Source organism: Pseudomonas sp. SORGH_AS_0211, assembly GCF_031453455.1.
Lineage (GTDB): Bacteria > Pseudomonadota > Gammaproteobacteria > Pseudomonadales > Pseudomonadaceae > Chryseomonas > Chryseomonas aestiva.
This window is the reverse complement of record NZ_JAVIZV010000001.1, coordinates 2051896-2108237: the sequence shown is the minus strand read 5'-3', so window position 1 is coordinate 2108237 and position 56342 is coordinate 2051896. Positions and strand designations below refer to the sequence as shown.

The 56342-nt window shown below is 69.6% G+C and carries 50 protein-coding genes and 1 other RNA gene (2 of these 51 only partly in view); 23 read left to right on the top strand and 28 right to left on the bottom strand.

Annotation, left to right across the window (positions count from 1 at the left end; all coding sequences use genetic code 11):
• The 3 genes from QE393_RS09835 to QE393_RS09825 form a co-directional block, all read left to right on the top strand.
• Nucleotides 1–1139: the 3' portion of a mannitol dehydrogenase family protein gene (locus QE393_RS09835; protein WP_273806228.1), read on the top strand. 295 nt of this gene lie to the left of the window's left edge; the window shows 1139 of its 1434 coding nt (coding positions 296–1434); the start codon falls outside the window, past its left edge; the stop codon is at nt 1137–1139.
• Nucleotide 1140: 1 nt separating this feature from the next.
• Nucleotides 1141–2325: a mannonate dehydratase gene (gene uxuA / locus QE393_RS09830; RefSeq protein ID WP_273806229.1), complete on the top strand. Its 1185-nt coding sequence runs from the start codon at nt 1141–1143 to the stop codon at nt 2323–2325.
• Nucleotides 2326–2415: 90 nt separating this feature from the next.
• Entirely contained in the window at nt 2416–3972 is a 1557-nt protein-coding gene (locus tag QE393_RS09825) for a UxaA family hydrolase (protein WP_273806230.1), read from the top strand.
• Between the two features lie 45 nt (nt 3973–4017).
• On the opposite strand, the gene QE393_RS09820 is transcribed toward QE393_RS09825, so the two are convergent.
• From QE393_RS09820 to QE393_RS09805, 4 genes are read right to left on the bottom strand one after another with little or no spacing between them, the layout of a single operon-like run.
• On the bottom strand, nt 4018–7032 hold the full coding sequence (locus QE393_RS09820) for an efflux RND transporter permease subunit (RefSeq protein WP_310043229.1): 3015 nt from the start codon (nt 7030–7032) through the stop codon (nt 4018–4020).
• A 3-nt stretch (nt 7033–7035) separates the two neighbouring features.
• Entirely contained in the window at nt 7036–8133 is a 1098-nt protein-coding gene (locus QE393_RS09815) for an efflux RND transporter periplasmic adaptor subunit (RefSeq protein ID WP_273806232.1), read from the bottom strand.
• A 14-nt stretch (nt 8134–8147) separates the two neighbouring features.
• Nucleotides 8148–8933, bottom strand: a complete 786-nt coding sequence (locus QE393_RS09810) for a MipA/OmpV family protein (protein ID WP_310043228.1) — start codon at nt 8931–8933, stop codon at nt 8148–8150.
• Complete coding sequence (locus tag QE393_RS09805) at nt 8930–10384, bottom strand: TolC family protein (protein WP_273806234.1); 1455 nt, start codon at nt 10382–10384, stop codon at nt 8930–8932. The genes QE393_RS09810 and QE393_RS09805 overlap by 4 nt, the downstream gene beginning before the upstream one ends.
• Nucleotides 10385–10480: 96 nt before the next feature.
• Between QE393_RS09805 and QE393_RS09800 the strand changes: the two genes are divergently transcribed.
• A complete protein-coding gene (locus tag QE393_RS09800; protein ID WP_273806235.1) occupies nt 10481–11155 on the top strand; it encodes a response regulator in 675 nt (224 codons plus the stop codon).
• 117 nt (nt 11156–11272) lie between these two features.
• The gene (locus tag QE393_RS09795; RefSeq protein WP_310043223.1) at nt 11273–12322 is read left to right on the top strand and encodes an ATP-binding protein; all 1050 of its coding nucleotides are present in this window, start codon (nt 11273–11275) and stop codon (nt 12320–12322) included.
• Nucleotides 12323–12376: 54 nt separating this feature from the next.
• On the opposite strand, the gene QE393_RS09790 is transcribed toward QE393_RS09795, so the two are convergent.
• From QE393_RS09790 to QE393_RS09750, 9 genes are all read right to left on the bottom strand, one after another.
• The gene (locus QE393_RS09790) at nt 12377–12931 is read right to left on the bottom strand and encodes a ProQ/FinO family protein (RefSeq protein ID WP_310043221.1); all 555 of its coding nucleotides are present in this window, start codon (nt 12929–12931) and stop codon (nt 12377–12379) included.
• Nucleotides 12932–13326: 395 nt separating this feature from the next.
• On the bottom strand, nt 13327–14772 hold the full coding sequence (locus QE393_RS09785; protein WP_310043220.1) for an aldehyde dehydrogenase family protein: 1446 nt from the start codon (nt 14770–14772) through the stop codon (nt 13327–13329).
• 53 nt (nt 14773–14825) lie between these two features.
• Nucleotides 14826–16013 (bottom strand): hypothetical protein, encoded by a 1188-nt coding sequence (locus QE393_RS09780; RefSeq protein WP_310043219.1) that lies wholly within the window; start codon nt 16011–16013, stop codon nt 14826–14828.
• A 22-nt stretch (nt 16014–16035) separates the two neighbouring features.
• Nucleotides 16036–16656, bottom strand: coding sequence for a class II aldolase/adducin family protein (locus QE393_RS09775; protein WP_273806240.1), 621 nt, complete (start codon nt 16654–16656; stop codon nt 16036–16038).
• A gap of 8 nt (nt 16657–16664) precedes the next feature.
• Entirely contained in the window at nt 16665–18146 is a 1482-nt protein-coding gene (locus tag QE393_RS09770; RefSeq protein ID WP_310043217.1) for an aminotransferase class III-fold pyridoxal phosphate-dependent enzyme, read from the bottom strand.
• 8 nt (nt 18147–18154) lie between these two features.
• Entirely contained in the window at nt 18155–18811 is a 657-nt protein-coding gene (locus QE393_RS09765) for a class II aldolase/adducin family protein (RefSeq protein WP_273806242.1), read from the bottom strand.
• Complete coding sequence (locus QE393_RS09760; protein WP_273806243.1) at nt 18808–20442, bottom strand: FGGY-family carbohydrate kinase; 1635 nt, start codon at nt 20440–20442, stop codon at nt 18808–18810. Before QE393_RS09760 ends, QE393_RS09765 begins: the two co-directional genes overlap by 4 nt.
• A 10-nt stretch (nt 20443–20452) precedes the next feature.
• Nucleotides 20453–21337: a TorF family putative porin gene (locus tag QE393_RS09755; protein ID WP_273806244.1), complete on the bottom strand. Its 885-nt coding sequence runs from the start codon at nt 21335–21337 to the stop codon at nt 20453–20455.
• Nucleotides 21338–21358: 21 nt separating this feature from the next.
• The gene (locus QE393_RS09750) at nt 21359–21778 is read right to left on the bottom strand and encodes a DUF2147 domain-containing protein (protein WP_273806245.1); all 420 of its coding nucleotides are present in this window, start codon (nt 21776–21778) and stop codon (nt 21359–21361) included.
• 148 nt (nt 21779–21926) lie between these two features.
• Between QE393_RS09750 and QE393_RS09745 the strand changes: the two genes are divergently transcribed.
• Both QE393_RS09745 and QE393_RS09740 read left to right on the top strand, forming a co-directional pair.
• The gene (locus QE393_RS09745) at nt 21927–22574 is read left to right on the top strand and encodes a TetR/AcrR family transcriptional regulator (RefSeq protein WP_273806246.1); all 648 of its coding nucleotides are present in this window, start codon (nt 21927–21929) and stop codon (nt 22572–22574) included.
• A gap of 80 nt (nt 22575–22654) precedes the next feature.
• Complete coding sequence (locus QE393_RS09740) at nt 22655–23263, top strand: DapH/DapD/GlmU-related protein (RefSeq protein ID WP_273806247.1); 609 nt, start codon at nt 22655–22657, stop codon at nt 23261–23263.
• On the opposite strand, the gene QE393_RS09735 is transcribed toward QE393_RS09740, so the two are convergent.
• The gene (locus QE393_RS09735; RefSeq protein WP_273806248.1) at nt 23260–23835 is read right to left on the bottom strand and encodes a cysteine hydrolase family protein; all 576 of its coding nucleotides are present in this window, start codon (nt 23833–23835) and stop codon (nt 23260–23262) included. The genes QE393_RS09740 and QE393_RS09735 overlap by 4 nt on opposite strands.
• Nucleotides 23836–23941: 106 nt before the next feature.
• On the opposite strand from QE393_RS09735, the gene QE393_RS09730 reads away from it, so the two are divergent.
• The 9 genes from QE393_RS09730 to QE393_RS09690 all read left to right on the top strand — a co-directional run bounded on the left by QE393_RS09730 (nt 23942) and on the right by QE393_RS09690 (nt 34830).
• A complete protein-coding gene (locus QE393_RS09730; protein ID WP_310043210.1) occupies nt 23942–24928 on the top strand; it encodes a GlxA family transcriptional regulator in 987 nt (328 codons plus the stop codon).
• A gap of 236 nt (nt 24929–25164) precedes the next feature.
• Entirely contained in the window at nt 25165–27195 is a 2031-nt protein-coding gene (locus tag QE393_RS09725; protein ID WP_310043207.1) for an ATP-binding protein, read from the top strand.
• 199 nt (nt 27196–27394) lie between these two features.
• On the top strand, nt 27395–28621 hold the full coding sequence (locus QE393_RS09720; protein WP_273806251.1) for an SfnB family sulfur acquisition oxidoreductase: 1227 nt from the start codon (nt 27395–27397) through the stop codon (nt 28619–28621).
• Nucleotides 28622–28625: 4 nt separating this feature from the next.
• Nucleotides 28626–28982, top strand: a complete 357-nt coding sequence (locus tag QE393_RS09715; RefSeq protein ID WP_273806252.1) for a hypothetical protein — start codon at nt 28626–28628, stop codon at nt 28980–28982.
• 12 nt (nt 28983–28994) lie between these two features.
• A complete protein-coding gene (locus QE393_RS09710) occupies nt 28995–29960 on the top strand; it encodes a sugar ABC transporter substrate-binding protein (protein ID WP_273806253.1) in 966 nt (321 codons plus the stop codon).
• Nucleotides 29957–31495 carry a sugar ABC transporter ATP-binding protein gene (locus QE393_RS09705; RefSeq protein WP_310043205.1) on the top strand — a complete coding sequence of 513 codons (1539 nt, stop codon included), beginning with the start codon at nt 29957–29959 and terminating at the stop codon, nt 31493–31495. Before QE393_RS09710 ends, QE393_RS09705 begins: the two co-directional genes overlap by 4 nt.
• Nucleotides 31479–32468 (top strand): ABC transporter permease, encoded by a 990-nt coding sequence (locus tag QE393_RS09700; protein ID WP_273806254.1) that lies wholly within the window; start codon nt 31479–31481, stop codon nt 32466–32468. The genes QE393_RS09705 and QE393_RS09700 overlap by 17 nt, the downstream gene beginning before the upstream one ends.
• A complete protein-coding gene (locus tag QE393_RS09695) occupies nt 32465–33418 on the top strand; it encodes an ABC transporter permease subunit (protein WP_273806255.1) in 954 nt (317 codons plus the stop codon). Before QE393_RS09700 ends, QE393_RS09695 begins: the two co-directional genes overlap by 4 nt.
• Nucleotides 33419–33426: 8 nt before the next feature.
• Nucleotides 33427–34830 carry an LLM class flavin-dependent oxidoreductase gene (locus tag QE393_RS09690; RefSeq protein ID WP_310043202.1) on the top strand — a complete coding sequence of 468 codons (1404 nt, stop codon included), beginning with the start codon at nt 33427–33429 and terminating at the stop codon, nt 34828–34830.
• A gap of 22 nt (nt 34831–34852) precedes the next feature.
• On the opposite strand, the gene QE393_RS09685 is transcribed toward QE393_RS09690, so the two are convergent.
• Both QE393_RS09685 and QE393_RS09680 read right to left on the bottom strand, forming a co-directional pair.
• Nucleotides 34853–35563: an SOS response-associated peptidase family protein gene (locus tag QE393_RS09685; RefSeq protein ID WP_273806257.1), complete on the bottom strand. Its 711-nt coding sequence runs from the start codon at nt 35561–35563 to the stop codon at nt 34853–34855.
• A 157-nt stretch (nt 35564–35720) separates the two neighbouring features.
• Nucleotides 35721–36584 (bottom strand): SDR family oxidoreductase, encoded by an 864-nt coding sequence (locus tag QE393_RS09680; protein WP_273806258.1) that lies wholly within the window; start codon nt 36582–36584, stop codon nt 35721–35723.
• 93 nt (nt 36585–36677) lie between these two features.
• Here QE393_RS09680 and QE393_RS09675 point away from each other — a divergent pair, with 93 nt between their 5' ends.
• On the top strand, nt 36678–37568 hold the full coding sequence (locus QE393_RS09675; RefSeq protein WP_310043201.1) for a LysR family transcriptional regulator: 891 nt from the start codon (nt 36678–36680) through the stop codon (nt 37566–37568).
• Between the two features lie 109 nt (nt 37569–37677).
• Entirely contained in the window at nt 37678–39879 is a 2202-nt protein-coding gene (locus QE393_RS09670) for an OsmC domain/YcaO domain-containing protein (protein ID WP_273806260.1), read from the top strand.
• A 39-nt stretch (nt 39880–39918) separates the two neighbouring features.
• Here QE393_RS09670 and QE393_RS09665 read toward each other — a convergent pair whose 3' ends face one another.
• From QE393_RS09665 to QE393_RS09610, 12 genes are all read right to left on the bottom strand, one after another.
• Nucleotides 39919–41535 carry a gamma-glutamyltransferase family protein gene (locus QE393_RS09665; RefSeq protein ID WP_273806261.1) on the bottom strand — a complete coding sequence of 539 codons (1617 nt, stop codon included), beginning with the start codon at nt 41533–41535 and terminating at the stop codon, nt 39919–39921.
• Nucleotides 41536–41551: 16 nt separating this feature from the next.
• The gene (locus QE393_RS09660; protein ID WP_310043198.1) at nt 41552–42640 is read right to left on the bottom strand and encodes a polyamine ABC transporter substrate-binding protein; all 1089 of its coding nucleotides are present in this window, start codon (nt 42638–42640) and stop codon (nt 41552–41554) included.
• Nucleotides 42641–42653: 13 nt separating this feature from the next.
• Nucleotides 42654–43430, bottom strand: a complete 777-nt coding sequence (locus QE393_RS09655) for an amino acid ABC transporter ATP-binding protein (RefSeq protein ID WP_273806263.1) — start codon at nt 43428–43430, stop codon at nt 42654–42656.
• Nucleotides 43431–43432: 2 nt separating this feature from the next.
• Nucleotides 43433–44200, bottom strand: coding sequence for an amino acid ABC transporter permease (locus QE393_RS09650; RefSeq protein ID WP_059232198.1), 768 nt, complete (start codon nt 44198–44200; stop codon nt 43433–43435).
• 12 nt (nt 44201–44212) lie between these two features.
• Nucleotides 44213–45019: an ABC transporter substrate-binding protein gene (locus QE393_RS09645; protein WP_017641252.1), complete on the bottom strand. Its 807-nt coding sequence runs from the start codon at nt 45017–45019 to the stop codon at nt 44213–44215.
• Between the two features lie 40 nt (nt 45020–45059).
• Nucleotides 45060–45746 carry a GntR family transcriptional regulator gene (locus tag QE393_RS09640; protein WP_273806264.1) on the bottom strand — a complete coding sequence of 229 codons (687 nt, stop codon included), beginning with the start codon at nt 45744–45746 and terminating at the stop codon, nt 45060–45062.
• Between the two features lie 179 nt (nt 45747–45925).
• On the bottom strand, nt 45926–46753 hold the full coding sequence (locus QE393_RS09635) for a phosphodiesterase (protein ID WP_310043194.1): 828 nt from the start codon (nt 46751–46753) through the stop codon (nt 45926–45928).
• An 8-nt stretch (nt 46754–46761) separates the two neighbouring features.
• Nucleotides 46762–47793, bottom strand: coding sequence for an ABC transporter ATP-binding protein (locus QE393_RS09630; protein ID WP_273806266.1), 1032 nt, complete (start codon nt 47791–47793; stop codon nt 46762–46764).
• Nucleotides 47790–48584, bottom strand: a complete 795-nt coding sequence (locus tag QE393_RS09625) for an ABC transporter permease (RefSeq protein WP_273806267.1) — start codon at nt 48582–48584, stop codon at nt 47790–47792. Before QE393_RS09625 ends, QE393_RS09630 begins: the two co-directional genes overlap by 4 nt.
• Nucleotides 48581–49438: an ABC transporter permease gene (locus tag QE393_RS09620; protein ID WP_273806268.1), complete on the bottom strand. Its 858-nt coding sequence runs from the start codon at nt 49436–49438 to the stop codon at nt 48581–48583. Before QE393_RS09620 ends, QE393_RS09625 begins: the two co-directional genes overlap by 4 nt.
• A gap of 1 nt (nt 49439) precedes the next feature.
• Complete coding sequence (locus tag QE393_RS09615) at nt 49440–50453, bottom strand: ABC transporter substrate-binding protein (protein ID WP_310043193.1); 1014 nt, start codon at nt 50451–50453, stop codon at nt 49440–49442.
• On the bottom strand, nt 50450–51451 hold the full coding sequence (locus QE393_RS09610; RefSeq protein ID WP_273806270.1) for a substrate-binding domain-containing protein: 1002 nt from the start codon (nt 51449–51451) through the stop codon (nt 50450–50452). The genes QE393_RS09615 and QE393_RS09610 overlap by 4 nt, the downstream gene beginning before the upstream one ends.
• Nucleotides 51452–51725: 274 nt before the next feature.
• Between QE393_RS09610 and QE393_RS09605 the strand changes: the two genes are divergently transcribed.
• The 5 genes from QE393_RS09605 to QE393_RS09585 form a co-directional block, all read left to right on the top strand.
• A complete protein-coding gene (locus QE393_RS09605) occupies nt 51726–53480 on the top strand; it encodes an ABC transporter permease subunit (protein WP_310043191.1) in 1755 nt (584 codons plus the stop codon).
• Between the two features lie 13 nt (nt 53481–53493).
• Nucleotides 53494–54801 carry a nitrate/sulfonate/bicarbonate ABC transporter ATP-binding protein gene (locus QE393_RS09600; RefSeq protein WP_310043187.1) on the top strand — a complete coding sequence of 436 codons (1308 nt, stop codon included), beginning with the start codon at nt 53494–53496 and terminating at the stop codon, nt 54799–54801.
• 82 nt (nt 54802–54883) lie between these two features.
• A non-coding RNA gene (locus QE393_RS09595) (sX9 sRNA) lies at nt 54884–54954 on the top strand.
• A gap of 40 nt (nt 54955–54994) precedes the next feature.
• A complete protein-coding gene (locus QE393_RS09590; protein ID WP_310043186.1) occupies nt 54995–56053 on the top strand; it encodes an ATP-binding protein in 1059 nt (352 codons plus the stop codon).
• Nucleotides 56050–56342: the beginning of a response regulator transcription factor gene (locus tag QE393_RS09585; RefSeq protein ID WP_273806274.1), read on the top strand. 334 nt of this gene lie beyond the right edge of the window; 293 of the gene's 627 nt are visible here — the first part of the coding sequence; its start codon is at nt 56050–56052; the stop codon falls past the right edge of the window. The genes QE393_RS09590 and QE393_RS09585 overlap by 4 nt, the downstream gene beginning before the upstream one ends.

Sequence of the window (56342 nt, the reverse complement as noted above, 5' to 3'; positions counted from 1 at the left end):
GTGGGGCCGGGCGCGAGGCCCTGCTGGCGCGGCTGGCCGATCCCGGGGTGCGCATCGTCACCCTGACGGTCACGGAAAAGGGCTATTGCCTGAGTCCGGCCAGCGGCGCCCTGCGCCGCGACGATCCCGGCATCGTCCATGACCTGGCCGAACCGCGGGCGCCGCGCACCGCGCCGGGGCTGCTGGTGGAAGGCCTGCGCCGGCGTCGTGCGGCCGGCATCGCGCCCTTCACCGTGCTCTGCTGCGACAACATGCCGGACAACGGCCAGCGGACCCGCCAGGCAGTGGTGTCCCTCGCCGAGGCCCAGGACGCCGGGTTGGCGGCCTGGATAGCCTCTACCGTGGCCTTTCCCTGCAGCATGGTCGATCGCATCGTCCCGGCCATGGACGAGGCGGCCTTCGCGCGGCTGCGCGATCTCGGCTGCGATGATCCGGCCGCCGTGGTGGGCGAGGCCTTCAGCCAGTGGGTGGTCGAGGACCGCTTTCCGCAAGGGCGCCCGGACTGGGAACAGGAAGGGGTGCAGATGGTGGCGGACGTCCGCCCCTTCGAGACCATGAAGCTGCGCCTGCTCAATGGCAGTCATACGCTGCTGGCCTATGTCGGCAGCCTGGCCGGTCACGGCACCGTGGCCGAGGCCATGGCCGACGAACGCCTGGCGGCTTTGGTGCACCGCTACATGAGTCGCGAGGCGGCGCCGACCCTGGACATGCCGGAAGGCGTGGACCTGCAGGCCTATGCCGCGGCGCTGGTCGCGCGCTTCCGTAACGACGCCCTGCAGCACCGCCTGCGGCAGATCGCCATGGACGGCTCGCAGAAGCTGCCCCAGCGCTGGCTGCTGGGCGCCCAGCGGCTGCTGGAGCAAGGCGGCGAACTGGCCTGCACCGCGCTCGGCGTGGCGGCCTGGATTCACTATGGTGAAGGGGAGGGTGAGGCGCTGGACGATCCCCTGCGCGCCACCCTGGCCGCCTTGCCTGCTGGCGCGGCGCGGGTGGACGCCGTGCTGGCGCTGGCCGAGGTCTTTCCACCGGCCCTGGTCGCGCAACCCGTCTTTTGCGACGCGGTGCGCGGGGCCCATGCGCGCATCGCCACGGCGGGTATCGCCGCGGCCATCGCCGATCTCACCGAACAAGGAGTCTGACATGGAACACACTTGGCGCTGGTTCGGCCCGCGCGATCCCATCTCCCTCGCCGACATCCGCCAGACCGGGGCCACCGGCATCGTCACGGCGCTGCACGAGATTCCCAATGGCGAGGTCTGGCCGCTGGCGGCCATCGCCGAGCGCAAGGCGCTGATCGAGGCGGCGGGACTGACCTGGTCGGTGGTGGAAAGCATCCCGGTCCACGAGGATATCAAGCGCGGTCTCTCGACCCGCGAGCGCTATCTGGACAACTATCGGCAGAGCCTGCGCAATCTCGCCCAGTGCGGTATCGACGTGGTCTGCTACAACTTCATGCCGGTGCTGGACTGGACCCGCACCCAGCTGGCGCACCGGTTGCCCGACGGCGGCTGGGCGCTGAGATTCGATCAGGACGCCTTCGCCGCCTTCGATCTCTGCATCCTGCAGCGGGAGGGCGCCGAGGCCGAGTACGCCGCCGAGGAGATCGAACGCGCGCGCCGCTATCACGCCGGGCTCGACGCAGCCGGGCGCGAGGAACTGGTGCGTACCCTCATCGCCGGTCTGCCGGGCGCCGAGGAGGGCTACTCGGTCGCCGACCTGCGCGCCCTGCTGGCCACCTATGCCGGCATCGACGCCGCGCGGCTGCGCGAGCACCTGGCGGACTTTCTCCAGGCCGTGGTGCCGGTGGCGGAAGCCGTGGGCATTCGTCTGGGGGTGCACCCGGACGATCCGCCGCGACCGCTGCTGGGCCTGCCACGGGTGGTCTCCACCGCCGCCGACGCCCAGTGGCTGCTGGACGCGGTACCGAGCCCGGCCAACGGGCTGACCTTCTGTACCGGCTCCTACGGCGTGCGCGCCGACAACGACCTGGTGGCCATGGCCCGCCAATTCGCCCCGCGCATCCACTTCGTGCACCTGCGGGCGACCCGGCGCGAGGCGGATCCGCGCAGTTTCCACGAGGCCCATCACCTGGACGGCGACGTGGACATGGTCGCGGTGATCCGTGAGCTGGTACGCGAAGAGCGCCGCCGCGCACGGGAGGGCGGGGCGCGTCTGCCCATGAGGCCGGACCACGGTCATCAGCTGCTGGACGACCAGGGGCGGCGGACCAATCCGGGCTATTCGCTGATCGGCCGGCTCAAGGGCCTGGCGGAATTGCGCGGCGTGGAACAGGCCGTGCGGCAACTGGAAGAGGCGCGTGGCTGATGCGGCTCGGCGTCTCTCGGAAATACCCCGTGCCGGACCTCGCCACAGGCGCGGTCAAGGCCGACCTCGAATGCTGACGTGGAGACCCCTATGGAATTGATCACCCGCAGCGGCGCCACGGCCGCTGCCCGCGCCACCCTGCGCCTGCATCCGCACGACGATGTACTGATCGCCCGCCAGGCGTTGGTGCCCGGCCTCGAATTGCCCGAGGAGGGCGTGCAGGTCCGCGAACCGGTGCCGGCCGGTCACAAGGTCGCGGTGCGCGCCATAGCGGCAGGCGCACCGGTACGCCGCTATGGCCAGATCATCGGCTTCGCCCGCGAGGCCATCGCCGCCGGCAGCCATGTCCACGTGCACAACCTGGCCATGGGCGACTTCACCCGCGAGCACGCCTTCGGGATCGAGGCCCGTGGCGCCCCGGCGCCCATCGAGCGCAGCTTTTTCGGCATCGTCCGCCCGGATGGCCGGGTGGCGACCCGCAACTATATCGGCATCCTCACCTCGGTGAATTGCTCGGCCACGGTGGCGCGGGCGGTGGCCGACCATTTTCGCCGCGACGTCCATCCCGCGGCGCTCGGGGCCTATCCCAACGTCGACGGCGTGGTCGCCCTGACCCATGGCGTCGGCTGTGGCATCGATACCCAGGGCGAGGGCATGGCGGTGCTGCGCCGGACCCTGGGCGGCTATGCGTCCCACCCCAACTTCGCCGCGGTGCTATTCATCGGCCTGGGTTGCGAAGCCAACCAGATCCCCACGCTGCTGGCCGACCAGGGCCTCAGCGAGCACGCGGGATTGCGCACCCTCACTATCCAGGACAGCGGCGGCACCACCGCCACCGTGGCCCGGGGCATCGCCGCGGTGGAAGCGTTGCTGCCCGCGGCCAATGCGGTGCAGCGCGAACCGGTCAGTGCCCGGCACCTGATCCTCGGCCTGCAGTGCGGCGGCTCGGACGGCTATTCCGGCATCAGCGCCAACCCGGCGCTGGGCCGGGCGGTGGATATGCTGGTGGCCGCCGGGGGCACCGCCATCCTCTCGGAAACCCCGGAGATCTACGGCGCCGAACACCTGCTCACCCGGCGCGCCGCCAGCCCGGCGGTGGGCGAACGCCTGGTGGAGCGCATCCGCTGGTGGGAAGACTATTGCGCCCGCTTCTGCGCCAGCCTGGACAACAACCCCTCGGCGGGCAACAAGGCGGGTGGCCTGACCACCATCCTGGAAAAATCCCTCGGCGCGGTGATCAAGGCCGGCTCCACCGATCTCATGGCGGTCTATGGCTACGCCGAGCCAGTACGCAGCCCGGGCCTGGTGTTCATGGACACCCCCGGCTACGACCCGGTCTCAGCCACCGGCCAGGTGGCGGGAGGGGCCAACCTCATCGCCTTCACCACCGGCCGGGGTTCGGCCTATGGCTGTGCGCCGACGCCGTCGCTGAAGATCGCCACCAACACCCGCCTCTGGGAAAGCCAGCGCGACGACATGGACGTGGATTGCGGCGGCCTGGTCGACGGCAGCACCACTCTGGAAGAGCGCGGCGCCTTCATCTTCGAACGGCTGCTGGCACTGGCGTCGGGCGAGCGCAGCCGCAGCGAGTTGCACGGCTACGGGCAGAACGAATTCGTCCCCTGGCAACTGGGCGCCACCACCTGAGCCCGAGCTCGCGGGAGCAGGACAGCCACGCCGCCGGTGCCTCGTTCAGCTGTCCTGGTGCCGGCCATACAGCAGGGCGTAGAGCACCGGGATCAGCCCCAGGGTCACCAGGGTGCCCAGTGCCAGGCCGCCGATCATGCTGATGGCCATGCCGGTCCACAGCGGACCGGCAAAGAGCATCAGCGGGATGAGGCCGAGGATGCAGGTGAGCTTGGTCATGATGATCGGCCGCAGGCGCTCGCCGGCGGCGTCGAGCAGCGCCGGGACGAGGGGCTTGCCGGCCTGGCGTTCGGCTTCGATGCGTTCGAGCAGCAGCACCGCGTTGTTGACGATGATGCCGGCCAGGGACAGCAGGCCGAAGGTGGCCATGAAGCCGAAGGGATGGCCGCTCAGCCACAGCGCCAGGGCCACGCCGATGAGGATGAAGGGGATGCTGGCGACGATGATCAGCACCTTGCGCCAGGAATCGAATTGCCAGAGGAACAGCAGCAGCATGGCCACGGCGGCCAGTGGCAGATAGCGCAGCAGGGCGTCGTTGGCGGCGGCGGAATCCTCGCTCTCGCCGCCCAGCTCCAGGCGGTAACCGGGTGGCAACTGCAGGGTGGGCAACTGGGGCGCGAGGGTGGCGACCAGGGTCGCGGCGGTCATACCGGGATTGCGGACGCTGACCGTGAGGGTGCGCTGCAGGTTGCGCCTGACCTTGACCCCGGCCTCGCTGGCCAGCTCGATCCGGGCCACCGCCGCCAGTGGCAGCGGTGCGCCGCCGTCTTGGGGATAGACCAGCAGGGTGCCCGGATCCCCACCGCGGGGCGTGCTGCGCGCGGCGATCTCGACCGGATACTGGCCGTCGCGGAGTTGGGCGCCGCTCAGGCCGTCACCGGCCAGTTGCAGCGCCTGGGCCAGGTCGCGCCGGTCGAGTCCGGCGGCGCGGGCCCGGGCCGGGTCGACCTCGACCTGGTAGCGCAGCAGCCGCGGACCCCAGTCGTCCTGGATGTCGCGGGTCCCGGGGACGGCGGCGAGCAGGTCGGCCAGGTTGGCACCCAGCTGACGCAGGACCGTCTCGTCCGGACCGCTCAGGCGATAGACCGCCAGGCCGCTTTCGGTGGTGCCCAGGGAAAAGCGCTTGGGTTGGGCGCGTACCTCGGGATAGGCCCGGGTCAGCTGCTCGCCGACCCGGGCCATGACCTGGGCGAGATCGGCGTCCGGGCGGGTGGTGACGGTGAAATAGGCGACATTGGGACCGGGCAGCGGCGGATTCAGGCCCAGCACGATGCGCGGTCCGCCCTCGGCGACGTAGCCGATGCTCGCGGCGATATCGGCATCCTCGCCTAGCCAGCGGCTGAAGCCCTGCATGAGTTCCAGGGTACGCTGGGCCGAGGTGCCCGGTTCCAGCTGGAGGGGGATCTGGAACTGGTTGCGATCCGAGGGCGGCAGGAAGTCGTAGGGCAAGCTGAGCAGCTTGAGGGTGGCCAGGGTCAGCAACCCGAGCATGGCCAGCAGATAGGCCAGCCGATGCTGCAGCAGGACCTCCAGCAGGCGGCGATAGCCGCGGTGCAGGGCGCTGTCGGTGCTGGTACCGCCATGGCTGGGGTCCGGCACCAGGCGCAGGCAGAGTAGCGGCGTCACCGTCAGGCTCAGCGCCCAGGAGCCCAGCAGGGTCAGTGCCAGCACCACGGCCAGGGACCTCAGGTATTCGTTGGTGCTGGTCTGGCCGAGAAAGAAGGGCGAGAAGGCCAGGATGATCACCAGCGAAGAGGTCAGCAGCGGGATGGCCAGGGTCCGGCCGGCGGCCTCGCAGGCGGCGCGACGTTCTTCGCCCGCGCGCAGGCGCCGTTCGATGTCCTCGGCGATGACGATGCCGTTGTCCACCAGCAGCCCCAGCGCCAGGATCAGCGCGGCGATGGACACCGTCTGCAACTCGATGCCCAGGGCGCGCATGACCAGCAGGGTCGCCAGCACCGTGAGCGGGACGATGGCGCCGACGATCAATCCCAGGCGCCAGCCCAGGAACAGCATGACCACGGCCATGACGATCACCATGGTTTCCATCAGCACGTGCTGCATGCGCGCCATGGCGTGGTGCACCACCTCGGCCTGGAAGGTCACCCGATGCAGGGCGAAGCCGGTGGGCAGGGTGGTCGCCAGTTCCTCGAGCCGGTCGTGCAGCGCGGCGCCGAAGGCTTCGACGTTGCGGCCCGGGGTCATGGCGATGCCCAGCACCAGGGCGCGTTCGCCTCGATAGAAGGCGGCGCTGCGCACCGGTTGCGCGGACTCGATCCGCACCTGGGCCAGCTCGGCCAGGGGCACGGCGCGGCCTTCGGCCAGCTGGATCGGCACGGCGCGCAGCGCGGCGGGATCGGCCAGTTCGCCGCTGATGGCCAGGCTGAGCACGCGTTCTCCCGCGCGCAGGCTGCCGCCGCTGACCAGCTCGTTGCGGGTGCGCAGTTGCGCCAGTAGCGCCTGGGGCGACAGGTCCAGGCGGGCCAGCGCCGTGGCGTCCAGGGTCAGGACGACGCGCTCGTCCTGCAGGCCATAGAGGGCGATACGGTCGACCCCGGGCAGGCCATAGAGGGCGCGGCGCAGGCCTTCCACCTCGCGACGCAGTTCGCTCGGCGAAAAACCGGGCGCGGTCACGGCGATGGACGCCACCGCCACCCGGCCGAAGTCATCGTCCACCAGCGGGCCCTGGATGCCCTCGGGCAGCCCTGGCGCCACCTCGGCGACCTTGTTGCGGACGCGCTGCCAGAGCGCCGGCAGGTCCTTGATCTCGTCCCGGGCGGTGAGCTGGATGATGGCCTGTCCGGGTCTCAGGGTGGTCACCAGGGTCTTGAGTTCGGGCAATTCGCGCAGCCGGTCTTCCAGCGGCTTGGCCAGCAATTCCTCCACCCGGTCGCTGGGCAGGCCGGGCAGGGCAACGCTGACCAGGGCGTCGCGCACGGTCACGCTGGGTTCCTCCTGGGACGGAAAGCCGAGAAAGGCATAGATCCCGCCCAGCAACAGGGCCAGGGCGATGAAGAGCACCAGGCGACCCCGGCGCAGGGCGAAAGCGGTCAGGGACATGGCCTACTCCCCCGTGAGCAAGGTGCTGGGCTGATAGGGCAGCACCTGCTCGCCGGCGCGCAGGAATGCCGCGCCGGCCACCACGATCTGCTCGCCCTCGGCGAGGCCGCTGGCGATCAGCGCCTGGCCCTGCTGCAGGGCCGCCACCGTGACCGGGCGCGGCTTCACCTGCCGCGTTTCCGGCTGGTAGACGAAGACCTGCCCCGCGCTGCCGCGCTGACCGGGCAGCAGCGCGCCCAGGGGCACCGCCAGCTGGGCCTGGACCGGCAGCGGCAGGCGCACGTCCAGCAGACTGCCGCTGGGCAGGGCCGGCGCCCCCTGGTCGAGGGCGAAGACCGCTTCCTGCAGCAGGCCCTGTTCGGCGCGCGGCGAAAGACCGACCAGCTGGAGCGCCAGGGGCTTGCCGTCGCGCGTGGCATAGGCCTGCGCCTGGGCGCCGGGCGTCAGCCCCTGGGCCAGGGCGGCTGGTACCTGCACCACCACCTGGCGTTCACCCTCGGCCTGCAATTCGAGCAGGGTCTCGCCCGCGCCCAGCAGTCGCAGCGGCTCCGGCGCGCGCAGGACGATCTGGCCCGCGAAGGGCGCCACCAGCCGGGTCTCGGCCAGCGCGCGGCGTGCCAGCGCCAGCTCCGCCTCCGCGCCTCTTTGCTGCGCCTGGGCCGCGCCCAGGGCGGCGTCGGCGGCTTCCAGCTCGGCCTTGGCCAGGTTGCCCTCGGCGAACAGCTGCCGGGCCCGTTGTTGTCCGGCGCGGCGCTGGTCCAGGTCTACCCGGGCGGCCTGCACCCGGGCGCTGGCCTGGTCGAGGCGCAGACGCGCCGGCTCGCCATCCTGCTCGGCGAGCACCTGCCCGGCCGCGACCCGCGCGCCCACGTCCACGGCCACCCGCAGCACCCGCCCGCCATTCTCGAAGGCCAGCGCCGTGCTGCGTGGCTGGCGCACCAGGCCGGGCAGCAGCGGCGCCTGGGCCGTCAGCCGGGCGACCGGCGCGAGCTTGACGGTGCGCAGGGGCACCGGACCGGGGCGTTCATCCGGTGAGCAGCCGCCCAGCAGGGGCAGCAGCAGGAGGAGGGTGAGGGCGGAGGTCAGGCGCGGGCCGGGCATGGCGGGCTCCAGGATCAGAAGCTGTAGGTCAGGGCGACTTGGGCGGTGGTGGCGGTGGCGCGCTGCCGCAGCGGGCTGTCGCGTGCCTGGTCGCCGTAGTAGGTGGTGGTCAGGGTCGCCACCGAACTCCAGTGCGGATCGAAGGTGTGCAACCAGTTCAGCGCGGCGGAATAGGCATGGATGCCCTGGTCGAGACGCGCCGGGGCGAAGCCGCTGGCGGCGCTCTGGGCGGCGGTGACGCCGAAATAGGTCTGGTTGAAGCGGCGGTCGCCGGCGTGGGCGTCGAGATCCAGCGCCAGGGTGTCCTGGTCGGTGTGCAGGCCTATGGCTTCCACCCCCAGCCGATAGCGAGAGCCGCGCCGGGCGCCGGCCAGCCGCCATTCGCCCTCGGCGTTGAGACTGAGCCAGGGCGCCAGGGCCTGGCTCAGGGTGAGGTCCAGCACCGTGGCGCCGTCGACCTCGCCCATCCCCCGCAGCCGGTCGGCGCCTGGCCGCCAGGCGTTGTCGCGGTCATCGCGGCCGACGTCGTAGTTGAGGGCGCCGCTGAGGGTCAGCCCCCGGGCCGACTGCCATTGCAGGCCGAGGCCGCGACTGGTGTCGGCAAAGAAGGGGCCGCGCTGGACCACCATCAGGGGCAGCAGCTGCGGCCGATAGTCGGCCGAACCCAGGTAGCGACTGACCGCGCCGGCCACCAAGCCGAGGCTGACATCGGTGTGGTCGCCCCAGGGCGAGGCGTCGGCCGCCTGGCCGGCCAGGGGCGTCAGGCAAAGCAGCAGCGGCAGCAGGGCGGTGCGGGTCATGGCAGGTCCTCTCGGGTGGCGGAAGGGTGATCCAGGCCGTGCAGAGCGCGGTACAGGCGCAGGCGATTGAGGCGCAGGGCCTGCTCGGTCCGGCGCAGCGTCTCACTGGCGCGCAGGTCGTCGAGGCCGGCCTGCAGGCTGGCGCCGGGATCGCCAGCCCCGGCCTGCCACTGGCGCGCCAGGCGCTGGCGGCGCTGGTGGCTCAGCTGCAGCTGGGCGTCCAGGGTCTGGCGCTGCGCGAGCAGCAGGCGGCGCTCCTCCAGGCCGTCGGCCAGGTCGCGAAAGGCGTCCTGCAGGGTGCGCTCGTAGGCGGCCAGGGCCAGGTCGCGAGCGGTCCTGGCCGCATCCAGGTTGGCGCCGTTGCGCCCGCCGTCGAGCAGCGGCAGGGACAGCGACGGCGTCAGCAGTCGCAGCCCCTGCCCGGCGCTGAACAGATCCTGCAATTGCGGACTGGCCAGGCCCACCGCGGTGCTCAGGCGGATGCTCGGGAAAAAGGCGGCGCGGGCCGCGCCGATGCTGGCGTTGGCCGCCTGCAGACGTTCCTCGGCGGCGCGCACGTCGAGACGCTCCAGCAGGCGGCTGGAAGGCAGGTCGGCCAACTCGCCGGGCAGCTCCGGCGGAGGACCGGCGAGGGCAGGCGCAGCGCTGGGGGAGGGTGCCAGCCGGTAGCCGGTGACCCAGGCCAGCGCCCCATAGGCCTGGGTGCGCTGACCCAGCCGCTGTCGCACCTGCTGGCGCGCCTCCAGGGCAGCCTGGGTCAGGGGCTCCAGTGCGGCCGGAGCCAGGTCGCCGGCGGCGATGCGCGCCTGGGTGCGCTGCATCAGCTGGTCGCTGAGCGCGGCCATGGCCTGGGCGCTGGCGACCTGGGCATCGGCCTCGCGGGCCAGCAGGAAGAGGCGCGCCACCTCGACCACCAGGGCGCCGCGCGCGGCTTGCTGGCCATAGGCACTGGCCAGCAGCTGGTGGCGGGTTTCTTCACCCAGGCTGGCCACGCGGCCGAAGAAGTCCAGTTCGAAGGCGTCCACGCCCAGGGTGGCGGTGGCCAGGTCCTGCTGGTAGCGTTCGTCCAGCGCCGGATCGGCGAAGCGCTGACGCGGACGCTGCACCGCCAGGCCCAGGGTGGGCCAGCGCTCGGCCTGGCGGGCTCCCAGCTGCGCCCGCGCCTGCTCGACCCTGAGCTGGGTTATCCGGTAGTCTCGATTGCCCGCCAGCGCCTGGCTCGCCAGCTCTGGCAGGAGGGCTTCAGCGCTGACCGCGGCCAGCAGTTGGCGCTCCTCCGGACTGAGGTCGACGACCGCCGCGGGCGTAGCGTCCGGGCGTTGCCACTGCCCCAGGTGCGCGGGCACCGGCAGTGCCGGCCGCTGGTAGTCGGGAATCAGCGAGCAACCGCTGAGGCCCAGCAGGCTGACCAGCAGCAGCGGGCAGGTGACGGAAGCGGCGAGTGAAGGCATGGCAGGCAGACCCAATGCAAGGCATGGGTCGCAGCCTAGGGACGCCGAATCAAGATTCCTTCGGCGAATTGTCGAGATTCGATCAAGAGAGCGGACGTGGGCGACAACCTCATACTCATCGTCGAAGACGACGCCGACAGCGCCAGCGTGCTGGAGGCCTACCTGCGGCGCGACGGCTTCACGGTGATGCTCGCCGAGGACGGCCGCCAGGGGCTGGACCTGTTCCAGCGCGAGCGACCCGACCTGGTCCTGCTCGACATGATGTTGCCGCGCCTTGGTGGCACCGAGGTGCTGGCGCAGATCCGCCGCGCCGGGGATACCCCGGTGATCATGGTTACCGCCATCGGCGACGAGCCGGAAAAGCTCGGCGCCCTGCGCTATGGCGCCGACGATTACGTGGTCAAGCCCTACAACCCCAAAGAGGTGGTGGCGCGGGTGCACGCGGTGCTGCGCCGCTGTCATCAGGCGCCGCGCGATGATCGCTGGCTGCGCCATGGGGCCCTGACGGTGGATCTGGAGAGTTTCAGCGCCACGTTCGAGGCGCGCGTCCTGGAGCTGACGCCCACCGAATTCGGCCTGCTCGCCACCCTGATGCGCACTCCGCACAAGGCCTTTACCCGCGAGGAATTGCTGGAGCGCTGCCTGCCGGAGAGCGAGGCCCTGGCGCGGGTGGTGGACACCCACCTGCACAACCTCAGGCGCAAGCTGGAGGCGGCGGGCATTCCCGGCGTGCCGGTGACGGTACGCGCCATCGGCTATCGCTTTTCATGAAGCGCCAGGCCCCGCTGGGGCGCTGGGTTGGCTGGCGCATGAGCCTGCTGGCTCTGGGCGCGGTGCTGCTGATCGCCGCCGGCATGTACCCTCTGGTTTCTCTTCGGCGACTGGTGGGTGCTGCGCCAGGTGCCCCAGGCGGCGCGGGCGGAAATCCTCCAGCTGCGCGCCGATCCGCAGGAGCACGAGGCGCGGCTCTGGGCGCTGTTCAGCCACTACTATCCGGTGCGCTATTTCCTGCCCGGGATCGCCAGCCGCGACTGGTGGGTGCTGGCGGGCCTGGTGCTGGCGGCCGTGCCCTTGATCCTGCTTGCCGGCTTTCGGCTGTCACGCCCGCTGTCGAGCCAGTTCTCCGCCATCGCCGCGGCGGCGCGGCGGGTGGCGTCGGGCGATCTGGACACCCGGCTGGAGGTAGCCGAGACGGCACCCGCGGAGTTGCGCCGCCTGGCGCTGGACTTCAACAGCCTCACCGCGCGGTTGCAGCAATACGAACGCGACGTGCGGGATTCCAGCGCCATCCTCGCCCATGAGCTGCGCACCCCGCTCAACGCCGCCTCGGTGCGGGTGCAGGGCATCCTCGACGAGGTCTTTCCCGCGGATGCCCGCCAGTTGCAGATGGTCAAGCGCCAGCTCGACCTGCTCAACACCCTGGTCGGCGACCTGCATACCCTGTCGCTGGCCGAGGCCGGACAACTGGCGCTGGACCAGCGGCCCTTCGCCCTGGCGGCGCTGGTGGAAGAGCGACTGGCCTGGTTCGCGCCCCAGCTGCAGGCCGAGGCGATACGACTTCGCCTGGAGCTCGATCCCCGCCAACGGCTGTATGCCGACCGCGATCGCATCGGCCAGTTGCTCAACATCCTGCTGGAAAATTTCCTACGCTATGGCGCCAGCGGCGGCGAACTGGAGATCGTCCAGCGGGCCCTCGCCGAAGGGCTGGTGCTGGAATTCCGGGATCGCGGCCCGGGCATCGCCGAAGCCGACCGCGAGCGGGTCTTCCACCGCTTCTGGCGCGCCGACAGCTCCCGGGCACGTCACCTGGGCGGCAGCGGCCTGGGCCTGTCCATCGCCCGCGCCATCTGCGCGGCGCATCAGGGCCGCATCGTCGCCCTGGGGCGCGAGGGTGGCGGCACGGTCATGCGGATCGAGTTGCCGGGAAGGCGGTCCTAGCGTGGCAGGCGTCCGGAACGACTGCCCCTGTCAGGGCGACAGGGGCAGCGGGTCTCAGGCGGAGGCGTCGTCCGCGGGAGCGGCGATAGCCTCGACCGCTGCAGGCGCCTCAGCTTCGACCGGCGCGGCGGTGTCCGCCTTGGCCTTGGCCTGCTCACGGCGGGCCTGGGCGCGCTGGCGGCGTGCCTGCTGCTTGGCATAGACCGCCTGGGACGCGGTCACGGTGCCAGCCGGCTGGCCATCCAGATCCAGGCGCGGGGCGTTTTCGGTCATGGCCGCCCAGTAGCGGGTGCCACGGCACCAGGTGGCGATCGACTGCTTGAGCTGGTCACCGGTGATGCCCAGGCGCTCCAGGTGCTGCTCGGCGTCCTTCAGGATGCCTTCCTTGAGCGGCACCTTGGGGGCCGGATTGACCGGAAAGGCCAGCGGGAAGTGCTTTTGCAGACGGCGGATGCCTTCGACCACCGGATCCTGCTCGCGGGGCTTCTGCTCGCGGGGCTTGGCTTTCGGTGAAGGTCTCCGCGCCGGCCGCTCGTTGCTCTCGGTCTTTACCTGCGCTTTTTCGGCCCGCAGGCGGTCGCGTAGTTCAGCTAGTTGCTCAAAGCCCATCGTTCAGCTCACCGCTCCAATAGAATTCACGTGCAAGGGTAACCCATGCCGGGCTTGGACCGCGCCGATTGCAGATTGGCACGCCCAAGGCTGGCGGCCCGTCATTCTAAAGGCTGGTTTGCCGCTCGTGCATCCTCGGCAGCGTCATTCCCGGCGGATGGTGCGCCCTGCCGGGCGTTTTCTCGATCCTGTACGAACGTCGCCGAGCGCAGGTGAGGCGAGTTGAAACGACCACGGGGAGTAAAGGCCCAAGGCTGCTTGAAGGGTGAGCGCTCACCCATCAAAAAGCGGAGGAAGCGCAGTGTAGGTGCGGTAAAGGAGCATTCCGACCGGGCTGGCGATCCAGGGCTTTTCAACGAAGCATCGCCGATGCGCAGGCACTTCTCGTACTGGACCTAGCCGCCTCCAGTCAGGCGCGACACCCATTGCGCCAGCCGCAGCTTGAACGCCGAATAGGGCGGCAGCAGCAGACGAACGGCCAGCAGCGGACCGGCGGCGAGCACGCTGCGCTCGTGGGAAAAGGTGCGAAAACCCGCCTGGCCATGGGCGCTGCCGCTGCCAGAGTGGTTGACGCCGCCAAAGGGCAGGTGCAGCTGGGTGTACTGCTGCATGCACAGGTTGAGGCCGACGCTGCCGGAGCTGGTGCGAGCGACGACCCGTCGCTGCACCGCGCGATCGCGACTCCAGAGATAGAGCGCCAAGGGCTTGGGACCGGCGTCGATGCGCTGCAGCACCTCCTCCAGGTCGTCGTAGGCAATCACCGGCAAGAGCGGACCGAACAGCTCCTGGCTGTCCAGGGGGCTGTCGACGGCCGAGCAATCCAGCAGGGTCGGGGCGAGATAGCACCCGGCCGCATCGTGCGCACCGCCATGGATCAGCTGCGCGCCGGCGGCCCGGGCCTGTTCCAGCAGCCCGATCAGCTGGCTGGCGTGGCGCGGGTGGATGAGCCGGGCGTAGTCGGGGCTGGCGGCGGCATCGGTGCCGTAGCGCTGCACCAGCAGGGCGCGACAGCGCTCCTTGAAGGCTGGCAGCAGGCGGCGGGCGACGAAGACATGGTCGGGGGCGACGCAGGACTGGCCGGCATTGAGGAACTTGCCCCAGAGCAACAGTTCGCAGGCGGCGTCCAGATCGGCGCTGGCGTCGATGATCGCCGGCGACTTGCCACCCAATTCCAGGGTCACCGAGGCCAGGTGCCGGGCGGCGGCCTGCATCACCAGGCGGCCCACGGCCGTGGAGCCGGTAAAGAAGAAGTGATCGAAGGGCAGCGCCAGGAGCGCCTGGGCGGTGGTGACGTCGCCTTCGCAAAAGGCCACGGTGTCCGGGGTGAAGGCCTCGGTCAGCAGCTCGCGCAGTACCGCATTGACCGCCGGGGTGAATTCCGAGGGCTTGAGCATCACGCTGTTGCCGGCCGCCAGCGCCGATACCAGCGGGCCGAGCAGGGTGGAGACCGGGTAGTTCCAGGGGCCGATGATCAGGCAGCGGCCGCGTGGCTGGCTGTGGATGTGCGCCGGGCAACCGAGGGAGGTCAGGGTCGGTCGCACCCGCCGCGGCTTCATCCAGCGGCGCAGGTGGCGGCGCGCGTGCTGGATCTCTTCCAGCACCGGCATGATCTCCGACAGTTCCACCTCCACCTCCGGCTTGCCGAAGTCCTGGCGAAAGGCCGCATAGAGCGCCCCACGCCGCGCCACCAGGGCGCCCTGCAGGCGCTGCAGCAGGGTCAGCCGCTCGGCGGCGCTGGAACCGCGCAGGGCCAGGGCGCGTGGTCCCTGGGCGGCGAACAGTCGCTGCAGGGTCTCGGGGTCGACCAGGGCGGGAGCGGGATCGGGGAGGGGCGCATTCATGGCAGCAGTCCGCAAGGGGCAGGAAGGAGGCGACGCGGCGACGACGGCAGTATTCAGCCTGGGCGTTGCCAGCGCCAGCGCGGTACCGGCCGGAAGCCGGGGGCACTGAGGGCGAGCAGGGCCGCCAACCCCAGGGCCAGCAGGGCGAGCAAGGCGCTGGTCAGGGCGGCGGGCCGGACCGCGGCGCCCTGCAGCCAGAGGGACGCCAGCGCCGGGCCGGCGGCGCAGCCGAGCAGTTGCAGCGAAGGCACCAGGGTGGCGACGCGGCCACTGGCGTCCAGCCGCAGCGCCAGGCTGATCTGGAAGGGGGTGAGGGTCTGCCAGAGAAAGGTGAAGGCCAGGCACAGCAGCGCGAAGGTCAGGTGCGCCCCTGGTGCCAGGCCGTAGATCAGCGCGGCGAGGCTGCCCAGCAACAGGGTCGCCAGGATCAGGGTGGCGGCGGCCGGCAGCCAGGCCACCAGGGCTGCACCGGCCAGGCCACCAAGCAACTGGGCGGCAAAGCTCGCGGCGATCAGGGTCTGGGCCTGGCTGGCGTCCAGCCCGAGGGCTTCGCCATAGGGCTCCAGATAGGCCCAGAGCGCACCAACCGCCGCCAGCTGGCAGCCGACGAAGGCCAGCAGCAGGGCCTGGGGCAGCCGCCAGCGATGGCGGACGGGCACGCTGCCAGCGATCTCCAGCGCCGCCAGCCGGCGGGGCAAGGCGGCGGTCAGTGGCAGGGCCAGGGCGGTCACGCCGGCCAGCAGCCGGAAGCCGCCGGGGCTGCCCAGGCGCGGCAGGATCCACAGCGCCAGCAGGGCGGCCAGCAGGCCCTGGCAAAAGGTCTGCAGCGCCATGAACAGGCCGGATAGGCGCTCGGCGGCGGGCTGGCGCACGATCAGCGCGACCGCCGCCCAGAGCAGCAGGCCTTCGCCGAGGCCGGCGAGGGCGCGCAGGCCGAGCAGCAGCAGATCACCGCTGGCCTGGGCGCTGGCCAGGTCGGCGGCGATCGCCAGCAGCGTCGCCGGTACCAGGACGGCTGGCAGCCCCAGGCGCGGGCCCAGGGCCTCGCCAGCGATGACCCCCAGGCCCAGGGCGACGATCTCGCCCATGGCCACCAGGCCCAGGCCATCGAGGCTGGCCCGACCGCTGGTGAACAGCTCGCCGAGCAGCAGCGGCTGCAGGCCGAGGATGAGCAGGGCCAGGGACCCCAGCAGCAGCGCGGCGCAGACCTGGCGGGGCGGAGAGGGCGAGGTGACGGTCATGGGCTCTACCTTCGAAGAGTAACTAGTAACCGCGGCTTTCCGCCGGCAGCCGGCCCTGGCGGAAGGCCTCGGCGGCGGCGCGCTGGTCGCGCTGGAGCCGGCGGGTGGCGATCAGCACCACCCACCAGGGCAGGCGGGTGAGCACGGCGCCGGTGGCCTGGGCCAGGGTGTAGGCCTTGGCGCATTTCTCGAACAGCTCGGCATTGAGGGCGGCGCGGCTGGCGGTGGTCCCCAGGCACAGCGGGTGGCCGCCGAGCAGCTGGACGTTGCCCTGGTCGGCCAGGGCTTCCGCCAGGGCGTCGCCCCTGGCCACCGCGGGCGCCATCCGGCCCAGGTGCCGGGCCTGCTCGTCGAACAGCTGCGGCAACTGGCCGCCGAAGTCCGCCACATGCTGCCCATAGCGCCCGGCCCCCTGGATGATGGCGCCGACATCCGGTCGCGAGCGGTAGACGAGTGCGTGATCGAGGGCGCCGCCGCTGCTGCGGGTCAGCTCGATCTCGCAGGGGGCGGCATCGCCCAGGGTGCCGTACCAGAGGCTGCCCGCCCCCGGTATGCGTACCGACAGGGCCAGGGCCGAGCGTTCGCCCTGGCGGGCCAGGCGTTGCTGCAGATCCAGCCATTGCTGGCGCAGTTCGGCTTTCATGGGCGGCCTCATACCAGTTGGAAGACCCGGTCGAAACGCTCCAGGGCGTCGTCGATCACGGCGTCGGTGTCGGCCAGGCTGGTGTAGATGCGGCTGCCGGCCAGGGTGATGAGGCCATGGGCGGTGTAGGCGGCGCCCATCTCTTCCATCATGTGCTTGCGCGCCTTGGCTTCGTTGCGCACCCGCAGCAGCTTGAGCGGGTTGCCGGTGTCGAGCAGCAGCACGCCGGAGGTCTGCAGATGGACGATGGAGCCCAGGTTGTAGGCGACATAGGGCAGGTTGCGGCGCTCGATGATCTCGTCCAGCCCTTGGCGCAGCCGATCGCCGGCACGACCGGCCTGGCCGGCGGCGTCGAGGCGCTGGATCTCCTTGAGGGCGTAGTAGCCGGCCACGCAGCACAGCGGATTGGCCGACAGGGTGCCGCCGACGAAGGCGCGCTTCGACGAGGTGCCGATGCCGCCCACCAGCAGCTGCATGACCTCGGCCTTGCCGCCCAGGGCCCCGGCCATGGGATAGCCGCCGGTGAGGCATTTGCCGAGCACGGTGAGATCCGGCAGCACCTTGAAGTAGCCCTGGGCACCGCCCATGCCGGCGCGAAAACCGGTCACCACCTCGTCGAAGATCAGCAGGGCGCCGAATTCGTCGCAGAGCTTGCGCACCTCGCGATTGAACTGCGGATGCACCGGGCGGGTGCCGCTCTCCGGGCCGAAGGGTTCCACCAGCACCGCCGCGGTGCCGCCGCGCAGGCGATTGAGTTGCAACCGCCGGCGCAGGGCGTCGAGGTCGTTGGGCGGGCTTTCCTGGGTGTGGGCGGTGGCGCCCCGGGGAATGCCGAGGGCCTCCATGCGCCCGGTGCCGGGCAGGCGCATGCCGTACACCAGCTGATCGCTCCAGCCGTGATAGGCCCCGCCGATCTTGATGATCCAGCGGCGCCCGGTATAGGCCCGTGCCAGGCGCACCGCGGCCATGGCCGCCTCGGTGCCCGAGCCCAGCAGCCGCACCTGGTCGATGCCGGGCACGCTCTGGCAGACCAGTTCGGCGAGCTTGACCTCGTATTCGTGCAGCAGGCCGGTGACCGGGCCGCACTCGGCGAGGATGCGCTGGACCTGGTCGCGCACGCCGGGATGATTGGAGCCGAGCAGGGTGGGGCCGCCGGCCTGGAGGAAGTCGATGTACTGGTTGCCGTCGACGTCGGTGAGGTGGGCGCCCTCCGCCCGGGCGATGGCCAGGGGGAAGGGATGGTTGAACGCCAGGTTGTGCTGGATGCCCCCGGGAATGAAGCGCTTGGCTTCTTCGGCGAGCCGCCGCGAGCCCTGGCAGCGCTCGTCGAAATAGCCCATGACCTTGGCCAGCGCCTCGCGGCGCAGCGGGCGCATGGGCTGTTTGACCAGGGCGTCGAAACGGCGATAGAGCGTCTCGGTATCCGGCCAGGCGGAAATCGCCGGCGGCGTGGGCACCAGGGGCGGCGGGGTGGTCAGGGGCTGGTTCATGGCGGACCTCAGGACGGGAGGGAGGCGGTGAGGGTGGTCAGCAGGCGCTGGCGCGCCAGGCTGTCGGCGGCGGAGACGCCGGGTCGGTTGGCGATACGGCCGACCAGGTAGTGCTCGCAGAAGGCTTCCAGCTGCTCCAGCACCGCCAGGGTCTGGCGCGCGCTGGCGCCGTAGCAGAGCACCCCGTGGTTGCGCAGCAGATAGGCCGGGCTCTCGGCGCTCAGGGCGCGATCCAGGCGCTTGGCCAGCCAGCCGGTGCCGGAGGGGGCATAGCCCACCAGCGGCAAGCGGCGGCCCAGTTCGGGCCAGCGCTCGGGGTCGTCGACGCTCAGGGCCTCGCCCAGCAGGGTGCAGGCGCTGGCCAGCGGCTGGTGGGTGTGCAGGCTGCAGCCCGCGGCCGGAAAGCGCCGCAGCACCCGGGCGTGCAGCCCGGTTTCCACCGAGGGTGCGCGATCGCCTTCGAGCTGGTGCAGGTCGGCCAGGCGCAGGATGCAGACGTCTTCCGCGCCCATCTGGTAGTAGTCGAGGGCGGAGGGGGTCACCGCGATTCGCTCGGCGTCCAGGCGCAGGGCCAGGTTGCCGCCGGTGGCGGCGAAGAAGCCGCGGCGCACCAGGTGCAGGCAGAGATCGACCACCTGTTCGCGCGCTTCGAGGGTATCGCTCATGGTCGGGCTCCCTGGTTGGGGTTGAGGCGGCGGTAGAGCGGCGCCAGGCGCCGGCGGACTTCGAGAAAGGTGGCGTAGCTGTCGTCGTAGCGCGCCCGCGCCTGGGGGCAAGGCTGGTAGAGACGCGGCGGTCGCTGCAGCGCCGGCACGTCGCTGAAGGTCAGGGCGCCGATGCCGGCGGCGGCGATATAGGCCGAGCCCCGGGCATTGGCCTGGATGGGCGCATCGGGCTGGGCGATCACGTGGCCGGTGACGTCGGCCATGATCTGGCACCAGAGATTGGACTGGGCGCCGCCGCCCACCGCGGTGATCCGCTCCGGTCGGCGGCCGAGGAAGCGGCCGAAGGGTTCCAGCATCCAGCGGGTGTTAAGCGCCACCCCTTCGAGAAAGGCGCGGATGATGTCTTCCCGCGTGTGCTCCAGCGACAGGTTGATCAGCGCCGCGCGCAGGCTGGGATCGTCCACCGGGCTGCGCTCGCCATACAGCCAGGGGGTGTAGAGCAGCCCGCGGGCGCCGGCCGGCACCCGGGCGGCGATGCGGTCGAGCAGCGCATAGAGATCCGGGTGCTGTTCGTCGCTGAGGAGTTCGTCCGGGTGGTAGAGCACCTTGTCGCGCAGGAAGGACAGGTTGGCACCCGCCGCGGTCTGCAGCGCCATGGCCAGGTAGCGGCCCTTGACCGCGCTGGGCACGGCGGCCATGTGGCGCAGGACATCGGACTTCTTGAAGGGCACGTGGGCGCCCAGCCAGGAGGAGGTGCCCAGGTAGAGGTGCGGCGCGAAGTCTTCCACCGCGGAGCCCACCGCCACTGCCGAGGTGTCCACCGAGCCGGCCACCACCGGCGTGCTGCGCGGCAGACCGAGCTGGGCGGCCACCGCGCCGGTCAGGGTACCGATCACCTCCGCGGAATCCACCAGATCGGGCAGCTTGTCGCGGTCGAAGCCCAGGGTGCGGATCAGCCCGGCGTCGTACTTCACCTGACGCGAATCGCGGTTGTCGGTGATCCAGGCGGTGCAGATGGAATCGGCGGTGGCGCAGCAGCGACCGGTAAGGCGCAGATTCATGAAGTCGAGGACATTGAGAAACTTCACCGTGCGCGCATAGCGCTCCGGCTGGTGGTCCTGCAGATAGGCGATGTGCCCGGCGGAATCCTTGCCCGACAGCGAGGGCGCGCCGCCGGTGAGGCGGATCCAGCGCCACAGCTTGAACGGCGAGTAACCGGCCACCTTGAGCCGGCCGCCGCCGACCCGCCGCGCCACGGATTCGGCGCCGCGCATGTCCAGCCAGAGCAGCGCCCGGCCCAGGGCCTGGCCGTTGGCGTCCACGCACACCGTGCCCTCGGTCTGGGTCGAGCAGCACACCGCCACCACCCGCCGCCGCCGCGCCGGATCCGCCGCCAGCAATTCGCCGGCGCCGCGCAGGAAGGCCTGCCACCAGTCTTCCGGTTCCTGTTCGGCGCTGTGCCCTTCGACGTGCAGGGTGACGCCATGGAAGGTCCAGGCGACCACCTCGCCGCCAAGGGTGACCAGCGCGCTCTTGCAGCCGGAGGTGCCGAGGTCCACCACCAGCACCAGGCCGTCGAGGGCGGTGGCCTGGGCCGGCGCGGGCGGCGTGGCGAAGACGTGAGGTTTCATGGGCGCCGGCTCAGAAGGGACGGGCCACGGACAGCACCCAGCGGGCCTCGTCCGTCGCGCGCTGATGGTCGCCGTCTTCGGCGATGTAGAGTTCGCGCGCCCGGGTATGGGGGCTCAGGTAGTCCAGGCCGAAGTCGAAGCCCCAGTGGCGATGCACCAGGCCGACGCCGTAGTCGCTGAAGTTGGCCTCGGAGAAATTGCGGATCTGCTGGTAGCCGGCGTGCAGCTTGAGGCTGGTGCGCGGGGTCAGCTCGTAGCGATAGTCCAGGTCGTAGAGCAGGCTGCCGCGGGAGTTGTGCTCGCCCTTGGCATAGCACTCCAGGCCCTTGGTGGGATCGGGGTTGAATTGCAGCTGGGCGCCGCAGACGCCGGCGGTGTTGGCACCGCGATAGTTTTCCGAGAGCACGTTGAGGATGCGCCCCTGCAGTGCCCCGTAGCCGATCTCCAGCACGGCGAACTGGCTGTTGTAGTTGGTGCTGCGCAAGCCATCGGGGGCGCCGGTCTCCGGATCGATGCGGCTGGGCGCCTTGAAGTGGGCCCCGGGAAAGAATTCCCCGGCCAGCCCGACGCCGAAGTGCCAGGCCTCCGGATCGCCGAAGCGGTAGCCGCCGGCCAGCAGCACGTTGGCGCCATCGCCGTCGAGGAACTGCTTCTTGCTCACGGTGCCGAGTTCCGCCAGGCCGATCAGGCCGCTTTCGTGGGCGAATTCCACGGTGACCTTGGCCCCTGGCCGATTGAGCGAATCCGAGATGCTGCGGTTGCGCACGTCCGAGAGCAGGCTCGGGGTGATGGTCAGAGCATAGCTGGCCAGGTCGTCATCGGCCTGGACCGCGCTGCCGAGAATGCTCAGGCACAGCAGGGCCGCCGCCTGGGTGCGGTGAAGAATCCGGTTCATGGGGTCGCTCCTTGCGGTGGCTTAGCTGCAGTGCGGGGTGGCGGGGAGGGTGCTCAGCGGGGTGAGCTGTTCGGTCTTGCCGAGCACCTCGGTGCCGACATAGGCGCGGATGTTGAGGTCGTCGCCCTTGCGGCGGACGTAGCCCTTGTACTTCTTGCCATCGCGCGGATCGAACACCCAGCCGTCGCGCCAGGTGCCGCCGTCGTCGCGACTCATCTGGAAGATGCGGGTGCCGCAGGTGTCATGGGCATTGCCGGCGTCCTTGTCCCAGACGATGGTGCCGCACAGGGCACTGGCGTTGTCGGCGCAGGGCGTGACCTTGACGGCGGCGCCCTGGTCGGCGGTCAGCCAGAGACCCTGGACCGGTGCGGCGTCGGCCGCCAGAACCGGGGCCAGGGGTAGCGCCCAGAGGGCGACGGCGAGCGCGAAGGGTGTTTTCATGGAGGAGACTCCTGCTGTTTGTTGTGGTTGTGGCTGGAGGCAGTAAGGGCAACGCGGTTGCTGATATGATAGTTGTCGCTACACGATAGTTATAACTATCATTTTACTGCCCATCAAGGTGTTTTTTCGTCTAGCCGAGAGCTTTTTCATGGTCGCCAAAGAGTCCGCTCCATCCCCCCGCGCCACGCCCAAGGCCCGCCCCAGCCAGCAGCGGGCAGCGGAAACCTACGAACGCATCCTGGCCGCGGCGGCGGAGGTGCTCTGTCAGGTCGGCATCGAGCGGCTGTCGACCAATCTGGTCTGCGACTGCGCGGGGCTGACCCCGCCGGCGCTCTACCGCTACTTTCCCAACAAGTACGCCCTGCTGGAGGAACTGGGCCGGCGCCTGCTGGAGAAGCAGAATGCGCAGATAGACGGGCGGATCAATGCCGAGCTGCTGGCCGGTCCTTTGGAGCGGGTGGAAGACGTCTTGACCGGGCTTTTGCTGGATACCTACCGGGTCACCGCCGAGACCGCCGGTGGCATGTGGATCCTCAAGGCGCTGCGCGCGGTGCCCTCGCTGGAGCACGTGCGCCTGGATTCGCACCGCCGGGTGGCGGCGCAGCAGGCCGCGTTGCTGGTACTGCTGCTGCCCAGCCTGCCGCCGGCCGCCGTCGCCCAGGTCGCGCGGATCGTGGTCGAGCTGATCCACTCCACCGTGGAGTTGCTGTTCGATGAGGAACTGCTGGCGGAAAGCACCTGCCGCACCGTCGCGGCCATGCTCAGCGGCCATCTGGGGCGCCTGCGCGACGCCTGAGCCGTTCGCCCGCCCGGGCGAGCATCCGCTGGGAACACAGGTCAGAATCGGCAGGCGTTCCACCACTGCCAAGGCCCGTCATGCCGGATCTGGATATCGCCACCTTCATCACCGCCTGGCCCAGTCTGGGCCTGGAGCCCGCCGCGCCCTGGACGCATACCGGCGCCTGCGAGGAGCAGGTCAGGGTGCTGCTGGCGCGCCTCGGTCCCGGCTATCGGCGCCAGGGCGACAGCGCCATCCACGAGACCGCGGTGGTGGAGGCGGGCGCGGTGCTCAAGGGACCGGTCATCATCGGCCCGGGCACCCTGGTGGCGGCGGGCGCCTATCTGCGCGGCGGTGTCCACCTGGGCGCCCACTGCGTGGTGGGTCCGGCCTGCGAGTTGAAGAGCAGCCTGCTGCTGGACGGCAGCAAGCTCGCCCACTTCAATTTCGTCGGGGATTCGCTGATCGGCAGCGGGGTGAATCTGGAGGCGGGCGCCATCGTCGCCAACTACCGCAACGAAAGTGACGGCGCGGTCATCCGCATCCGCCACGGAGAGCAGGTGATCGATACCGGGGTGATCAAGTTCGGCGCCCTGATCGGCGATGGTTGCCGGCTGGGCGCCAATGCGGTCATCGCGCCGGGCGCGCTGCTGCCGCCGGGCACCCGGGTCGCGCGGCTGGGGCTGATCGACCAGGGCGTGCCTTAAGGCGCTTCGGGCGCCGCCCTGCCTTGGCCGGCGAGATAGGAGTCGGTGGACGCCAGGCTCGCATAGGCGAAGGCCAGCGCGGCCATCAGGGCGGCGTGCACCTGGGCCGCCGGCACCCGGACTCCGGCGAATTCCAGCTCCAGGGTGGCGCAGGCGTCATGGATCACGGTCACGGCGTAGCCCAGATCAGCTGCGGCGCGAACGCCGGCGTCGATGCACATATGGCTCATGGCGCCCACCACCACCAGCGATTCGATACCGCGCTCGTCCAGCAGCTGCTCGAGCGAGGTCTCGCGAAAGGCATTGGGATAGTGCTTCACCACCACCGGCTCGCCGGCCCGGGGCACGACGGCGGCCTGGAACTCCACGCCATCGCTGCCGGGCACGAAGATCGGCGCCTCGGCGCTCAGCGATTGATGCTGCACATGGATCACCGGGACGCCCTGGTCTCGGGCGTGGGCGATGATCCGCGCGGCATTGGCGACCGCCGCCTCGATGCCACTGAGGGGCAGTTTGCCGCGGGGGAGGTATTCGTTCTGCAGATCGATGACTACGACGGCGTGCTTGCTCATGTCCAGCCTCTCGGAAGATGCTTCAGGTTTGGGTCCGGCCATGATTGGCCAGCCGCGCCTGCGGGCGAAGAGGCGTGACCGACAACTTCAGGGGCGCCAGCGACACATGCACGATCAACCACCGATCGAACTCGGCCTGCTGCTCTATCCCGGCGTGCAACAGGCGACGGTACTCGGCCTCACCGACCTGTTCGAGATCGCCGGACGCATCACCGGGACCGCGGAGGATGCCGAGCGCCCGCGACTGCGCGTCAGCCACTGGCGGCTGGAGGAGGGCGAGACGCTGCCCAGACGGGTCTACGATTCCCTGCCCGGGGCAGATAGCGCGCTTCAGGTGCTGATCCTTCCACCCAGTCTGGCGGAGCCGATTTCACCCGCTGCCGCCGCGCCCTATCGTGACTGGCTCCGCCAACGGCATGGCGAGGGCGTGCGCCTGGCCTCGATCTGCGCCGGTGCCTTTCTGCTGGCGGAAACCGGTCTGCTCGATGGCCGCACCGCCACCACCCACTGGCTGCATGTCGAGCGCTTCGCCGCCCGTTTTCCGGCCGTGAGCCTGGACGCCGACCAGTTGCTCATCGATGGCGAGGACCTGGTCACCGCGGGCGGTCTCATCGCCTGGACCGATCTCGGCCTGCGCCTGGTCGATCGCTACCTGGGCGCCAGGCGCATGCTCGACACCGCGCGGACCCTGGTCATCGACCCGCCTGGCCGACAGCAGCGCTACTACAGCGCCTTTTCGCCGCGCCTGAACCACGGCGACAGCGCCATCCTCGCCGTGCAGGAATGGCTGCAGGCGACGGGCGCCCAGGACCTCGCCCTGGACACCCTGGCCCACCGCGCCGGACTCGAGCCGCGCACCTTTCTGCGCCGCTTTCGCCAGGCCACCGGCATGACCACCACCGCCTATTGCCAGCAACTGCGCGTCGGTCGCGCCCGCGAGTTGCTGCAGGCCAGCCGGCTGCCCCTGGAACGGGTCGCCTGGGAGGTCGGCTACAGCGATCCGGGCGCCTTCCGCAAGGTCTTCACCCGCGTGGTGGGGCTGAGTCCGGGGGATTACCGCAGAAGATTCGGCGGCGCGCTGAGCGGGCGGTGAGGCCAGCGCGTCTCGCGCCGAGGGTTCGTCACGCCCCGGAGCGGTCAGGGCCTGGCCGGCGTCCGCGCATGGTCGGTCGGCTGACTCGGGGGTCGACCGCGCCCCAGGAGGCGTCTCGTCTTGGCGGTGGAACCCAGCCCTGGCCAGTGGCCTCCACAGAAGGAGAAAAAGACCGAGTTGCCTGGGGTCTACCCGGCAACCACCCGTTTCGCGCTGACCGATCTATGCAGGTACCCATGCCTCAGGATCCAGACTTCCAACTGCTCTTCGAACGCCTTCCTCATCTGGTGCTGGTGCTCGCTCCTGGCCCCGACTTCATCATGGTGGCGGCCAACGAAGGGCGCCTGCGCGGCACCAATACCCGGCGCGAGGACTGCATCGGGCGCTCGATATTCGAAGTGTTCGGGCGCAACCCCGACGGCAAGTCGGAGTTCGGCGCCGGGGTGCTGTGCGCCTCTTTCGAGCGGGTGATCCAGAGCCGCGAGCCGGATCGCATGGCGGTCACCCAGTACGACATCCCGCGGCCAGACAGCGAGGGCGGCGGCTTCGAGGTGCGTTACTGGAGCCCGCTCAACGTCCCGGTGCTGGACGACCGCGGCGAGGTCATCTACATCATCCACCAGACCGAAGACGTCACCGAGCAGATACTCGCCCAGCAACACTCCCGCTCGAGCCTCAAGCTCGCCGACGAACGCTTTCGCGCCGCGCTGCTGGCCTCCGAGGCCGGCATCTTCGACTGGTACCTCGACGAATGCCGCTTCTACTGCGACAGCGCGCTGCAGCAGCTTTTCGGCCTGCCCGATGTCCTCACGGCCGACCCCGTCGAGCGCTTCCTGGACTTCGTCCAGGTGGATGACCGGGAGCGGGTCCGCCGGTGCCTGGTCGACTGCCTGGACGGCAAGGATTTCGTCGTCGAATTCCGGCTCCAGCGCGGACCGCGCGAACAGTGGCTGCTGAGCAAGGGCAAGGTCTTTCGCGACGCCGCCGGCCAGCCCTCCTATGTGACCGGCACCTGCGCCGACGTCACGGCCCGCAAGCAGGCCGAAAAGGCCTTGTCGGAACTCAACGAGACGCTCGAGGCGCGGGTCGCCGCCGAGGTGGCCGAGCGTTCCCGGGTGGAAGACACCCTGCACCAGGCGCAGAAGATGGAAGCGGTCGGCCAGCTCACCGGCGGCATCGCCCACGACTTCAACAACCTGCTCACCGGCATCATCGGCAGCCTGGAGCTGATGCAGCGGCGCCGGCGCGGCGGGGATTCCAGCGAGGACGAGCGCTACATCAACGCGGCGGTCACCTCGGCGCAGCGGGCGGCGGCGCTCACCCAGCGGCTGCTGGCGTTTTCCCGCCGCCAGACCCTGGATCTCAAACCCCTCGAGGTCAATCCGCTGGTGGCGTCGCTGGAAGACCTGCTGCATCGCACCCTGCGCGAAAACATCAGCATCCGGACGCAGCTGGCGGCGGGCCTGGCGCTGGTGCGGATGGATGCCAACCAGCTGGAAAGCGCCATCATCAACCTGGCCATCAACGCCCGCGATGCCATGCCGAAGGGCGGCACCATCACCATCACCACCGCCGCCGTGCACCTCACTGCGGAGCAGGGCGCGGCCCTGGAGCTCAGGGAAGGCGACTATGTGCTGCTCAGCGTGACCGATACCGAGCTGGGGATGACCCCCGACGTGCTGGCCAAGGTCTTCGAGCCCTTCTACACCACCAAGCCGATCGGCCAGGGCACGGGGCTGGGGCTGTCCATGGTGTATGGCTACATGCGCCAGGCCAACGGCGCGGTGCGGATCCGCTCGCAGCCGGGCAAGGGCACCCGCGTCGAACTCTACATGCCGTGCCTGGGTGGCGAGGTGGGCCTCCTCGCGGTCGAGGAGCAGAAAATCGCGCCGCTGGGCGGTGGCGAAGTCGTGCTGGTCGTCGAGGATGAAGTCGTGGTCCGCTCGCTGATCCTGGAGGTGCTGAGCGAACTGGGCTACCAGACCCTCGAGGCGGCGGATGCCCAGGAGGCCATTCCGTTCCTGGAAAATCCCCAGCGCATCGACCTGATGATTTCCGACGTGGGCCTGCCCGGCATGAACGGCCGCCAGCTGGCGGATCTGGCCCAGGCCAATCGCCCTGAGCTCAAGGTGCTGCTGGCGACCGGCTACGCGGAAGGCTCCAACGTGGAGGGTTATCTCGCCCCCAACATGGAGATCATCACCAAGCCCTTCGCCATCGACGCCCTGGCCAACAAGATCAGCGAGATGTTGAATCCGGAGGGTTGAGCGGCGTCCTGGGGCAGTCTCACGGCTTGCCCGGGTTGTTGCCCAGGGCTGTCCGCCGGGCAACAGTTGTCTGCCGAGGTGTCTGGTCAGCGACTTCCAAGTATCGGGATATTTATATAAGTCGCTGATATAGATCGTATTTTTGGCGATGGCACAGCTCGTGCTCTGGCTCAGGGGTTACCGCCAAGGGAGTCCCTGCATGGTCGTCGCCACCTCGCTCAATACCGTCCCCCGTGCTGTCCCCGAACGTCCTGCCACGCGCTTGCGCGACGCCGCCGAGGCCCTCGATGCCGCGGCGGCCCTGGCGGAGGATTTCGCCCGCGATGCGCTCAGTCGTGATCAGGAGCGCCGCCTGCCCTGGGCCGAGATCGAGCGCTTCTCGGCCAGTGGACTCTGGGCCATCACCGTGCCGCGGTCGTTCGGCGGCGCCGGGGTGGGATTCGGCACCGTCGCCGAAGTCATCGCCCGTATCTCCGCGGCCGATCCCTCCCTGGGGCAGCTGCCGCAGAACCACCTGGGCGTGGTCAACAACCTGCTGCTGACCGGCAGTCCGGATCAGCAGCGCCACTACCTCGGCCTGGTGCTCCAGGGCTATCGCTTCGGCAATGCCTTCTCAGAGGCGCGCAGCAAGACCGTCACCCAGTTCGAGACGCGCATCCGCTTCACCGGGGACACCGCCTGGATCGATGGCGAGAAGGCCTATTGCACCGGCGCGCTGTTCGCCCATGTGGTCCCCACGGTCGCGCTGGACGAGGAGGGCTTGGCCCATCTCGCCCTGGTCCCGCGCGATGCCGGTGGCCTGACGGTGATCGACGACTGGGACGGCTTCGGCCAGCGCACCACCGCCAGCGGCCGGGTGCAGCTCAAAGGCGTCAGTGTCCGGCGCAGCGCGGTGCTGCCGGCCTGGAAGGCCTTCGAACGGCCGACGGCGGACGGCCCGGTATCCCAGATCATCCAGGCGGCGGTGGATGTCGGCATCGCTCGCGGCGCCTTCGCCGCCAGCCTGGCCGCTGCCCGGCTGGCGCGGCCCTGGACCGACAGCGGGCTCGAGCACGGCTGGCAGGATCCGCTGAGCCAGGCGCTGATCGGCGACCTGAGCTGGCGGCTGGCCGCCGCCGAGGCCTTGCTGGAAGACGCCGGCGCTGCCGTCGACCGGGCACTGGCGGCGCCCTCCGCGGCCAGCGTCGCCGAAGCCTCGGTGGTTGTGGGGCAGGCCAAGGTCGCCTCCACCGAGATCGCCCTGGCCGCCGCCAATCGCCTCTGCGAACTGGGCGGCACCCGCAGCGTCTCGGCCCGCTTCGGCCATGACCGCCACTGGCGCAATGCGCGTACCCATACCCTGCACGATCCGGTGCGCTGGAAATACCACCTGATCGGCAACAACCTGCTCAACGGCGTCGAGCCGCCTCGTCACGCCTGGAACTGATGCCATGACCGATCTCGCCCCTGCCATCCACGCCGAACTCGCCTTCGCCGAACAGGTGCTCGCGCACCTGCGCGAGGCACTGGCCCAGGACGTTCGCGCCCGCGATCCGCTGGTGATCGCCGCGGTGGGTGACCTCCAGGTGCGCCTGGCCGCCGCGCGCGCTCTGCAGCGTCCGCACCGCAGCGAGGACGCACCGGTACGCCAGCTCCAGCTGCGCCTGGCCACCGACCACGCCCGCCAGCTCGCCGCCGAACTCCAGCGCGAATGGCTGACGGACGCCCCGGCGCCCCGTCAGCCCGGGCCGAGCGTTCGCGACCTCCGGCGCCTGCTGGGCGAGTATCACCTGACGATCACCGACTAGAAAAGGACTGCCATGTCACTGCGTACACTGCTTCGTTCCCTCCTGCTGGTGCCGCTGCTGGCCACGGCCGCGCTGGCGGCTGCCGACGAGATCCCGTCGCTGGCCGGCAAGCGCATCGCCATCAGCATGACCGGCACCAGCCACTATTTCGATCTCAAGGCCTTCCAGGCCCAGGTGGAAGAGGTCAAGCGGCTGGGCGGCACGCCCATCACCCTGGACGCCGGTCGCAACGACAAGAATCTGGTGACCCAGCTGCAGACCCTGGTGACCCAGAAGCCGGACGCGGTGATCCAGACCCTGGGCACCCTGAGCGTGATAGACCCCTGGCTGCGCCGCATCCAGGCGGCCGGCATCCCGCTGTTCACCATCGATGCGCCGTCCCAGTACAGCCTCAACAACACCACCTCGGACAACGCCGCCGCCGGGCGGGAGCTGGCCGAGCAACTGGCGAAGGACACCGGCGGCAAGGGCGACATCCTGGTGTTCAACGGCTTCCAGGGCGTGCCGGTCTGCGCCATCCGCTACGCCGAGCTGCGCAAGGTGCTCGACGCCCATCCGGGACTGAAGATCATCCAGCCCGAGTTGCGCGACGTGATTCCCAACACCGTGCAGGACGCCCGTGGCCAGATCGCGGCGCTGCTCAACAAGTATCCCAAGGGCCAGATCGCCGCCATCTGGTCGGCCTGGGACATTCCCCAGCTCGGTGCCAGCCAGGCGCTGATCGAAGCCGGTCGGACCGAGATCAAGACCTATGGCGTCGACGGTACCCCCGAGGTGCTGGAGTTGCTCAAGCGCGGCGACAGTCCGGTCGGCGCGGTGGTCGCCCAGCAACCGGCGCTGATGGGCCGGACCGCGGTGCAGAACGTCGCCCGGTATCTGGCCGGTGCGCGCGATCTGCCCAAGGAGACCCATGTGGCGACCCTGCTCACCACCCCTGCCAACCTGAATCAGGTCGCGGCGCTGCGAGGTGATCCATGAGCAGGGCGATCCTCGAGCTGCAGGGCATCTCCCGGCGTTATGGCGCCACCCAGGCGCTGGACGGCGTGGACCTGACCCTCAGGGCCGGCGAGATCCACGGGCTGATCGGCGAGAACGGTGCCGGCAAGTCCACCCTGATCAAGGTGCTCGGCGGCCTGGTGACACCGGATGCCGGCGCGCTGCGCCTGGACGGCCAGTCGCTGCTCGGCGCGGGGCCGCGCGAGCTGGCGCGGCGCGGGGTATCCATCATCCACCAGGAGCGGCTGCTGCCGCCCAATTTCACCCTGGCCGAGGCGCTGTTCTTCGGTCAGGAGCGACGCCTTGGCCCGCTGCTGGATCGCCGTGGGCAGGAACGGGCGGCGGAGCGGTTGCTGGCCGAGCGCTTCGGCCTGGACTGCCGCGCGCGAACCCGGGTGGCGGAGCTGAGCAGCGCCGAACAGCAGCTGCTGCAGATCAGCCGGGCGCTGCTCGGCACGCCCAAGGTGCTGGTGCTCGACGAACCCACGGTGGCCCTGGCCCATGGCGAGGTGGAGCGCCTGCTGAGCCTGCTGCGCCAGTTGCGCGACCAGGGGCTGGCCCTGCTCTATGTGTCCCACTACCTGCAGGAGGTCGAGCGCCTCTGCGATCGCGCCACGGTACTGCGCGGCGGCCGGGTGGTGGCGGAGGTGACGCCCAGCGTGACGCCGGCAGCGGCCATGGCGCGGTTGATGATCAACCGGGAGCTGGGCGAGGCCTATCCCAAGGCCCAGGCGGCACCGGGCGAGGTGTTGCTGGAGACCCGCAGGCTGGGCCGTCCGGGCGCCTTCGCCGAGGTCGACCTGCAGGTGCGCCGCGGCGAGGTGGTCGGGGTCGCCGGCCTGGTGGGCTCGGGCGCCAAGGAGCTGCTCAAGACACTGTTCGGCCTGTTGCCGGTAGCCGAGGGCGAAATGCTGCTGGACGGTCGCCCGCACCGTTTCGCCAGTCCCCGCGCGGCGGTGCGGGCGGGTCTGGCGCTGTTGCCGGAGAATCGCCGCCAGCAGGGCGTGGCCCTGGATCTCACCGTGACCGAGAACCTCACCCTGGCGGCCCTGGAGCGCTTCAGCCGCTACGGGCTGCGCTTGCCAGGGGCCGAGCGTCGCGCCGCCCATGGGTTCCGCCAGGCGCTGGACATCCGCACCCCGGACCTGGATACCCCGGTGCGGCACCTGAGTGGCGGCAACCAGCAGAAGGTCGCCCTGGGCAAATGGCTGGCCCGGGACGCGCGACTCTATCTGCTCGACGAACCCAGCGTGGGCATCGATCTCGCCGCCCGCGCCGAACTCTATCGCCAGGTCGCCCGGCTGGTGGAGCAGGGCGCCGGCGTGCTGATCCTGTCGGTGGATCTGCCCGAACTGCTCAATCTCTGCGACCGTATTCACGTGATGCATCGCGGCCGCCTGCTGCCGGCACGCCCGGCGGCCGAATCGACGGCGGAGGAGCTCCTGGCGGCCGCCACCGGAGCCAGCGAATGGCCCGCCAGACAGCAGCGGAGGGCGGATCTTGGCCTCGCGTCCTGAGCGGTTGTCGATCCCGGTCCCGACCTGGCGCCCGGACCTCTGGCGCCATGGCGCGCTGCTGGCCTTCGCGGTGATCGCGGCCCTGTTCGCCTGGCGCGCGCCGGGCTTTCTCGGGTCAGGCAATCTGGCCAACATCCTGGCCCAGGCCGCCATTCCCGGCATTCTCGCCTTGGGCCTGACCCTGGTGATCGTCGGCGGCGGGGGCAACGTGCTCGCCGGTGGCCTGGACCTCTCGCTGGCGGCCAATCTCGGACTCTGCGCGGCGCTGCACGCGACCCTGGTCAACGCCGGCTACGGTGCGCCACTGGCCATCGGCCTGACCCTGGTCTGCGGGCTGCTGGTCGGAGCGCTCAACGGCCTGACGGTGACCCTGCTGGGCCTGCCGCCGCTGCTGGCCACCCTGGCCAGTCTCAACGTGGTGGCCGGTCTGGAACTGGTGCTGAGCGAAAATACCGTGCTGCCGGCCAGCGCGCCCTGGCTGGATCTCCTGGGCCTCGGCAGCTGGCTGGGGATACCGGCCGCGGGTTGGGTGCTGCTGCTGACCGCTCTGGCGCTGGCGGTGCTGCTGCAGCGCACCCCCTATGGGCTGCGCCTGGCGGCGGTGGGCGATCATCCCGAGGCGGCCCGCGCCGCGGGTCTGCCGGTGCGCGGGCTGGTGTTTTCCAGCTATCTGCTGGCCGGCGGTTGTGCGGGCCTGGCAGCGCTGCTGTCGGTCGCCTGGTTCAGCGGCAGTACCCCGGGTTCGGGCGAGCTGCTGCTGCCGGTGGTGGCCATCGCCTTTCTCGGCACGGTGTTCTCCTGGCGCGCGCAACCCAGCGTCGGCGGCACCCTGCTGGCGGCGCTGCTGGTGGGCATGCTCGGCAATGGCTTCCAGTTGCTCGGGGTGAGCAGCTTCCTGGTCAATGGCGTCCAGGGTGTGCTGATCCTGCTGGTGGTGGCCGCGGCCAGCCTGCGCCAGGAGAGCCGCCGATGAACGCGAACCTTGCCCTCGGCCGGTCCGGTCTGCGCCTGGCATTGCCGCTGCTGTTCCTGGCGCTGGTGGTGGTCTTCGCCCTGGCCGCTCCCGGCTTTCTTAGTCAGGGCAACCTGCTCAGCCTGTTGCTGAACAATGGCCTGGTCCCGGCGCTGGTGGCCCTGGGGTTGACCTACGCCATCGCCGCGGGCGGCATCGATCTTTCGGTGGGCATCGCCCTGGATCTGGCGGCCTTCGGTTGCATCGCCTTGCTCAACGCCGGTTGGCCGCTCGCCGTGGCGCTCGCCGGCGGGGTGGGGCTGGGCTTGCTGGTGGGGCTGGCCAACGCCTTGCTGGTGGCCGGTGTGGGGCTGTCGCCGTTCCTGGCCAGCCTGGGCGTGCTGTTCATCGGTACCAGCCTGCAACAGCTGCTGTCCGAGGGCGGCCTGCCGCTCTACCTCAAACCCGAATTCCGACCCCCCGCGAGCAGCTGGCTGGGCGCACCGGCGGCGGTCTGGGCGGTGGCGCTGCTGGCACTACTCTACGGGGTGGTACTGGCGCGCGGACGCCTGGGTCGCGCCCTGCTGGCCCTGGGCAGCCAGCCGCTGGTAGCGCGTCATTCGGGGTTGGCGCTGCGCCGCCTGGCGCTCTGGACCTGCCTGGCCACGGCCTTGGCGGCGGCGGTCGCCGGCATCCTGCTGGCGCTGCGCATCGATGCCTATGTGCCGCTCTCGGGCAATGCGTACCTCATCAACGGCATCGGCGCCGTCTTCATCGGCGCCAGCCTCAATCGCCACGGCCGGCCCAACGTCCCCGGCAGCCTGCTAGGCGTGCTGCTGCTGGCGGTGGCCGCCAACGGCCTGCTGCTGGTGGGCTGGAATTTCTACTGGCAACAGGTGGCCACCGGGCTGCTGATCCTGCTGGTGCTGACCCTCAACCAATTGGCACGGCGCCGCGACGCGTCGCGCTAGGAGTCCCCATGTCCCGCGAAATCCGCCTCAATGCCTTCGACATGAATTGCGTGGCCCACCAGTCGCCCGGACTGTGGCGCCATCCGCGCGACCGCTCCTGGGAGTACAAGGACCTCGAGTACTGGACGGAGCTGGCGCAACTGCTCGAACGCGGGCTGTTCGACGGCCTGTTCATCGCCGATGTGCTCGGCCTCTACGACGTCTACGGCGGCGGCCCGGCGGCGACCCTGCGCGAGGCCACCCAGGTGCCGGTCAACGATCCCCTGGCGCTGATCACCCCCATGGCGGCGGTGACCCGTCACCTGGGTTTCGGCCTCACCGCCTCCCTGAGCTTCGAGCATCCCTATCCCTTCGCCCGGCGGCTTTCCACACTGGATCACCTGACCCGGGGGCGCATCGGCTGGAACATCGTCACCTCCTACCTGGAAAGCGGCGCGCGCAACCTCGGCCAATCCGCCCAGGCCGACCACGATGCGCGCTACGACTACGCCGAGGAATACCTGCAGGTGGTCTACAAGCTGCTGGAAGGCAGCTGGGAAGAGGGCGCGGTGCTGCGTGACCGCGCCTCCGGGCGCTTCACCGATCCGGCCAAGGTGCATCCCATCGGCCACCACGGCCGGCACTTCCAGGTGCCCGGCTATCACCTCTGCGAACCCTCGCCGCAGCGCACGCCCGTGCTCTACCAGGCCGGCGCCAGCAGCCGTGGCCGACAGTTCGCCGCCGAGCACGCCGAATGCGTCTTCGTCGCCGCCCCGTCCAAGACGGTGCTGAAGAAAACCGTGGCCGACATCCGCCGCCGGGCCGCCGAGGCCGGTCGCGATCCGCGCCGGGTGCTGATCTTCAATCTGCAAACGATCATCGTCGGCGAGACCGATGCCCAGGCGCGGGCGAAGTGGCAGGACTACAGGGGCTACGTGAGCTACGAAGGCGCCCTGACGCTGATCTCCGGCTGGACCGGTATCGACTTTGCCGCCTACCGCCCGGACCAGGTCCTCAAGCACCTGCACACCAATGCCATCCAGTCCGCCGTGGAGGCCTTCTCCACCGCCGATGCCGGCAAGCAATGGACGGTGCAGGAACTGGCCGACTGGGTCGGCATCGGCGGCTTCGGACCGCTGCTGGTAGGCAGCCCGGCGACCGTGGCGGACGAGTTGCAGAGCTGGGTCGAGGAGACCGACGTGGATGGCTTCAACCTCGCCTATGCGGTGACCCACGAGACCTTTGCCGACGTGGTGGAATTGCTGGTGCCGGAGCTGCAGCGGCGCGGGGTCTACAAGCGCGCCTATCAGCTGGGCACGCTGCGCGAGAAGCTCGGCAGCGCCGGCCCGCGGCTGCCAGAGAACCATCCGGCCGCCGGCTATCGCGACCTGGCGCGGCAGCGGGAGGGGAGTGCGATACCGGTGCCGGCCTAGAGGATCGGGCCCGACGCCTGATTCATACCAGCGGCTCGGCGATCCGCTCCAGCAACTCGGGTCCATCGTTCTTCACGCTGCCCACGGCCTTGCCCACCGGGTACCAGTCGAAGGCGTCCACCGGCGTGCCCTCGACCTCGCCGATCTCGCTGGCGCGTTCCAGGGGCAGCTCGGGGTCCAGCCATTCGCGCGCCACGGCGGGTGGCAGGACCAGCGGGCGGCGGTCGTGGATGTCGACCATGCCGGCGTCGGAGGCAGCCGTGATGATGACGAAGCCGTCATCGTCCTGGGCTGCCTGGTCGGCCGGACGGAAGTGGCCGATGGCGGCGAAGAACAGCGGCTCGCCGGATTTCAGCCGGATGAAGTAGGGCTGCTTGAGCTTGGGATCGGCGGGATCCTTCTTCCATTCGTACCAGCCATCGGCGATCACCAGGGCACGGCCTTTTTGCCAGAGGCCGCGAAACATCCGGCTGCTGGCCGCCGTCTCGACGCGGGCATTGATCACCGGTGGGCGCTTGGCCTGGCGCGCCCAGGCGGGCTGGTAGCCCCAGCGCACCGGATCCAGGTGCAGGCCATCGGCCTGCTGGTGGAGCAGCTGAACCCGGGTGCCGGGCGCCACGTTGTAGCGCCCCAGGGCGCGGGGTTCCAGGCCGGTGCGGACGTCCGAGACGCCGGCGCCGAGGGCGTCCAGGTAGTCGAGGGCATAGCGATACTGGGCAAAGCGGCCACACATGGCGGACTCCTGGCAAGGCGTGCGGGCAGCCGCGGTATCCGGCTGCGCCCGGGCGGTTGAGGTGCGCTACATGAGGGCGCTGTCCTCAGGATGGGACACTGCCGCTCGCGCAAAGTACCGACTCCGGGCGTCGTTCAGACGGCTAGAGCGGAGGCGTTCAGCCGATCAGCGCCTTGGCGAAGTCGCTATAACCATGCAGCGGGCGCCCCAGCAGCCGGACCAGCCGTTCGCGGTCGCCGGGCTCGGGCAGCATGCCGTCGCTGACATAGCGCTCGGCCATGAGCCTCATCTCGTAGGCCATCCAGGCCGGCATGAAGGTCGCCATGTTCTGCTCGAAGCCGCGCGGATCGTCGCCGGCGTAGTGGATGGGGCGCCCCAGCAGCTCGCTCCAGATCGCCGCGGCGCCTGCGCCGGTGAGGATGTCCGGGCCGACCAGGTTGAGGGTCTCGCTGGGCAGTCTGCCCGGCGCCTGGTCGCGGCGGATGAGTTCGAGGGCGGCGACCTCGGCGATGTCCCGGGTGTCGACCATGGCCAGGCCCTTGCTGCCGAGGGGCATGGGGTAGATCCCGTGCTGCAGGATGACGTCCCTGAGCCTGGCTTCGTTGTCGATGAAGTAGGTGGGCCGCAGGACGGTGGCGCCGAAGCCCATGGCCGCAAGCATGCGTTCACCGCCGAATTTCACCGCGAAGTGCGGCACGTTGACCGCGCTGTCGGCGCCGAAGACCGAGAGGTAGACGACCCGCTCGACACCGCTCTCCCGGGCGATGTTGAGGGTGATGAGCGCCTGGGTGAATTCGTCGCCGGTCACGGCGTTCAGCAGGAAGAGGGTGGAAACGCCGGCGAAGGCGCGGCGCAGGGCGGCGAGATCGAGCAGGTCGCCCGGCATGACTTCGACAGAGGCGGGAAAATCGGCGCTGGCCGGATTGCGGGTCAGCACCCGCACCTTGGCATCGCGCTGCACGAGCTGCTGAACGAGGTGGCGGCCTACGCGGCCGGTGGCGCCAGTGACGAGGATGGTCATGTCGGTAACTCCAGGTGGGTGAGGGGTAGAGCCACCTTAAGTCGTCTCGCGGATCACCAATAGTCGCTAAGATAGAGACCCACCGTTCCAGATATGAGACAGCTAAATGGACTTCGCCTGCTCGTCGACTTCCAGCTCATCGCTACCCACGGCGGCATCGGCAAGGCCAGTCGCGCCAGTGGTCGACCCAAGGCCAGCCTGTCGCGGCGACTGGCCGAACTGGAAGTCGCCCTGGGCGTCAGGCTGATCGAGCGCGGTGGCCGCAGCCTCGTCCTGACGCCGGCCGGTGCCGACCTGGCGGCCCGGACCCAGGGGCCGCTGCGCGAATTGCAGGAGGCGCTGGCGGCGGTGCAGGAGGGGGTGGCGGTGCCGCGCGGGCGGTTGCGCATCGCGGCGCCGCTGCTGTTTTCCCAGGTGGCGCTGGGACGCCTGAGCGCGGATTTTCGCCGCCAGTACCCGGAGATCCTGATCGAGGCAGTGGCCGAGGATCGCCTGGCCGATCTGGTGGAGGAACATTTCGACCTGGCCATCCGCATCAATCCGGCGGCCGACAGCCGTCTGGTGGGGCGCTGCTTCGCCCGCGATCGCAGGGTGCTGGTGGCGGCCCCCGGCCTTGAGCGCCCACGTGCGTCCGCTGCCGAACCTGTACCCCTGCCGGCGGTGGTCATGTCCGGCCATCGCGACGGCGAGGTCTGGACGCTGGCGGAAGACGGGACGCGCTTCCTGCCCCAGCCGGTGTTGCAGCTGACCTCGCTGCTGACGATCCGCGAGGCCGTGCTCGCTGAAGCGGGCGCGGCGCTGTTGCCGCTGTCACTGGTCCAACGCCCGCTGGACGAGGGCGCGCTCAGGTGCTGGGGCACCCTGGCCGGTGAGACCGAACTCTGGGTGCTGCACACCTCGCGGCGATTGCAGAGCCCCAAGGTCAGGGCCTTCGTCGATTTCCTCTGCGCGCGCTATCCGGACGGGGCCTTTGCGCTGGACTAGCGGGGGCAGAGACCAGGTCCGCCGACCACGAGACGACAGCCTGCGTATCACCCTCGGCCCTTTGTCCGGATAATGGCGGCCAATCTGTCTCCAAACCGGAATGCTGTGCATGGAAATCAAGGTCAATTTTCTCGACAACCTGAGGCTCGAGGCCAAGTTCGACGACTTCTCGGTGATCGCCGATCAGCCCATCCGCTACAAGGGCGACGGCTCGGCCCCGGGACCCTTCGACTATTTCCTGGCGTCCTCGGCGCTCTGCGCGGCCTATTTCGTCAAGCTCTATTGCCAGACTCGCGGCATCCCCACCGACAACATCCGCCTGGCGCAGAGCAACATCGTCGACCCGGAGAATCGCTACAAGCAGACCTTCAAGATCCAGGTCGAGCTGCCCGCGGATCTCTCCGACAAGGATCGCCAGGGCATCCTCCGATCCATCGACCGCTGCACGGTGAAGAAGGCGGTGCAGGCCGGTCCCGACTTCATCATCGAGGCGGTGGAGAGCCTGGACGCCGATGCCCAGGCCCTGCTGCTGCCCAGCGATACCACCCGCCAGACCTACATTCCCGGCAAGGACCGGCCGCTGGAAGAGACCATCGCCAGGCTCTCGGGCATCCTCGCTGACCTGGGCATGAAGGTGGAGATCGCCTCCTGGCGCAACATCGTGCCCAACGTCTGGTCGCTGCACCTGCGCGACGTGCAGTCGGCGCTGTGCTTCACCAACGGCAAGGGCGCGACCAAGGAAGCGGCCCTGGCCTCGGCGCTGGGCGAATTCATCGAACGCCTCAACTGCAACTTCTTCTACAACGACCAGTATTGGGGCGAGACCATCGGCAACGCGGCCTTCGTCCATCACCCCGACGAGCGCTGGTTCCAGCCGGGCCCCAAGGATGCGCTGCCGCGGGAGATCCTCGATCGCCATTGCCGCAAGATCTATGATCCGGAAGGCGAACTGCGCGCCTCGCACCTGCACGACACCAATTCCGGCAACGTGGCGCGGGGCATCTGCGCGCTGCCCTTCGTGCGCCAGTCCGACGGCGAGGTGGTGTACTTTCCCTCGAACCTGATCGAGAACCTCTACCTCAGCAACGGCATGAGCGCTGGCAACACCCTGGCCGAAGCCCAGGTGCAGTGCCTGTCGGAAATCTTCGAGCGGGCGGTGAAGCGCCAGATCCTCGAAGGCGAACTGGCGTTGCCCGACGTACCCGAAGCGGTGCTGGCCCGCTATCCGGCCATCGTCGACGGCATCCGCGGCCTGGAGGCCCAGGGCTTTCCGGTGCTGGTCAAGGACGCCTCCCTGGGCGGCGAATTCCCGGTGATGTGCGTGACCCTGATGAATCCGCGCACCGGCGGGGTGTTCGCCTCCTTCGGCGCTCATCCGCGCCTGGAGATCGCCCTGGAGCGCAGCCTTACCGAGCTGCTGCAGGGCCGCAGCTTCGAGGGTCTCAACGACCTGCCGCAGCCGACCTTCGAGAGCCAGGCGCTGATGGAGCCGAACAACTTCGTCGAGCATTTCATCGATTCCAGCGGCCTGGTCTCCTGGCGCTTCTTCAGCGCCAGGGCCGACCACGACTTCGTCGACTGGGATTTCTCCCACGAGGGCGAAGATGCCACCGCCCAGGAGGCCGCCACCCTGTTCGGCATCCTTGCCGAGCGAGATCTGGAAGCCTACATGGCGGTGTACGAGGAACTGGGCGCGCCGGCCTGCCGTATCCTGGTGCCGGGCTATTCGGAGATCTATCCGGTCGAGGACCTGATCTGGGACAACACCAACAAGGCGCTGGCGGTGCGCGAGGACATCCTCAGGCTGCACCAGCTGGACGATGCGGCCCTGGAATCCCTGCTCGAACGCCTCGACGACACCCAGGTGGACGACTACACCCGTATCGCCACCCTGATCGGCATCGAATTCGACGAGAACACCGTCTGGGGCCAGCTGACCGTGCTGGAGCTAAAGCTGCTCATCCACCTGGCGCTGCGGCAATTCGAAGAGGCCAAGGAAGAGGTGGAGAACTTCCTGCAATTCAACGACAACACCCTGGAGCGTGGCCTGTTCTACCAGGCGCTCAATGCGGTGCTGGAAGTCGAGATGGACGACGAACTGGAACTGGCCGATTTCGCGGTCAACTTCCGCCGGATGTTCGGCAATGAGCGCCTGGACGCCGCCCTGGGTTCGGTCTCGGGTGAGGTGCGCTTTCCTGGCCTGACGCCCACCAGCCTAAGGCTGGAAGGCCTCGACAAGCACCTGCGGCTGATCGACAGCTATCGCAAGCTGCACGCCGCCCGTGCCAAGGCGGCTGGGATCGCGCTCTGACGGCAAGCCCGCCCGGACCTGGGCGGGCTATCCCGGCGGTCAGCAGACCGCGATATGGGAATCCGCGCGTGGCTCGGTGCCGCCGCAGAGTACGCCGGTTTCCGGATCGCGGACGATGATCTGGCCGCGACCGAAGTCGGTGGAGTCGTGGGCGATCTCGATCTGGTGACCGCGCCGCGCCAGGCCGCTGGCCAGGGCGCGGGAAGCCGCCTGTTCGATGCCGACCTTCATCTCCCCCAGCCACTGCCAGCGCGGGGCGTCCAGCGCCGCCTGGGGATTGAGGCCGAAGTCCACCAGGTTCATCACCATCTGCACATGACCCTGGGGCTGCATGTAGCCACCCATGACGCCAAAGGGGCCGATGGGCACGTCACCCTTGCTCAGGAAGCCCGGGATGATGGTGTGGAAGGTCTGCTTGCCCGGCGCCAGGGCGTTGGCGTGGCCGGCATCCAGGCTGAATTCCGAGCCACGATTCTGCAGACCGATGCCGCTGTCGGGCAGTACCACGCCGGAGCCGAAGCCGTGGTAGGCGCTCTGGATGAAGGACACCATGTTGCCCTCGCCATCGGCGGTGGCGATGTAGACGGTGCCGCTGGCCTGGGGATCGCCATGCAGCGGCGGCTGGGCCTGGTCGGTGATCTCGGCGCGGCGGCGGTCGGCATAGGCATCGTCCAGCAGCACGCTGGCGGCGACCCTCATGTGCTCGGGATCGGTGATGTAGTGCAGGCCGTCGGCATAGGCCTTCTTCATGGCCTCCAGCTGGCGGTGCCAGGTGAGCTGGCTGTCGCGCTGGTCGAAGTCATAGCCCTTGAGGATGTTCAGGGTCATCAGGGCGATCAGGCCCTGGCCACTCGGCGGGATCTCCCACACCTGGTAGCCACGGTAGTCGACCTTGATCGGTTCCACCCAGCGCGGCTGGTAGCCGGCCAGGTCCGCCGCGGTCAGGTGGCCGCCACTGGCGGCGGCGTGGGCGGCCAGGCGCTGGGCAAGGGCGCCCCGGTAGAAGCTTTCGCAGCGGGTCTGCGCCAGTTCCTCTAGGGTGCGGGCCTGGGCCGGGTTGCGAAACAGCTGGCCGGCGACCGGTGCCTGGCCGTCGATGAGGAAGGTGTCGAACCAGGCTTCCAGCTCAGGCGCCTGGTCCCGGCTGGCCTGGTATTCGGCCTGGGCGATGCGCCACTGGTGGGCGACCACCGGCGACACCGGAAAGCCGTCGCGGGCCAGGGCGATGGCAGGCTCGAACAGGCTGGCGAAGGGCAGCTTGCCGAAGCGGCGCGACAGCTCGGCCCAGGCCGCAGGGCAACCCGGAACCGTGACCGGCAGCCAGCCGTGCACCGGAATGCGCTCGTGGCCGGCGGCCTTGACCGTGGCGATGTCGAGGCTGGCCGGGGCATGGCCGCTGGCGTCCAGGCCGTGCAGCTGGTCCTTGACCCAGACCAGGGCGAAGGCGTCGCCGCCGATGGCATTGCCGGTAGGCTCCACCACGGTCAGGGCGGCGGCGGTGGCGATGGCCGCGTCGATGGCGTTGCCACCCTGGCGCAGCATGGTGATGCCGGCTTCGGCGGCCAGCGGCTGGGAGGTGGCGACCATGCCATTGCGGGCGAAGACGCTCTGGCGTTGCGAGGCGTAGGGGTAGTCGTGGGCAGAGAAATTCAGCATGGCAGGCTCTTCGAGGTCATTGTCCGGTCTTGATGCGGGTCCACTCGCGGGTCATCAGCCGCTGGATCTGCGGCGGCAGATCGGCGGAGACGTAGAGGCGCTCGGCGATGGCCGCGCTCGGGTAGATGCCCGGGTTGTCGCGCACCTTGGCATCGAGCAGGGCGGTGGCGTCGCGGTTTGGGTTGGCGTAGCCGACGTAGTCGCTGACCGGGGCGATCACCTCGGGGCGCAGCAGGTAGTCGATCAGCGCCAGGGCACCCTTGGGGTTCCTGGCGTCCTTGGGGATGGCGAGCATGTCGAACCAGAGATTGGCGCCTTCCCTGGGGATCACGTAGCGCACGTCGCTGGTCTTGCCGGCTTCCCTGGCGCGGCTCTGGGCCTGCAGGACGTCGCCCGAATAGCCCATGGCCACGCAGACGTCGCCGTTGGCCAGATCGGTGATGTACTTGCTGGAGCTGAAATAGGTCACCGACGGCTTGAGCTGCTGCAGCAACGCGGAGGCCTTGCGGTAGTCCTCGGGATTCTGGCTGTTGGGGTCCAGGCCCAGGTAGTGCAGGGTCTGGGCAAAGACCTTTTGCGGCGCATCGAGCAGGGCCACGCCGCAGCCCTTGAGCTTGGCCAGGTTCTCCGGCTTGAACAGCAGGTCCCAGGAATCCACCGGGGCGCCATCGCCCAGGGCGGCGCGGACCTTGGCGGCGTTGTAGCCGATGCCCACGGTGCCCCAGAGGTAGGGCACGGCGTAGCGATTGCCGGGATCGGCCGCTTCCAGGCGCTGCATGAGCCGTGGATCCAAATGCGGCCAGTTGGACAGCTGGCCGCGATCCAGCGGCTGGTAGGCGCCCGCCTTGATCTGCTTGGTGAGGAACTGGTTGGACGGCACCACCAGGTCATAGCCGGAATGGCCGGACAGCAGCTTGGCTTCGAGCATCTCGTTGGTGTCGAAGACGTCGTAGCGCACCTGGACGCCGCTGGCCTCGGTGAACTGCTTGAGGGTGTCCGGACCTATGTAGTCCGACCAGTTGTAGAAACGCACCTCGGACTCGGCCGCCTGGGTCAGGGGCGTCAGGCAGAGGGCGAGGGCGGCCAGCAGGGGACGAACGGCCATGGAGGTCTCCGGTCTAGAGCACGCGGCTGAGGAATTCGCGGGTGCGTGGATGGGTGGGGTTGCCGAACACCTGGGCCGGCGGGCCTTCCTCGATCAGCTCGCCCTGGTGCAACACCACCACGCGATCGGCCACCTCGCGGGCGAAGCCCATCTCGTGGGTCACCACCACCATGGTCATGCCGTCCTCGGCCAGCTCCTTCATCACCTGCAGCACCTCGCCCACGGTTTCCGGGTCGAGGGCGCTGGTGGGTTCGTCGAACAGCATGGCCTGGGGTTTCATCGCCAGCGCGCGGGCGATGGCCACGCGCTGCTGCTGGCCGCCGGAGAGTTGCGCCGGATAGTGCTCGGCCTTGTCGGACAGCCGCACCCGGGCGAGCAGGGCGCGCGCCTGTTCCACGGCGGCAGCGCGCGCCACGCCGAGCACCTGGATGGGCGCCTCGACGATGTTTTCCAGCACCGTCATGTGCGGGAAGAGGTTGAACCTCTGGAACACCATGCCGATGTCGCGGCGGCGGCGGGCGATGTTGCGCTCGGAGTCCCTGACCCTCGATCCATCGGCACGCTCGCGAAAGCCCATCAGCTCGCCGTTGACGCGGATGGTGCCGCCCTGGATGTCCTCCAGGTGGTTGAGGCAGCGAATGAAGGTGGTCTTGCCCGAGCCGGAGGCGCCGATCAGCACCACCACCTCGCCGCGGCGCACCTCCAGGCTCACGCCCTTGAGGATCTCCAGCTCGCCGAAGGCCTTGTGCACCTCCAGGGCCTGGATCACGGGTTCTTGCGTGGTCGTCATGGCTAGCGTCCCCGTAGCTTGAAGCCCTGCAGGCTGAACAGCCGGCCGGTGGCGGTGGGTCGCTGACCGTCGGCCTTGCCGAAGCGCCGCTCCAGCCAGGCTTGGAAGAAGCCCCAGAGGGTGGTCAGGACCAGGAAGTAGATGGCCACCACCAGGTACAGCTCGAAGACGCGGAAGGTCGCCGAGGTGATCATCTGGGTGCTGAGCAGCAGCTCCTGCACCCCGATGACGCTGACCAGGGTGGTGTTCTTGAGCATCACGTTGAACTCGTTGCCGAGCGGCGGAATGATCACCCGTAGCGCCTGGGGCAGCACGATCCGCCGCATCAGCTTGGCCGGCGTCATGCCCAGGGAGCGGGCCGCCTCGTACTGGCCACGATCCACCGCGCCGATGCCGGCGCGGATGATCTCGGCCATGTAGGCGCCTTCGTTGAGGCCCAGGGCGATGATGGCGGCCTGGATGTTGCCCGGGATCACCAGGAAGCCCAGGTCCAGGTCCTCGAAACGGAAGATGCCGCCGGCCGCCAGGGCGGTGTAGAGGAAGACGATCTGCACCAGCAGCGGCGTGCCGCGCATCAGCCAGACATAGCAGCGCACCGGGTATTGCAGCGCCCGGTAGCGCGACAGCCGTGCCAGCGCCGCCAGCAGGCCGAGCGCGCAGCCCAGCAGCATGGCGCCGACGGCGATGACGCAGGTCAGCCCCAGGCCGTAGAGGTAGACGTCGCTCGGGTGCAGCAGGTACTGCCAGAACACATCCCAGCTGAAGTTCATCGTGGCCTTCCCTTAATCGAGCTTGTCGCCTTCCAGGTGCCACTTGGCCATGAGGGTGGCGTAGCTGCCATCGGCCTTCATGTCGGCGAGGATCTGGGTGAGGGCGCTGCTGAGCTGGCTGTCGTCCTTGCGCACGCCGATCCCGGTGAGAATGCGGGCGAAGGCCGGCACGCCGGTCTCGAACTGGCCAGGCGCCACGCCCTGGTAGTAGGCGGCGGTTTCCACCGTGGTGCCGTAGGCGTCGGTCTGGCCCAGGCGCAGGGCCTGGAAGGCGTCGGTATCGCTGTTGTAGGCCACCAGCTTCATGGGCGCCTTGCCGGCCTTCTTCAGCTCCTCGTTGTGGGCGTCGAGCAGGGTGCGGATGGTGGAGCCATTGAGCACCGCCACCTTCTTGCCGGCGAGGTCGTCCAGGGTGTGGATGCCGGCCTTGTTGCCCGCCGGCACCACCACCGCCTGGCTGGAGTACATGTAGTTGACGATGTCGATCACCTGGCGGCGTTCGGGCTTGTCGAACAGCTGGTCGATCAGCAGGTCGCACTGGCCGGCCAGCAGCGCCGGAATCAGGCCGGAGAAGGGCACCACGCGCCAGTCGACCTTCTTGTCGCCGAGGCGCTTGGCGATTTCGGCGCCGAGGTCGACGGTGAGGCCCTTGGGCTTCTGCGCTTCGTCGAAGAAGCCGATCGGCGGGGTATCGAGGGCGCCGCAATAGGTGATCTTGGACGCCTTGGCCAGGCGCTCGGGGATCTGGGGGGCGGCCTGGGTGAAGCCGGCGACGAGGGTCAGGGCGAGCAGACTGCAGGAAAGCCGGTGGCGGGTCATGGTCTTCTCCGGAAGGACGGGGGTGGGCAGGGCGGATGGCTCAGCGCGGGGGCGCACTTCGGGTCTGGTCGCCCGATCGTTCGATAAAGGTCAGCAGGTCGGGCACCGTGCCCTCGATGTGCTCGCGCAACACCCGCTCGGCTTCGACGGCATCCCCGGCGCGCAGGGCGGCGAGGATGGGCGCGTGCTCGTCGCGGGCCGACTGGGGGCGATCGACGTGTAGCCAGAGCTGCATGTGCGGTTCGATCAGGGCATAGAGGCCATTGATCTGGCGCAGCAGCCGCGGCCGACCGGCCAGGCTGCACAGGTATTCATGGAAGGCGCGGTGCTGGGCGACCCAGGCGCCGGGTTCCTGCTCGTCGTCCAGGTCTTCCAGCAGACGCTCCAGGCGGGTCATCTCGCGGGGGCCGACATGGGGCGTGGCCAGGCGGATGGCCAGGCCTTCGAGGGCGCTGCGCATCTCGAACACCTCGCGCATGTCCTCCAGGTCCAGGCCGCTGACCACCGCGCCGCGATGCGGCCGGAGGATTACCAGGCCCTCGGCGGCGAGGCGCTGGAAGGCGCTGCGCACCGGCATGCGACTCATGCCCAGGGTGGTGGCGATGTCCTCGGCGATCAGCCGTTCGCCATTGCGATAGTGCCCGGCGCAGATGGCCTGCAGCAGATGGCGATAGGCCTCTTCTTCGGCGCTCAGGGCGGTGGAACGGGACAGGGCGGAGAGCGGCATAGGCTGGCTTCCTGGATTTTTGTATCCAATCTGCCAAGGCAAAGCCCATGCCAGGGATTGTGGCGCCCGCCAGCACTGGGCCTGGGGCCGGAGCGGGCCGACGCTTACGTTACCTTTTGCACCACCCTGGGTCGCAGCCGCGGCCGCCTTGCTACCTCAGCACCCGAAACGGGGCGGCGTCAGTCCAGCAACTGGCCATCGGCGGCGAAGAAGGGGTAGGGCCCGGGGTAGTTGCCCAGCGGCAGATGGTGGGTCACCAGGGCCTCGTCCGCCCAGCGATGCAAGAGCAGGCCCGGCGGCTCCAGGCGAAAGCGCGACGGCGCCGCCTCGCGCAGGTCCAGCTCGACCTGGTGCGACACGCCGGGACAGACGCAGGCCAGGGTGCCGCCGAAGCGGCGCTGGATCAGCCGGTGCAGATGGCCGCAGAGCAGTCGTTCCACCTGGGGGTGGCGACGGATCACGGCTTCCAGCTCGACGCCGCCGGCCAGGCCGATGCGATCCATATGGCCGATGCCGACCGGGAACGGCGGATGGTGCAGGAGCACCAGAGTCGGCTGGTCGGGTGCCTGGCCGAGCTGGTCGTCGAGCCAGGCCAGTTGCGCGGCGTCGAGACGCCCCCCGTGCTCGCCGGGGATATGGGTATCCAGCCCGATCAACCGCAGCGGGCCGCAGTCCTGCCGCCAGTCCAGGGTGCCCTGGGCCGGCAGATAGGGGTGATCGGCGAAGGCGGCGCGCAGGGCGGCGCGGTCGTCGTGATTGCCGGGGATGACGAAGAAGGGCATGGTCAGCTCGGCCAAGACCTCGCGCAGGGTGGCATATTCCTCTGGGGTGCCGAAGTCCACCAGGTCGCCAGTAATGACCAGGGCGTCCGGGCGCGGCTGCAGGGCGTTGAGACGGTCCACCGCCAGGTGCAGGGCGCCGAGGGTATCGACCACCCCGTAGGACAGCCGGCCGCCGGCCTTGATGTGCAGGTCGCTGAGCTGGGCCAGCAGGAAGGGCGTGTGCATGGGGGCTCCTAGGAAGCGAGGGTGAAGAGCGCGTCGGGGCGCACGTGCAGGTGCAGCAGGTCGCCCGGTTGCGCCTGCAGGGGCTGGGCGGTATCCACCAGCAGCGGCTGGCCGGTGCCCACCTCCACCAGCAGCCGCGAATGGGCGCCCTGGAAGAACTGCCCGACCAGGATGCCGGTGAGGTGCGCGGGCGAGGTGCTCGGCTCCAGGTGTTCCGGGCGGCAGAACAGGGTGCTGGCAGTGCCGGTCCAGGGCAGCCGCCCGCCGGCGACCACCACCTCGGCACCGCGCTGGCCGCGCACCTCGAAGCGGTTGAGCTGGCCGACGAAACCGGCCACGAAACGACTGGCCGGGCGCTGGTAGATCTGCGTCGGCGTGCCGATCTGGGCGATGCGGCCTTCGCCCATCACCACGATGCGATCGCCCAGGGCCAGGGCTTCCTGCTGGTCGTGGGTGACATAGACCGCGGTGGTGCCCAGCTCGCGCAGCAGGGCGCCGATGTCGGCCCGCAACTGCTCGCGCAGCTGGGCGTCCAGCGCCGCCAGGGGTTCGTCGAACAAGAGCACCCGGGGGCGCGGTGCCAGCGCCCGGGCCAGGGCGACGCGCTGGCGCTGGCCACCGGACAGTTGCTGGATGCGCCGCCCGGCCAGGGCTTCAAGTTGCATCATGGCCAGCAACTCGGCGACCCGGGCATCCCGCTCGGCGCGCGGCAGGCCACGGATCTTCAGGCCGTAGGCGATGTTGCCGGCCACGTCCAGGTTGGGAAACAGGGCGTAGTTCTGGAACACCATGCCGACGTCGCGGCGCTCGATGGGCAGGCCGGTGACGTCGCGGTCGTCGAACAGCACCTGGCCGCCGGCATCGGGCTGCTCCAGGCCGGCGATCAGCCGCAGGGTGGTGGTCTTGCCACAACCGGACGGGCCGAGGAACACCAGGGTCTCGCCCGGGTGGATGTCGAGGTCCAGGGGCTGCAGCACCTGGCGGCCTCCGGCAAAGGTCTTGGCGCAGTGGCGCAGGCGGACGGCGGTACCTTGGGTCATCGCAGGGCTCCACGGGAGAGACGGGCGCTGAGGGCCTGGAGGGCGACCAGCAGCGGCACGATCAGCAAGAGGAAGATCAGGGTGTAGGCGGAGCCCACCTCCAGCCGCGCCGAGGCGTAGCTGTCGGCCAGGCCCACCGGCAGGGTCTTGGTCAGGGGCGTGTGCAGCATCCAGGTGAGGTTGAATTCCCCCAGCGAGAGGGTGATCACCATGAGGCTGCCGGCGAGGATGCCGGCGCGGGCATTGGGCACCACCACGCCGAAGAAGCGCTGCCAGGGGCCGGCGCCCAGGCTGGCCGCGGCTTCTTCCAGCAGCGGCAGCTGGCTGCGCCTGAGCACCGCCATCACCGGGCGGATCAGGAAGGGCAGGGTGAACAGCAGGTGGCCGACCAGGATGATCGCCGGGCTGCGGCGAAAGCCGCCGAGGTGCCCGTAGGTCAGCAGCAGCGCCAGGGCCGAGGCGAAGCCGGGCATGGCCACCGGCAACACCAGCAATTCCTCGAAGGCGCGGGCGAAACGGTTGTCCAGGCGCACCAGGGCATAGGCCGCCGGGACGCCGAGCACCACCGCGAGGACCGCCGTGCCCAGCGCCAGTTGCAGCGACAGCCAGACGGTGGGCGCATAGGCCTGCCAGACCTGCAACACCCAGTCGAGGGTGAGGCCGCTGGCGAGGCCCTGGAAGTAGTTGCGGGTGAGGCCGGCCAGCACCGAGAGCAGCACCGGCACCAATAGGAAGGCGGCCACCAGCAGGGTGAACAGCAGTTGCAGCCAAAAGCGCAGGGGGCGATTCATCGCAGGTCTCCCTGGACGCCGCCGAGGCGACGCGCCAGCAGCAGGACCAGCCAGGTGACGAGGCCGAGCACCACCGAGAGCGCCGCGGCGACGCCGAAGTTGGCGAAGTTGGTGAAGGTGTCGTAGATGGCGATGGGCGTCACCGAGAGCCGCGTGCCGAGGGTGAAGGCGGTGCCGAAGGCGCCCATGGCGGTGGCGAAGCACAGCGCGCCGCTGGACAGCAGCGCCGGGGTCAGGCCGGGGATCAGCACGTCGCGCACCACGGCGAAGAGCCCGGCGCCCAGGGAGCGGGCCGCTTCTTCCAGGCTGGTGTCGAGGGTCTCGCAGGCCGCCATCACCGTCAGGATGACCCGCGGGATGGAGAAATAGAGATAGCCGAGAAACAGCCCGAACAGCGAATAGGCGAACACCCAGGGCTCACCGAAGAGACTGCGGCCGAGACTGGCGAACAGGCCCTGGCGACCGCCCAGCAGGATGATCAGGAAGCCCACCACCACGCCGGGAAAGGCCAGCGGAAAGGTCAGCAGGGCCACCAGCAGGCTGCGTCCGACGAAGGCGTGGCGCGCCAGGAAGCAGCCGGCGATGCCGGCCACCAGCAGGGTGGCGAGGGTGGTGACGGCGGCCAGGGCCACCGTCTGGGCGAGTCCGGACAGATAGCCGGCGCTGGTCAGCACCTGCCAGTAGCCAGAGGCGCCCGCGGCATCCGGACGCGCGCCGAGTACCAGCAGCTGCGCCAGCGGCAGCAGCCAGAAGGCCAGCAGGAAGGCGCTCGCCGGTGCCAGGGCGACGAGCACCGGCCAGGGCAGCCGGCGCGGCACCCGGCGGCGCCCAAGGGAGACGGCGAGGCCCTGCATCTCAGCGCACCTCGGCCTGGTAACGCTTGGCGAAGGCTTCCTGGACCGCCGCCATGTGACCGTAGTCGACGGTGCCGGCGCGGGCATAGTCGGCGGCGGGCAGGAAGCGCGCCTTCACCTCGGCCGGCAGTGGCACGTCCCGCACCGGGCGCAGATAGGCCTGGGCCCAGAGCGCCTGGCCCTTGTCCGACAGCACGTAGTCCAGCACCTTCTCGCCATTGGCGCGGTGGGGCGCGCCCTTCACCAGGCTCATGGTGTAGGGCACGGTCAGGCTGCCTTCCTGGGGGATGACGAAGGCCACCGGGGCGTTGTCCTTGTAGCGGGCGCGGTAGGCGTTGAAGTCGTAGTCGACCAGGATCGGGATCTCGCCGGAGAGCAGGCGGGCATAGGCGGTCTGCTTGGGCACGATGGGATCGTTGGCGGCCAGCTTCTTGAAGAAGGCCATGGCCGGGCCGAAGTCGTCGAGGTTGCCCCCCAGGGCCTGGTTGAGCGCCACCGCGGTGACGTAGCCGACGAAGGCGCTGGACGGATCCAGGTAGCCCACCAGGCCGCGGTACTCGGGCTTGAGCAGGTCGGCCCAGCGCTGTGGCACCGGCTTGCCGCCCAGGGCCTGGGTATTGACCATGAAGCCGAGGGTGCCGGAATGGATGGCGGTCCATTCACCCTGGGGATCCTTGAGGCCAGCGGGTACCTGGTCCCAGTGCCTGGGTTGGTAAGGGGCCAGCACGCCGGCCTTTTCCGCCTGGATGCCGAAGGTCACCCCGTAGTAGACGACGTCGGCCACCGGGGCTTCGCGCTCGGCCACCAGCTGGGCCAGCGACTGGCCGGAATTCTTGTTGTCCTGGGGGACGTCGATTCCGGTGTCGGCGGCGATGGCCTTGAGCTGGGCGCCCCAGTCGGCCCATTCCAGCGGGCAGTTGTAGCAGATGGCGGTTTCGGCGGCCTGGGCGCTGGCCAGGCCACAGGCCAGGGCGACGCCGGCCAGGAGACGACGCAAGGGGAAGGGTGATTTCATCGGTAGGGCTCCTTCAGGGGGCCGGCACTGGTGCCGGGACGGACCAGGCAGGGCAGACACTGCTGGTGGGTGGCACTGCCGGCGATCAGCGCCAGCAATTCGGTGACGAGCACGGCGCCCAGGCTCTGCAAGGGCTGCATGACGCTGCACAGGCTGGGTTCGAGACGGGCGCCCATGGCGATGCCATCGAAGCCCACTACCGAGAGTTGTTCGGGGACGGGCACCCCGTGGCGCTGCAGTTCGGCGATGACGCTGATGGCCAGCAGGTCGTTGGTGCAGAGCAGGGCGGTCGGGGCGTGACGCTCCAGCAGCGGCGCCAGCTCCGCCCAGTCGGCGTCGGTGTGGCTGGCCAGCTCCAGGCGCGGCAGCGTCGGCAGGCCGGCGGCGACCATCGCCTGGCAATAGCCGGCGAAGCGGCGCTCGCTGCGATCCGACTGCTGGGCCGGCCCCGAGACTAGGGCGATGCGGCTATGCCCCAGGCCGAGCAGGTGCTCGGTGGCCATGGCCATGCCCTGGCAGTTGTCCACCGCTACCGCCGCATAGGGACGCTGGGGTTCGTGATAGGCCAGGATGAAGGGCGTCCGCTCCTGGCTCAGCTCGGCCAGCACCTCGCTGCGGTCGGCGTCGGCCACGGTCAGTACCAGGCCGGCGACGCGCTGGCGCAAGAGCTCCTCCACCACTGCCGCCTCGCGCTCGGGCTGGTAGTCGGTGGTGGCGATCACCAGCGAATAGCCCTGGCCACGCGCGGTGCGCTCCATGGCGTGCAACTGTTCGGCGAACACCGGGTTGAGCAGGCTGGGCACCACCACGCCGATCAGCCGGGTGCTCTGCTGGCGCAGCTGGCGGCCCAGCAGATTGGGACGGAAATTGAGACTGCGCGCGGCGTCCAGCACCCGCTGCCGGGTGCTCTCGCGCACCTGCTCGGGCGTGGCGAAGGCGCGCGCCGCCGTGGCCCGGGAAACCCCCGCCTGCTGCGCTACCTGTTTCAGATCGGTCATGCCGGCCTCGTTTGAGATCGATCTCATTGGGGGCAGACAGTGCCGGCGGCAGATGTCGGGACGATGACAGCGAGATGAAGCTTCTGCTCCGGCGCCGGCCCGGGCGCGGGTGGCAGCAGGCGAGGGCGGGTCTGGCCGGGATATACCTTGGTATAGCCAGACGTCCTTCGTTTCAATGGCTTGGACGGGGTGGCGAGCCTAGATTAGCCCGGTGTCCGGACCCTGCGCGGCAGGGTCGGCCGCTCTCCCCAGGCCCCCTTCAAAGAGGTACGCCATGAAGACCCTTCCTGGCCTCTACGCCCCCGCCGTGGCGCCGCGCTCGCTGCGGCAACGTCCCACCTCCCTGTGGGCCGATGCCCTCTGCCTGGTCCTCGGGCTGATCGCCCTGGCGCTGATCTGGCATGGCGTCGCCGAGATGCGCGCGCCCCTGGCCGTGCTCGATGCCGATCCCATGACCCTGGACCTGGCGCGGCTGCCCGAGTACGCCCTGCGCACCACCCTGCGCATGTTCATCGCCCTGGGCGCCTCGCTGCTGTTCACCTTCGTCTTCGCCACCCTGGCGGCCAAGAGTCGCAAGGCGGAGCTGCTGATCCTGCCCGCCATCGACATCCTGCAGTCGGTGCCCATCCTCGGCTTCCTGACCTTTACCGTCAGCTTCTTCCTGGGCCTGTTCCCGGGGCGGCAACTGGGCGCCGAGTGCGCGGCCATCTTCGCCATCTTCACCAGCCAGGCCTGGAACATGGCGTTCGGCTTCTACCAGTCGCTGCGCACCGTGCCCGAGGACCTGCAGCAGGTGAGTCGCCAGTTCGGGCTGTCGCCCTGGCGGCGGTTCTTTCGCCTCGAACTGCCGTTCGCCATCCCCGGCCTGGTGTGGAACACCATGATGTCCATGTCCGGTGGCTGGTTCTTCGTGGTGGCCTCGGAAGCCATCACCGTGGGCGACAACACCATCAACCTGCCGGGCATCGGCTCCTGGCTGGCGCTGGCCATCGCCCGGCAGGACATCGCCGCCATCGGCTGGGCGGTGCTGGCCATGGGGCTGGTGATCCTGGTCTACGACCAGTTGTTCTTCCGCCCGGTGGTGGCCTGGGCCGATCGCTTCCGCGTCGAGCAGACCGCCAGCCAGCAGGTGCCGCGCTCCTGGGTCTACGACCTGGTCCGCCGCGCGCGCCTGGGGCGCATGCTGGGTGGCTTCGGCAGCTTCTGCACCCAGCTCGCCACCCCGCGCATCCGCCGCGCCTGGCCGCAATGGCACCTGGCGCCGCAAAGCCGCGCCTGGCTGCAACGTGCGCTGGACGTGCTCTGGTATGGCGCGCTGCTGGTGGTGCTGCCCTATGGCGTCTATGCGCTGTATAGCTTCATCGCCGCCGACGTCTACTGGGTGGAAGCGGTCTCGGTGCTTGGCCTGGGTCTGCTGACCATGGCCCGGGTGCTGTTGCTGATCGCCGTCGCCAGCCTGATCTGGGTGCCCATCGGCGTCTGGATCGGCCTGCGCCCGGGCTGGTCGCAGCGCTTGCAGGCGGTGGCCCAGTTCCTCGCCGCCTTCCCGGCCAACGTGCTGTTCCCGGTCGCGGTAGTGGGCATCGTCAGCTTCCACCTCAATCCGGACATCTGGCTGTCGCCGCTGATGGTGCTGGGCACCCAGTGGTACATCCTGTTCAACGTCATCGCCGGCGCCAGCGTGCTGCCCAACGACCTGCGCGAGGCGGCCCGGCTGTTCGGCCTCAGGCGCTGGCAGTGGTGGCGGCAGCTGGCCCTGCCGGCGATCTTTCCCTACTACGTCACTGGCGCCCTGACCGCCGCGGGCGGTTCCTGGAATGCCAGCATCGTCGCCGAGGTGGTGAGCTGGGGCAACGAGCGCCTGCAGGCCCACGGCCTGGGCGCCTACATCGCGCAGATGACCACCGCCGGGGATTTCCCCCGTGTCGCCCTGGGCATCGTGGTGATGTCGATCTTTGTCCTCGGCTTCAACCGGCTGCTCTGGCGGCCCCTGTATGCCTATGCCGAACGGCGCCTGCGGCTCGATTGAGAGGAGAACCGCCATGAACCTGACCACCCTGAACCCGCGTCCGCTCATAGACGTCCAGAACGTCCGCCAGCTCTATGGCAACGCCGGCGGCCCGGCCCGGGTCGTGCTGGACGAAGTGTCCCTGACCCTGCACGAAAACGAGATCGTCGGCCTGCTGGGTCGCTCCGGCTCGGGCAAGTCGACCCTGCTCAGGTCCATCGCCGGCCTGCTCACCCCCAGCGGCGGCACCGTCGCTTTCCCGCCCAAGGACGACGGCCAGCGCGCCCGGGTCAGCATGGTGTTCCAGAGCTTCGCGCTGTTTCCCTGGCTGACCGTGCTGCAGAACGTCGAGATCGGCCTGGAAGCCCTGCACGTGCCGCTGGACGAGCGCCGTCGCCGCGCCCTGGCCGCCATCGACCTGATCGGCCTGGACGGCTTCGAGAGCGCCTATCCCAAGGAGCTCTCCGGCGGCATGCGCCAGCGCGTCGGCCTGGCCCGTGCCCTGGTGGTGCACCCGGACGTGCTGCTGATGGACGAACCCTTCTCGGCGCTGGACGTGCTCACCGCCGAGACCCTGCGCACCGACCTGCTCGATCTCTGGGTCGAGGGGCGCATGCCGATCCGCTCCATCCTCATGGTCACCCACAACATCGCCGAGGCGGTGCTGCTCTGCGATCGGGTGCTGATCTTTTCCAGCAATCCCGGGCGCGTCGCCAGCGAGATTCGCATCGACCTGCCGCAGCCGCGCAATCGCCATGATCCGGCCTTCCGCGAACTGGTGGAGGAAATCTATGTGCGCATGACCGGCGAGACCACGCCAACACCCCACGAAGGGGGTGTTCCCGGCAACGGCCTGGGCATGCGGCTGCCGACCGTGTCCACCAACGCCCTGGCCGGTCTGCTGGAAGCGGTCCAGGCCGCGCCCTACGACGGTCGCGCCGACCTGCCGGAACTGGCCGGCGGGCTCGGCTATGCACTGGACGAGCTCTTTCCCCTGGCCGAGGTGCTGCAACTGCTGCGCCTGGCGGTCCTCGAAGGTGGCGATCTGCGCCTGCTGCCGGCCGGGCGCGCCTATGTCGAGGCGGGGGTGGACGTGCGCAAGCAGCTGTTCGCCCGCCAGTTGCTCAACTTCGTGCCCCTGGTGGCCCATATCCGTCGGGTGCTGGACGATCGCCAGGGCCACACGGCGCCGGCGCGGCGCTTCCGCGACGAACTGGAGGACTTCATGGACGAAGCCGACGCCGCTCGCACCCTCGGCAGCGCCATCCAGTGGGGGCGCTACGGTGAGCTCTTCGCCTATGATCAAGCGGCCGATATGTTCAGCCTGGAAAACCCGGGTTAAGAGCGACCAATAAAACTACTGCGCGTCCGCCAGACGGGCGCGTGCAGTGCTCGGAATCCTCATGTATCCCCCATACACTCGTACGCGAGCCCGGTGCGGTTCCTGCGCGCCGCGCGCACCCGCCTGACAGCCGCTCGCTACGTGTTGTTAGCCGCTCTAGGACGTCCACGCGACCACGAACGAGAGACTGGCCATGGATCGACGACCCTTCGCCACCACCACCCACTGGCTGCGGCTAGGAGGCCTCTGCGCCCTGGCGCTGGGCATCGCCCTGCTGGACACCTTCACCGACCGGGAGATCGCCATCGGCGTCTTCCAGGTGGTGGTGGTGCTCCTGGCGGCCGGCTTCCTGTCGGCGCGCGGGGTCACGATCACCGCGCTGGGCTGCACGCTGCTGGTGCTCTGCAGCTATGTCGCCACCCGCAGCGGGGACCAGGAGGCCGGGCTGGTCAACTGCATCATCAGCCTCCTGGCCATCGTCGCGGTCGCGGCGCTGTCGCTGCGCCTGGAGGCCGCCAAGCGCGCTGCCGATGCGGCCCGGACACGCCTGGCCCAGGCCGGGCGCCTGAGCCAGCTGGGTGAACTGGCCGCCTCCATCGCCCATGAGGTGAACCAGCCGCTCACCGCCATCGCCGCCAGTGGCAACGCCTGCCAGCGCTGGTTGGGCAATCAGCCGCCGCAGGTGGAGCGCGCCGTGCAGGCGGCGCAACGGGTCATCGACGATGCCCACCGCGCCAGCGCGGTGATCGCCCGGGTGCGCAGCCTGGTGCGCCAGGCGCAGGTAGCCAAGGATTGGCTCAACGTCGCCGATACCGTCGAACAGGTGCTGGATTTCGTCCGCGCCGAATTGAGCCAGCGCCAGGTTGCCGTGGAGGTTCGCCTGCAGGAGGGCCTGCCGCCGCTGCTGGCCGATGAAAGCCAGCTGCAGCAGGTCATCCTCAATCTGCTGCTCAACGCCCTGGACGCCCTCGAAGGAATGCCGCCCGAGCAGCGGCGGGTGGTCATCCAGGTGGGGCAGGACACCGCCGGCGCCATTCGCCTCGGCGTGGAGGACAGCGGCCGCGGGTTGACGCCGGCGGCCCGTGAGCAGATGTTCGAGGCGTTCTACACTACCAAGGCGCAGGGCATGGGCCTGGGCCTGGCGCTCAGTCGCTCCATCGTCGAAGCCCATGGCGGCCGGATCTGGGCCACCTCGCTGCCGGAGGGCGGTACCGGCGTCTACTGCAGCCTGCCCAAGGACCCGCAACCATGATCGAGCAGACCCCACCCACCCTGGTCCACCTGGTGGACGACGACGCCTCGGTGCGCGCCGCCGTGGAAGACCTGCTGGCGTCCGTCGGACTCGGTACCCGAAGCTATGTCTCGGCCGCCGACTTTCTCGACCGGGCCCGGCTGGACGAACCGGGCTGCCTGGTGCTGGACGTGCGCATGCCCGGCATGAACGGCCTGGACCTGCAGCAGGAATTGCAGCGCCGCGGCCTGGCCCTGCCGATCATCTTCATCACCGGCCATGGCGACATCCCCATGTCGGTCCGGGCGAT

Coding starts and splice junctions, on each gene's coding strand:
- QE393_RS09805 (WP_273806234.1), bottom strand. CDS start 10,384: ATGCCTTCACTCGCCGCTTCCGTCACCTGCCCGCTGCTGCTGGTCAGC.
- QE393_RS09660 (WP_310043198.1), bottom strand. CDS start 42,640: ATGGCCGTTCGTCCCCTGCTGGCCGCCCTCGCCCTCTGCCTGACGCCC.
- QE393_RS09730 (WP_310043210.1), top strand. CDS start 23,942: ATGCACGATCAACCACCGATCGAACTCGGCCTGCTGCTCTATCCCGGC.
- QE393_RS09655 (WP_273806263.1), bottom strand. CDS start 43,430: ATGACGACCACGCAAGAACCCGTGATCCAGGCCCTGGAGGTGCACAAG.
- QE393_RS09720 (WP_273806251.1), top strand. CDS start 27,395: ATGGTCGTCGCCACCTCGCTCAATACCGTCCCCCGTGCTGTCCCCGAA.
- QE393_RS09775 (WP_273806240.1), bottom strand. CDS start 16,656: ATGAAAGCCGAACTGCGCCAGCAATGGCTGGATCTGCAGCAACGCCTG.
- QE393_RS09750 (WP_273806245.1), bottom strand. CDS start 21,778: ATGAAAACACCCTTCGCGCTCGCCGTCGCCCTCTGGGCGCTACCCCTG.
- QE393_RS09695 (WP_273806255.1), top strand. CDS start 32,465: ATGAACGCGAACCTTGCCCTCGGCCGGTCCGGTCTGCGCCTGGCATTG.
- QE393_RS09725 (WP_310043207.1), top strand. CDS start 25,165: ATGCCTCAGGATCCAGACTTCCAACTGCTCTTCGAACGCCTTCCTCAT.
- QE393_RS09600 (WP_310043187.1), top strand. CDS start 53,494: ATGAACCTGACCACCCTGAACCCGCGTCCGCTCATAGACGTCCAGAAC.
- QE393_RS09640 (WP_273806264.1), bottom strand. CDS start 45,746: ATGCCGCTCTCCGCCCTGTCCCGTTCCACCGCCCTGAGCGCCGAAGAA.
- QE393_RS09820 (WP_310043229.1), bottom strand. CDS start 7,032: ATGTCCCTGACCGCTTTCGCCCTGCGCCGGGGTCGCCTGGTGCTCTTC.
- QE393_RS09665 (WP_273806261.1), bottom strand. CDS start 41,535: ATGCTGAATTTCTCTGCCCACGACTACCCCTACGCCTCGCAACGCCAG.
- QE393_RS09685 (WP_273806257.1), bottom strand. CDS start 35,563: ATGTGTGGCCGCTTTGCCCAGTATCGCTATGCCCTCGACTACCTGGAC.
- QE393_RS09755 (WP_273806244.1), bottom strand. CDS start 21,337: ATGAACCGGATTCTTCACCGCACCCAGGCGGCGGCCCTGCTGTGCCTG.
- QE393_RS09810 (WP_310043228.1), bottom strand. CDS start 8,933: ATGACCCGCACCGCCCTGCTGCCGCTGCTGCTTTGCCTGACGCCCCTG.
- QE393_RS09745 (WP_273806246.1), top strand. CDS start 21,927: ATGGTCGCCAAAGAGTCCGCTCCATCCCCCCGCGCCACGCCCAAGGCC.
- QE393_RS09825 (WP_273806230.1), top strand. CDS start 2,416: ATGGAATTGATCACCCGCAGCGGCGCCACGGCCGCTGCCCGCGCCACC.
- QE393_RS09760 (WP_273806243.1), bottom strand. CDS start 20,442: ATGAAACCTCACGTCTTCGCCACGCCGCCCGCGCCGGCCCAGGCCACC.
- QE393_RS09715 (WP_273806252.1), top strand. CDS start 28,626: ATGACCGATCTCGCCCCTGCCATCCACGCCGAACTCGCCTTCGCCGAA.
- QE393_RS09680 (WP_273806258.1), bottom strand. CDS start 36,584: ATGACCATCCTCGTCACTGGCGCCACCGGCCGCGTAGGCCGCCACCTC.
- QE393_RS09785 (WP_310043220.1), bottom strand. CDS start 14,772: ATGAATGCGCCCCTCCCCGATCCCGCTCCCGCCCTGGTCGACCCCGAG.
- QE393_RS09780 (WP_310043219.1), bottom strand. CDS start 16,013: ATGACCGTCACCTCGCCCTCTCCGCCCCGCCAGGTCTGCGCCGCGCTG.
- QE393_RS09770 (WP_310043217.1), bottom strand. CDS start 18,146: ATGAACCAGCCCCTGACCACCCCGCCGCCCCTGGTGCCCACGCCGCCG.
- QE393_RS09765 (WP_273806242.1), bottom strand. CDS start 18,811: ATGAGCGATACCCTCGAAGCGCGCGAACAGGTGGTCGATCTCTGCCTG.
- QE393_RS09610 (WP_273806270.1), bottom strand. CDS start 51,451: ATGACCGATCTGAAACAGGTAGCGCAGCAGGCGGGGGTTTCCCGGGCC.
- QE393_RS09620 (WP_273806268.1), bottom strand. CDS start 49,438: ATGCAGGGCCTCGCCGTCTCCCTTGGGCGCCGCCGGGTGCCGCGCCGG.
- QE393_RS09590 (WP_310043186.1), top strand. CDS start 54,995: ATGGATCGACGACCCTTCGCCACCACCACCCACTGGCTGCGGCTAGGA.
- QE393_RS09790 (WP_310043221.1), bottom strand. CDS start 12,931: ATGGGCTTTGAGCAACTAGCTGAACTACGCGACCGCCTGCGGGCCGAA.
- QE393_RS09710 (WP_273806253.1), top strand. CDS start 28,995: ATGTCACTGCGTACACTGCTTCGTTCCCTCCTGCTGGTGCCGCTGCTG.
- QE393_RS09815 (WP_273806232.1), bottom strand. CDS start 8,133: ATGCCCGGCCCGCGCCTGACCTCCGCCCTCACCCTCCTCCTGCTGCTG.
- QE393_RS09605 (WP_310043191.1), top strand. CDS start 51,726: ATGAAGACCCTTCCTGGCCTCTACGCCCCCGCCGTGGCGCCGCGCTCG.
- QE393_RS09635 (WP_310043194.1), bottom strand. CDS start 46,753: ATGCACACGCCCTTCCTGCTGGCCCAGCTCAGCGACCTGCACATCAAG.
- QE393_RS09690 (WP_310043202.1), top strand. CDS start 33,427: ATGTCCCGCGAAATCCGCCTCAATGCCTTCGACATGAATTGCGTGGCC.
- QE393_RS09705 (WP_310043205.1), top strand. CDS start 29,957: ATGAGCAGGGCGATCCTCGAGCTGCAGGGCATCTCCCGGCGTTATGGC.
- QE393_RS09625 (WP_273806267.1), bottom strand. CDS start 48,584: ATGAATCGCCCCCTGCGCTTTTGGCTGCAACTGCTGTTCACCCTGCTG.
- QE393_RS09630 (WP_273806266.1), bottom strand. CDS start 47,793: ATGACCCAAGGTACCGCCGTCCGCCTGCGCCACTGCGCCAAGACCTTT.
- QE393_RS09740 (WP_273806247.1), top strand. CDS start 22,655: ATGCCGGATCTGGATATCGCCACCTTCATCACCGCCTGGCCCAGTCTG.
- QE393_RS09650 (WP_059232198.1), bottom strand. CDS start 44,200: ATGAACTTCAGCTGGGATGTGTTCTGGCAGTACCTGCTGCACCCGAGC.
- QE393_RS09675 (WP_310043201.1), top strand. CDS start 36,678: ATGAGACAGCTAAATGGACTTCGCCTGCTCGTCGACTTCCAGCTCATC.
- QE393_RS09615 (WP_310043193.1), bottom strand. CDS start 50,453: ATGAAATCACCCTTCCCCTTGCGTCGTCTCCTGGCCGGCGTCGCCCTG.
- uxuA (WP_273806229.1), top strand. CDS start 1,141: ATGGAACACACTTGGCGCTGGTTCGGCCCGCGCGATCCCATCTCCCTC.
- QE393_RS09735 (WP_273806248.1), bottom strand. CDS start 23,835: ATGAGCAAGCACGCCGTCGTAGTCATCGATCTGCAGAACGAATACCTC.
- QE393_RS09670 (WP_273806260.1), top strand. CDS start 37,678: ATGGAAATCAAGGTCAATTTTCTCGACAACCTGAGGCTCGAGGCCAAG.
- QE393_RS09645 (WP_017641252.1), bottom strand. CDS start 45,019: ATGACCCGCCACCGGCTTTCCTGCAGTCTGCTCGCCCTGACCCTCGTC.